The sequence below is a fragment of the Bacillus sp. FSL K6-0073 genome (assembly GCF_038006085.1).
Taxonomy (GTDB): domain Bacteria; phylum Bacillota; class Bacilli; order Bacillales; family Bacillaceae_G; genus Bacillus_A; species Bacillus_A cereus.
The window spans coordinates 2816080-2873750 of sequence record NZ_JBBOUN010000001.1 but is presented as its reverse complement, the minus strand read 5'-3'; the positions used below and the strand labels follow the sequence as shown (position 1 = coordinate 2873750).

Sequence of the window (57671 nt, the reverse complement as noted above, 5' to 3'; positions counted from 1 at the left end):
GATGATTTAACATTAGCGATTTACTATGATGAAAATAAAAAGGCAGCAGGTTACATGTTATACAAAATAGAAAACTATAAAATGACAGTAGAAGAATTTGTACCACTGCATAATGAAGCACGAAATGGTCTGTGGAACTTTATTTGTCAGCATGATTCTATGATTAAAGAAATTGAAATGACAGTAAGTGAAAGCGAACCGTTATTATATTCATTGCAAGAGCCACGCGTGAAGACAGAAATAAAACCATATTTTATGGGAAGAATTGTAGATGTGGAGCAGTTTTTAAAACAATATGAGTTGAATTGGAACAATGTACAGCAAGAAGTGATCCTAAACATTACAGATGCATTTGCTCCGTGGAATAACATAACAGTGAGACTTGCAAATCATGAAATAACAATTGTAGAAGAAAAAACTGAAAAAGGAATTAAACTGGATATAACTGCGTTATCGGCAATAATGCTTGGATATAAACGGCCATTAGAACTAAATGAACTTGAATTCATTAGTGGAAGTGACGAGGCAATACGATCATTTGAGAATTTAGTACCAGTGCGTAAGCCGTTTATTTATGATTTCTTTTAATTTGCATGTATGAAGGCGGGCTATCCCAAGTGAAATTTGGGGATAGCCTCCTCTTATATTGTGAACTTCTTTCGGTAAGTCGATATATCCTGAGAATCGCTGATATAATTAGAGTTTCGCTGATATATCCTGAGAATCGCTGATATAATTAGAGTTTCGCTGATATATCCTGAGAATCGCTGATATAATTAGAGTTTCGCTGATATATCCTGAAAATCGCTGATATAATTTTAAATTGCGCCAATATATCTAGAAAATCGCTCATATAATTTCATTCATAAATAGGGGATAAAAAATCACAGCTATACTTTGCCACACACTTGACTTTTAGCGCATCTAATTTATAATTAAAAACGGAATGAATTTTCATTCCTGGAAATTGAGGTGGAAAAATGGCTAAAAACAAACAAGAAGATATTTTTGATGCTGCAATACAACTTTTTGCAGAACGAGGTTATGATGGTACAACAATTCCCATGATTGCTGAAAAAGCAAAAGTAGGTGCAGGTACAATTTACCGTTATTTTGAAAATAAAGAAGCGCTTGTTAATTCTTTATTTACGAAAAGTGTTTTACAACTATCGGAATTAATAAAAAATGATTTCCCGGTCGACGCAAATATTCGTGAACAGTTTAGCCATACATACAACCGTTTATTTGAATTTGCGAGACAAAATGCAGATGCTTTTCTTTTTACAAATTCTCACTGTGATAGTTATTTTCTAGATGAACATAGTAATGAAATATTCGAGGACTTCATGGGTTTCTTCATGAACTTGATTGAAGATGGAATCGAAAAAGGTTTGCTTCGTCCATTACCACCAATTGCTTTAATTATTATTGTATATCAACCAATAGAAAAATTAATTAAAGTAATGGAAACAGGGCAGTTAGAATATACAGATGAATTGGTAAAGGAATTGGAAGAAAGTTGTTGGAATGCTATTAGAATCATTTGATTCTATAGCGTTATAAGGACAGGAATGAACATTCATTCCGAAAAAAGGTATGAAAAAGAATAACAGGAGATAATAAATCTTTATAACCGAAGGAATGAATATTCATTCCGATTTACCTAGTTTAATAAAGTTAATTAATAATTTAATAGAATGATAGGAATGAACGTTCATTCCGAAAATTGTTTTCAAAAGAGTAGAAATGAATATTCATTCCACATGTGAATTTCATATTGGGAGATGATTCAAATGAGCAAGTTAAAAAGTTGGAGAAGTTTATCTTTTCTATTATGGATAGTTATTACTATTACAATGGTCGTAACGATGCCTAATATGGATCAATTAGTGAAAGAAAAAGGGAAAATTACAATCCCTAATACAAAGCAAAGCAGTATTGCTGACAAGATGATGAAAGAGATGGATAAAGAAGGGGTTGAAAAGTATGAAATTATAGCCGTTTTTAATAGTGGCAATAAGGCAGCTTTAACAGATGAACAAAAAAAGGAAATAACAAAAACAATCAACGCCCTGCAAAATGAAAAAGAGCAATTAGGAATTAAGGAAGTTGTTTCACATTTAGACAATAAAGACTTGGAGAAACAATTAGTTTCTAAAGATAATACGACTATTTTAACGCAAATATCGATAGATAAAAAACATGGTGAAATATCAAAAGTTTCAAATAATCTTCATGAAAAAGTGCAAACGAAAGGGGTAAAAACGTATTTAACAGGAAGTGACTTAATAGCGGGTGATTTTCTTAAATCCTCTCAAGAGGGAGTGAAAAAGACAGAAGTTATTTCAATCATTTTCATTCTTGTAGTATTAATCCTCGTATTCCGTTCACCAGTTGTTCCAATTGTTTCTCTTCTTACAGTTGGTATATCGTATTTAGTTTCAATGGGGATTATTGCCCAGCTTGTAGATCAATTTAATTTTCCATTCTCAAACTTTACACAAGTGTTCGTAGTCGTCGTCCTGTTTGGGGTAGGAACAGATTATAACATTTTATTATATACGAGGTTTAAAGAAGAATTAAGTAAACAAGAAAATGCATTTTTAGCTACGAAAGAAACATTCAAATCAGCAGGTAAAACTGTATTATATAGCGGAATAGCGGTGCTAATTGGTTTTGCATCACTTGCGTTAGCAAGTTTTAAATTATATCAATCTACTTCAGCGGTAGCAATTGGTGTTTTAGTATTATTACTCGTATTAACGACTTTAAATCCATTTTTTATGGTGCTTTTAGGAAAAGGAATGTTTTATCCAGTTAAAACATTTAAAGGTCATGAGGATAGTCGCTTATGGGGATTCTTTGCGAAAAACTCAGTAGCAAGGCCATTTGTCGCTTTAATCATCGTATTCGTAATATCGATTCCTTTCGTATTAAAATACTCTAATACACTTAATTACAATGATTTATTTGAAGTGGATAATAAGTATGAATCAAAGATGGGTATTAACGTAATAGAAGATCATTTTCCGCCTGGTTTCTCTTCACCGAGTACATTAGTCATTCAATCTGATAAAAAGCTGGATGAAGGAACTTCTCTACAAATTTTAGATGAATTAACTGATAAAATTTCGAAAGTTAAAGGTGTGTCAGAAGTATATGCACCAACACGTCCAACTGGTGAGAAGATAAAAGAATTATATTTAAATAAGCAAGCGGGAGAATTGAATACAGGATTAGGAGATGCCGATGGTGGCATAAAGGAAATTAATGATGGATTAACGGATGCGAAAAATAAAATGGGAAGTAATGATTCAAATAGTCTTGCGAATGTTCAAAAATTAATTGATGGAACGAACGAGGCGAAAAACGGGGTATCAGCATTAGGAACAGCTTTACATCAATTATCAAATGGCATAAACGACGGTGTACAAGGAGCACAGCAAATTGAGAGTGGTTTAGCTTCAGTAAACGAAAATATAAATGTTCTATCTAATGCAACGTCGCAGCTGCATGCTGGTTATGCACAGTTAGAAAAAGGTTTAAACTCTTACGATCAATACTTCGGAAGTATTTCTCAAGCGATTGATGGTGCGAAAAAGGGGTATGAACAAATTGAAATGTTAATGACCAATTTCGTTCAAACGAAACCGGAATTAGCGAATGATCCAAACATACAACAAACGATAGGAATTGCTAAAGAGGCTCAAAAGAAATTAAGCGTACTTTCAAATGAATTAAATCAATTAGCAACGCAGCACAAAACGGCGATGAGTTCATTTAAAGAAGCGAATCAATCGTTACTGAAAGTGGATAACGGCTTAAAAGAAATGAGCAATGGAGTTAATAAGTTACAAAAGGGAGCAGCCGATCTTAAAAATGGATTAAATGAAGGTTCTTCAGGTTCAAAACAAATTGCAAATAAATCAGTTGAGTTACAATCTGGATTAACGAAAATAAACGATGGGCAAGGACAACTTTTAACGGGCCTTAAAGACCTGCAAGAAAAGATGGGGCAATTACAATCTGGTTTATCTAAAAGTACAGAAGGGCTTGGAAAAGTAAGTAATGGCCTGCATGACGCACAGAAATATTTAGGGGAGCTCAATGAATCGAAGAGCTCTGAGAAGTTTTATATTCCAAAAGAAGTGCTAGAGGGAGAAGATTTCCAAAAAGCATTGAACACGTACATGTCACAGGATAGAAAAATTGCTAAAATGACTATCATTTTAGATGTAAATCCGTATTCAAAAGAAGCGATGCCAATTATTCAAGAAATCAATAAAACAATCGATGGCACTGTAAAGGGAACGGAATTACATGATGCGAAAACAGCAATTGGCGGAACAACAGCTAGAAACGTTGATTTAAAAGAAGTAACAGGGCAAGATTTCTTACGTACAGCTACGATTATGTTGATTGGCATTGCGATTGTATTAATCGTAATTACACGCTCATTACTAAACACAATATTTATTATTGGCTCATTACTATTGGCGTACTTTGCATCACTCGGTATAAGCGAACAAATTAGTGCACATGTATTACATGTAGAGTCATTAAGCTGGAATGTTCCATTCTTTAGCTTCATTATGATTGTCGCTTTAGGAGTGGATTATAGTATTTTCGTAATGATGCGCTATAACGAGGTAGAAGGGGATTCGGTAACGAAAATTGTAACTGCATCTCGTCATATAGGAGGAGTTGTATTATCAGCTGCGCTAATTTTAGGCGGGACATTTGCAGCATTAATTCCATCAGGTGTATTAACACTTATACAAGTTGCGTCAGTAGTTGGTGTTGCACTTCTTCTATTAGCTTTAATTGTGATGCCGATATTATTACCGGCGTTAATAGGGTTAACGAGTAAAATGAAGAGTTACAAAGAGAAAATAATAAATACGAAATAAGAAGAGACTGTAGGGAATGATTTCTCTACAGTTTTTTCGGTATATAATATTTCAGATGAAAAAATATTTCAGATGAAAATGAATCCGATATATTACAGAATGAGCAGTGAAAGGTTATATGAGAAAGAGGTCGATGATATACATACAAATAGCTAGGGGAATGGACAAAAACTATCCGATTTCATTGTAGAAAGGTAATCAACCGTTGCTATTCATCCAGCTTCTACTATATAATAGCTATAGTCTACAATAATTGAGTCGTAATATGCGATTTTTTAAGACAATCGGTGAGAAAACGCTGAAATAAGCGGTATTAGTAGGAGGACACAAATGATTACAGTAAGTAACGTTAGTTTGCGTTTCGCGGATCGCAAATTATTTGAAGATGTTAACATAAAATTCACGCCAGGTAACTGCTACGGTTTAATCGGAGCAAACGGTGCTGGTAAATCTACATTCCTAAAGATTTTATCTGGAGAAATTGAACCATCAACAGGTGACATACATATTACGCCAGGTGAGCGTCTAGCAGTATTAAAACAGAACCACTTCGAATATGAAGAGTTCCCAGTATTAGAAACAGTAATTATGGGTCACACGCAACTTTACAAAGTAATGCAAGAGAAAAATGCTATTTACATGAAAGAAGACTTTAGTGATGAAGATGGAATGCGCGCTGCTGAACTTGAAGGTGAGTTCGCTGAGCTTAACGGTTGGGAAGCTGAGTCAGAAGCTGCAATTCTTCTTAAAGGTTTAGGTATTGGTGAAGACCTTCATGATAAGAAATTGTCAGAATTAACTGGGGCAGAGAAAGTAAAAGTATTACTTGCTCAAGCTTTATTCGGTCAACCTGACATTCTATTATTAGATGAGCCTACCAACCACTTGGACTTAAAAGCGATTCAATGGTTAGAAAACTTCTTAATGAACTTTGAAAACACAGTTATCGTAGTATCCCATGACCGTCACTTCTTAAATAAAGTATGTACGCACATGGCTGACCTTGATTTCGGTAAAATTCAACTTTATGTTGGTAACTATGACTTCTGGTATGAGTCAAGCCAATTAGCTTTAAAATTAACACAAGATGCTAATAAGAAAAAAGAAGAGAAAGTAAAAGAGTTACAAAACTTCATTGCACGCTTTAGTTCAAACGCTTCTAAAGCGAAACAAGCAACTTCTCGTAAAAAATTATTAGACAAAATTACATTAGATGATATTAGACCGTCATCACGTCGTTACCCATTCGTTGGCTTCACACCTGAGCGTGAAGTAGGAAATGACTTATTAACTGTTGAAGGTCTTTCTAAAACAATTGATGGTGAAAAAGTGTTAGATAATGTGTACTTCACTTTAAATAAAGGTGATAAAGTTGCATTTATCGGCCGTAACGATATTGCGATGACAACATTATTTAAAATTCTTATGGGTGAAATGGAGCCGGATAGCGGTTCATTCAAATGGGGTGTTACAACCTCTCAATCTTACTTCCCAAGAGATAACTCTAAGTACTTTGAGAACAGTGATTACAACTTAGTTGAATGGTTACGTCAATTCTCTCCACAAGATGAGTCTGAAAGCTTCTTACGTGGTTTCTTAGGCCGTATGTTATTCTCAGGTGAAGAAGTTAAGAAGAACGTTTCTGTATTATCTGGAGGCGAAAAAGTTCGTTGTATGTTATCTAAAATGATGTTAAGTGGTGCGAACGTAATCACACTTGACGATCCAACGAACCACTTAGACCTTGAGTCAATTACAGCATTAAACAACGGTTTAATTGCATTCAAAGGTACAATCTTATTCACATCTCATGACCATCAGTTCGTGCAAACAATTGCAAACCGCATTATCGAAGTAACACCAAACGGTGTAATCGATAAAGAGGCTACTTATGATGAGTTCTTAGAAAATGAGGAACTTCAAAAACAAGTAGATGCAATGTACAAAGGTCAATAATATATAATGAAAAAACTCGCTCTTTTTAGAGCGAGTTTTTTTGTCGAGAAAATGTAACATCGCTGGTCGGTCAAATGAATAATTATTCAAATATAATATTAATGAACAGGAGAATTCTTTCATGTATGGAAGGGATGTAATGACTTTAAGATTTAAAGAGTTAGTTGAAGAAGGGAAATGTAAGTGGAGTAATATAATCAAATCGTATTATTTTGTCATGTGAAATATGTACCAAATTTGGAGATAGAATAGTTTGCGAATGAGTTTATAAAGGTATATAGTATGGGGTGTCATAATTAGTGGATGAATCTTGGGAGAAAACAGGAAATGTTACAAATTTATTTTGTTAAATAGAAACCAAGGTCAAAATGTCTAGAAAGAAATAGTTGAATAAATACTAGCTTCAAATTATAATTACTAATATTCTTCATATAGTTAAATAAAGATAATCTATTTGAAGAAGAAAATTTGAATAGAGAGACAGACTTATAAAAAAATAAGCCTTGGATGATCAAAAGAGGTGGAGAAATGAAACAGTTCTTATTAAAGAGCAAAAGTGTGTTAAGCAATCATTTTGGATTCTTTCTGTTTGCCGTTATTTTATTGTGGCTCAAAACATATGCAGCTTATGTAACAGAATTCAATTTAGGAATTTCAAACACAATCCAAAAATTCTTGCTGTTTTTTAACCCGCTTAGTTCAGCAGTTCTATTTTTAGGACTAGCATTATTTGCAAAAGGGAAACGATCTTATATTTGGTTAATTATCATTAATTTGTTATTGTCGATTCTTTTATACGCAAACGTAGTATACTATCGCTTTTTCAGTGACTTTATTACGTTCCCGACATTAACACAAACGAATAACTTTGGAGATTTAGGTGGTAGTATTCTTGCATTGCTACATCTTTATGATCCATTATACTTCTTAGACACGATTATATTAATTGTGTTAGTCGCAACAAAATTTGCAAATCCAAAACCAATTCGTGTTGCGAAGCATAAATTATCTCTAGTATTTGTAGCAGGTATTTTATTATTCAGTGTTAACTTAGGTCTTGCAGAGTCTGACCGTCCTGAATTATTAACAAGAACGTTTGACCGTAATTATATTGTGAAATATTTAGGTGCATACAACTACACAATTTATGATGGAATTCAAAGTGCGAAAGCATCGACAGAACGAGCATTAGCTGATGGTGATAATATGACAGAAGTACGAAATTATTTAACATCAACTTATGCAAGTCCAAATCCTGAGTATTTCGGTAAAGGAAAGGGAATGAACGTAATTTACATTCATTTAGAGTCATTCCAAAACTTCTTAATTGATTACAAATTAAATGGTCAAGAAGTTACACCGTTCTTAAACTCATTTACAAAAGATGCGAATACACTTTATTTTGATAACTTCTTCCATCAAACAGGACAAGGGAAAACATCTGATGCGGAGTTTATGTTAGAGAATTCAATGTTTGGTTTACCGCAAGGTTCTGTCTTTACAACGAAATCTCATAATACGTATCAATCAGCACCAGCTATTTTAGGACAACAAGGATACACATCAGCAGTATTCCACGGTAACTACAAAACATTCTGGAACCGTGATGATATTTATAAATCATTTGGTTTTAATAAATTCTTTGATGCGTCATACTACGATATGAATGAAAAAGACGTAGTAAACTACGGGTTAAAAGATAAACCGTTCTTTAATGAATCTATTCCGTTATTACAAACGTTGAAACAACCGTTCTATACGAAGTTTATTACGTTATCGAACCATTTCCCTTATCCAATCGATAAGGCAGAAGCAACGATTGAACCAGCAACAACAGGTGATTCATCAGTAGATACGTACTTCCAAACAGCACGCTATTTAGACGAATCTGTAAAAGGCTTCATCGATTACTTGAAACAATCTGGTTTATATGATAACTCAATTATTGTTATGTACGGAGACCATTACGGCATTTCAGATAATCATAACGCAGCAATGTCAAAAGTAATGGGTAAAGAAATGAACTCATTTGAAAATGCACAGTTACAACGTGTACCATTAATCGTTCGTGTACCAGGAGTGAAAGGTGGCGTACAACATCAATATGGTGGTGAAATTGACGTTCTTCCAACGCTATTACACTTACTAGGTACAGATACAAAGAATTATGTTCAATTCGGTTCTGATTTATTATCACCAGATCATAAACAAGTCGTTGCGTTCCGTAACGGTAACTACGTAAGCCCAACAGTTACTGCACTAAACGGCAAATACTATGATACAACTACTGGAAAACCTGTAGAATTTACAGATGAAATAAAGAAAAATGAACAAATGGTTCAAAACTCACTAAAATACTCTGACCAAGTCGTAAATGGTGACTTATTACGATTCTACACACCGGAAGGATTCACTCCAGTAGATCGTTCGAAGTATAACTATAACAACCGTGATAAAAACAAAACAAAGGTAAAAACGACTCCGGAAGGGGAAGCTAAATAATAAAAGGCGCTATTCATATGAATAGCGCCTTTTATTTGTAAATATACCATCATTATGAGACAGAACCAGCTGTTGCTTTTTGTTTTGCCTTTCCGAAGAAAACTACACCGACGATGATAATAATGATAAATGCCCATTTAACGAAAGGGTTACTTTCGAAAAATCCAGCGAACCACTTCTCATCTACAATCATTTTCGCGGCAGTATAAGCTAAAACGGCTGCTCCGATCGTAATGATGACAGGAAAACGATCCACCCATTTTAAAATTAATGTACTGCCCCATACGACTACTGGAATAGACACTAATAGTCCGATGATTACTAAAGAAAAGTTACCATGGGCAGCTCCTGCAACAGCGAGTACATTATCAATGCCCATTAACGCATCAGCAATAATAATGGTTTTAATAGCAGACCAAAATCCTTCTTCGGCTTTAATATCATGATTTTTGCCCTCAGCGATCAGCTTGTAAGCGATCCAAATAAGAAGTACACCACCAATTAGGAGTAATCCAGGTATTTTTAATAACCAAACGACAACTAAGGTAGCGAGGGCCCTAATAGCGATTGCTCCAATGGTTCCCCAAATGATAACTTTCTTTTGTTGGTCTTTCGGTAATCTTCTTGCTGCTAATCCAATTACAATGGCGTTATCTCCGGCTAACACTAAATCGATTACAATAATGGCAAGCAAGGCAGACAAATATTCAGATGAAAGAAAATCCATATACATATCACTCCTTAAGAGTAATATGTGCTAAAGTGTTGATAATATAAAAAAAAGGATTGAAATTGTATATTCAATCCTTTTTTGACTGTATTCTGATATGTATGTTTTTATTTTGAATAAGTCGCTTTTGTAGTTTTTTACTTATCGCGTTTCTTTCTTAAATTGATTCCAAGCTTCTTCAGTTTGCACTATAAATACGATTATATAACATCCACTTATTTAAACTAGGTTAAAGATAGCATGTGATATTTCAAAGTTAAATTTATTTGATAAAAGGAAAGGGACGTATACTATTGATATGGTGCAAGCGTGTATAGGTTTTCTCTATAAGGAAATTCTAAAAACGATAAAAAAGACTTGATAACCTACTAGAGGGAATCAAGTCTTTTCATTACATACGATTATCATGCCAGAAGTTTAATGGGAAGTGTTCGTTCTCATTATACGCTTCTAATTCATATCCTTTTTCTTTCAGTCCTTTAATAATTCCAGGTACTGCTTTTACTGATTGTGGATGAATATCATGCATAAGGATAACTTCTGTTGGATTTGTAGAATGAGCTAGAACGTTTTCTACAATTTTAGCAGATGCAGCATCAACTTGCATTTTGTTATATTTCCAGTCTAAAGAATCAATTGTCCAATCCCAAACTTTTAAGCCATTTTCTACAACTTTGTTGCGAAGAGCTTCGTTTAATCCTGGCATAGAGCCGTAAGATGGACGAGTTAATACTGGTGATTTACCTAAAACACCAGCGATTAAGCCTTGGTCTTCCTTCATTTCATCTACGTAATGACCTTCAGTGTAAAGTTTCTTGTAGTTATGAGTCATACTGTGCATCCCAACGTAGTGGCCTTCAGCATCTTCGCGTTTTACAAGATCAGGGAAAGCTTTTACGTTTGAACCAATTAGGAAGAATGTTGCTTTTGCATTTTCTTTCTTTAACATATCTAAAAGCTCAGCTGTGTATTTTCCAGGACCGTCATCAAATGTTAAATAAGCGACTTTTCTAACTTGCCCGTTATAATGTTTTGGAGCTTCTTTCGGAGCAAGAGATGTTTGAATCTCACTTACAAGTTGAACAGATTTTGCTTCATCCTCTGTACTAGCTAGAGCAGTATGTACTGATCCAAAAGCCACTTCGTATGTGAATAATACCCCCGCACAAACTAACATAGCCCTTTTTACTAAAGTTGTCATTCGAATTCCATTGTGCATAATTTTCCTTCTCTCTATAAAAGTTCTACTCTACTATATTAGCAATTATAGGTAGGGAAATGCAAAAAAACTTTTTTACAAGTGTAAAAAAGTTTACTCAAAAGTATGCAAGATTTTATATCAATTGCAGTTTTGAAAAATAGAATGAATTTAAACTTTATTATTTAAACTTTCAATCACCAAATCATACTTTCGTATCACTTCGTTTTCGTTCCAATTATTGATTCGAATATTTTTGATTTTTATTAAAATATTGATAAAGAAACAATTACATGAAAAAAGGAGCGGGAATATGAATAATTATATTTGCACTACATGTGGAGTACAGTATCCCGAAAATGAATAAGCACCTTCTCGCTGTAAAATTTGTAATGAGGAAAGGCCATATGTTAATCAAATTGGGCAGTCATGGATAACATTAGAAACAATGCAAAATAGCAAATTATACTAAAGTCCTATTGTTTATTAACTAATAGGTCTTTCAACTTAGGAAGCTCACACTAATGAGGGATGTTAAAGGGAATATATGTAACTTATACTAATTACTATAAAGCTTTGAAAAATGAAAAGGAGGAGATTTGCATGAAGAATTGGGTTCGATTTAGAATTGCAAGACCAACAGATAAATTTGAAGAAGTGATCAGTTTTTATGAAACAGGATTAGGACTAAAACGTATAGGGGAATTTCAAAATCACGAAGGATATGACGGGGTTATGTTTGGATTACCAGATGAAGAGTATCATTTGGAGTTTACTACACATGTTAATGGAAGTCCATGTCCGGCACCGACAAAAGATAATTTACTAGTTTTTTATATGCCTAATAAAGATGAAATTGAAAAGATAGTGAATCGATTAAGTAATATGGGCTATCATGAGGTGGAACCAGAAAACCCGTATTGGATAGAAAAGGGAACCACAATAGAGGATCCCGATGGTTGGAGAATTGTGCTTATGAATGCATCTGAATAAGGAAACTATTTTCATATGAAATAGAGTGTAACAAAATGATTTAGACATAAATCCCTACAGCGTTTGTAGGGATTTTTATATAAGAAGATTTAGTTAAGAGAGTTATTAAAATGTAGAAAGTATTTTGGTTAAGAATAAATGTAGTAAACATAATTTATGAAGGAGGTATAAAAGTATGATAGTAAACCATTTTAAAGAGTTTTCTAAACATGTTGGAAATACACATCTCATTAAAAGTTCTTTCGTAGTTTATATTTTATTCTACGGAAAATTGTTACCATCAAAAAACTGTACATGTTAAACATACAGTTTTTTGATGGTGTAGCTGTGCGATGTTTAGAAATTTCACATACCGTACTTTCAAAATAAATATAGGAAAACCAAAAAGTAATGTAGAATATATCGTACATACATATATACAGTCAACATAAAAGATAAAGAGGTGGGTATATGCTACTTGAGGAAGTAATGCAGCAACTAGAGGAATATGGAACAGAACAAAATCGAAAAACGTATAAAAACCACGGAGCGAAAGAGCCGTTATTTGGAGTTAGTTTTGCGAATTTAAAATTGTTAAAAAAGAAGATAAAAAAAGATCACGATTTAGCAGTTGGATTGTGGGAAACGAACAATATGGACGCAATGACATTAGCAACTTATATTTTAGATCCGAAAAAAATAGCGACAGAACAGCTTAATAGTTGGATTCAGAATGTTGATTATTACTGTTTAATGGATGTTCTTATGAAATCTATATGTACTTCGCCAATTGCAATAGAAAGAATGGAAGAGTGGACAAAGTCTAATGATGAATGGATTGGAAGAGCTGGCTGGTCTTTATTAGCAAATATAGCGATTAAAAATAAAACGTTACATGATGATTTCTTCTCTCCGTACTTAGAAGAGATTAAAGAAAATATACATAATGAAAAAAATAGAAAAAAAGAAGCGATGAATAGTGCTTTAATCGCAATAGGAATTCGTAATGAAGACTTAGAGCGACAAGCGATTGAAATTGCACGTGAAATTGGAAAAGTAGAGGTTGATCACGGTGCAACATCATGTAAAACACCAGATGCAGAAAGCTATATAAAAAAAGCGAGAGAAAGAGCTGAAAAAAAGAAAGTGAAATAAGAAAAGAGGATCGGTTATGAAAGCAATTGACGCAGCACAAAACATAATTACATCACAATTTCCGAATTGTGATGTAGCTTTACTCGGCGGAAGCGTTGCACGGGGAGAAGCGACAAAAACATCTGACCTTGATATTGTAATAGTTGACCAAAGTTTAACTTCTTGCTATAGGGAATCTTTCTATAGTAATGGATGGCCTGTTGAGGTGTTTGTTCATAATTTTGGAACATGAACATATAAAACCTTTTTCAAAATGGATTGTGATCGAGGGAGACCGTCGTTACCACAATTAGTTTCGGAAGGGATTGCATTAAAAGGGGAAAAGGAAATTGTTGAGAAATTAAAAAAAGAAGCGAATGATTTACTACATAAAGGACCAGCTAAATGGACCGAAGAAACGATTAAGCAGAAGCGATATTTTATTACGGATACTTTAGATGACTTTATTGGTGCAACAAAAAGAGAAGAAGAATTGTTTATCGCTAATTTATTAGCGGATTTAGTACATGAATATGTATTAAGAGTAAATGGTAAGTGGCTTGGGAGTTCAAAATGGTTTATTAGAGTGCTAAGAAGATATGATGAGCAATATGCAAACAAATTTGTAGCCGCTTTTGATCATTTTTATAAAACGGGAGAGAAAAATGAATTAATTCATTTTATAGAAAAGACGTTAGAACAGTATGGTGGAAGAGTGTTCGAAGGATTTTCTATTGGTAAATAAAAAGGGGCGAGAAAAATGAATGTACCATATGTTCAATTAAGAGAATTGACACTAGATGATGTAGAAGATCGCTATCAATGGTCATTAGATAGAGATGTAACAAACCATTTAGTTGTACCAGATCAATATCCTCCGTTCACTCGTGGAGATACGAGAAACTGGATTGAAGCTTGTATAAGCCGAAAAAATGGTTATGAACAAAGGGCAATCGTTACTGAGGCAGGTATACATATTGGATGGGTAGACCTTAAAAATTTTGATAAAACAAATAAAAATGCTGAACTAGGAATTGCGATTGGAAATAAAGACTATTGGGGTAAAGGATTTGGAATGGCAGCTCTAAACAGCATGTTACAAATAGGTTTTTCTCAGTTTGAATTGGAGAAAATTTGGTTACGTGTAGATGAAGATAATACAAAAGCTAAAAAGAGTTATGAAAATGCCGGATTTGTATGCGAAGGGTTAATGAGAAATGATCGATTAAGACAGGGGAAGTTCATTCATCGCAATCGTTACAGTATATTAAAAGAAGAGTATGAATCAAAAAAAGTAGCCTATAAAAATATTATGTAAATTAAAAAGGGGAAGATAAAATGATTCGATTACTTACAAAAGCGGATGCAAAACAATATTGGGAGTTACGTTTACAAGCATTACAAGTAAATCCAGAAGCATTTATAACGACTTATGAAGAAGCAGTACGTCAAGAAAATCCTCTTGAACGAGTTGCTAGTAATCTTTCATCCAATAGTAGTTTTACATTTGGTGCTTTTAATAATGAAAATCGTTTAGTTGGGGTTGTTACTTTATTAACAGAAGAAAAAGACGCATATAAGCATAAAGGACATATCGTTGCAATGTATGTAGATACTGAAAATCGAAGAAGTGGTCTTGCACGTGATTTAATACGTAAAGCAATTGAAAGCGCAAAAGAGATGAAGCTAGAGCAATTGAATTTAGGGGTTGTGTCAACGAACGAACCAGCCAAACGATTATATGAATCAATGGGATTTAAAACATACGGAATTGAAAAAAGGGCTATAAAAATGAATGGTGTGTATAGTGATGATGAACATATGGTGTTGTTCTTTTAAGAGAGGAAGTTTTGTATGAAAGATCTCTATTTAGAAAGAAATATGGACCCTCAAGTAGCGATTTTGTATGCGACGGTTGCTGATACGTTTAATAGATTGCAAAGGTTAGTCGAAGGTACTGAAGAGAACGAACTATCCTATAAAGGGTCTGAAAATAATGAAAATAGTATTGGGCAGTTACTTCAGCATTTAGCAGTTGTTGATTTACATTGGGTGTATCGTTTCAAGGGAGAAGATGTTCCGCCAGCATTTGAAAATAAATATGGTCCTATGTTAAATGAAGTAGGAGAATTACCAAGTTTAAGAAAAAACACATTGCAAGAGTTAATGCAAGATTATGAAGCAGTGCAAAAATTGTTTTATGAAGAATGTATGAAACTAACAGAAACTGATTTAACGCGGGAAGTTTTGTATGAAAAAGGGGAAACTGCGACAATAAGATGGGGAATATGGCATATAGCAGATCATAATCGGTATCATCAAGCCCATATAAGTCGATTGAAGAAATTATACAGAGAATATAAACTACAGATTCTTTAATTTTTGAATGAACGAACGCCCCTAAATAATAATTAAAGGAGGCGTTTGTTTTTATTCGTTCGCTTTTCTTCCCAAGCTATCATTAAATTTTTATGATAATCTTTTGGTTTCTCAATAGAAAACCAGTAAATTGAATGTGCAATAGTTGGTAGCCATCTTTTATAGCGGATGCGTATATTTTCATGGTGAGTATAGTGGGGCGAGATTAAAGTAGATTTTGACCCTTGAAAATTTTGATATGTAATGGCCTCGATTTCATACCAATGCACTTTATTCCCATGTAAATCTACTACAATTCCTTCATCATCCCAAAGTGAAATGTAAGTTTGAATGTAGATTTTTCATCGCGTATACTAAAATATATGTCATAGAGATAAAAAATTAAATACAAGGGGTTTTACAATGAAAGCAATTGTTATAGGGATATTGGCATCCTTTTTCTTTGCCTTTACTTTTGTTTTAAACAGGGCAATGGACTTAGAAGGTGGAAGCTGGATTTGGAGTGCATCATTACGGTATTATTTTATGGTTCCAATGCTATTACTTATTGTTATGTATAGAGGGAACTTAAAGCAACTCTTTCAATATATGAAAAACAATCCGAAAGAATGGTTAGTGTGGAGTATCGTTGGATTTGGTCTCTTTTATGCACCACTTAGTTTTGCTGGAGCGTTCGGACCAGGTTGGCTTGTTGCATCAACATGGCAAATTACAATCGTTGCAGGGATTTTATTAACACCATTTTTTGCGGTGGATCCACTACATAAAAAACTTCCGATGAAGGAATTAGTTATGTCGGGCATTATTTTATTCGGTGTTGTTCTTATGCAAGTAGAACATGCTTCTTCATTAGGTATTCGTGAAACCGTTTTATGTGTAGTTCCTGTACTTATTGCAGCATTTGCGTATCCTCTTGGAAATAGAAAAATGATGCAAGTTTGTAAAGGGGAATTAGATGTATTTCAGCGAGTACTCGGTATGACTTTATCAAGCTTACCATTTTGGTTTTTATTATCTGGTTACCAAGTATCAACTGGCGGATTACCGTCAAGTAGCCAAGTTCTTCAATGTTTTATTGTAGCAGTTAGCTCTGGGTTAATCGCGACAGTATTATTTTTCTTTGCAACAGATCTTGTGAAAGATGATCTGCAAAAATTAGCAACAGTGGAAGCGACGCAGTCTGGTGAAGTTTTATTTGCGCTAGTAGGAGAGCTGATCTGGTTATCTGCACCAATTCCGTCATCATTATCTTGGATTGGTATGAGTCTCGTTATTATTGGAATGATACTTCATAGTTATGTGGCTGTCGTTGTAAAAAAAGAAGAAAAAATAACGGCGTAATGAGATTAGCTCTTTTTATTAAGAGCTAGTTTTTTTCATAGAAAGGGATGAAAGTATGAATATACATCGCGTTGAACAAATTGAAAAAGATTCAATATTAAATGTGCTACAATATGCCGTCGGTCCAAATGATATAAGCTTAAAGAAGGCAGTAATATTTTATCAAAGTAATAAAGGGACTTTGTACAAATATGAAGAAAAAGCTTGTCTAGGTATTGAAATAATCGGAGAAACTAAAGCACGAATATGTCATATAGCAGTGGCTCCAGATTATCGTCAAAAAGGAATTGCACTACAAATGATTAAAGAGATTGTAAGAGTATACCAATTGACTTATATAGAAGCGGAGACAGACGATGGGGCGGTAGAATTTTATAAAAGAATTGGTTTTCAAGTTAAAAGTTTAGGAGAAAAATATCCAGGGATAGAAAGATTTCATTGTTACATGGAAAAATAGCATGAAAATATATAATTGTACATATTGAATATAGTTTGAAAAAAATAATAATTTCATTATATAATATAGGTATCTGGAAAAATATAGATAAAAGAAGATAGGTGTATAACACGTGAGAATGGAGAAAAGTAAGTTTATAAAAATAGCTACTTCAATAGGGGTGTCATCTTTTTTATTAACAGGTTGTGGTGATTATGAAGAAGAAACTGCTCAGCAAGAAAGTACAGCTGTTAAAACAGATGGTGCAAAACAAAGAAATGAACAAGAAACATTAAATTGTGATGATAAAGCCCCAACCAATGAAAATGTAGAGATAGATGCGTTATGCAAGGAAAATAATCCGTCATTTTCATCTTATCATGAAAACTCTCATTTACCGATACTTCCATTTGTAGCAGGATATTTATTAGCGAGTAGAACTTCAAATATGAATTATACAGCAAAACCAAATTTAATGAAGAAACCGTATGCAAATAATGTTATTCCATATCGTGAAAAAGATGAGCGTAGAACAGGTGGCGGTAGTAGCGGTGGTTATTCTGGTGGTTCTAACGGTAATAATAATATTTCCAATAAAGTAGATTTAAATAAACAGCAGCCAAATCCATCCAATAAAGTAACACCAGATACAAATACGCCAAAATCATCTACTACGCAAACACCGAAAGTAAACTCTGGTTCAAGTGGAATTGGAAACGCAAAAGCGCCAGTAGGATCCTAAAACGAAAGGGTAATGGAGTAATGTATACAGAACGAGAGCAAGAAGAGTATATGAAAGTATGGTTTTCACTTGCAGAAGAGGCTAGTAGGAATGGTTTCACTTGGCCTAGTCTGTTAGAGAATGAAGAATGGAATCAATATATGGCAACAGGGATGTATCGCATGCCAGCAAAAACTTATACTGCTATCTCAAAAGCGACAGAAGAAATCATGTATGTGTTATATAGAACGTATCAATATATTGTAAATACGACAAAAGATTTTCAAAAACTTGGATTCCCAGCTGAAGCGTGGGAAATGGCGAGAATGAAACATAATGGTTTATTTTCATATTTTACAAGGTTTGATTTTATCGTAAATGGTGACGATATAAAATTAATAGAAGTAAATTGTGATACGCCAACAGGCTATTTAGAACCGTCTGTCGCAAATGAAGTGTTATGCCGTTATCATGATGTAAATCACCCAAACCATATAGAAGAGCATATTGTGCAGGCATGGGAACAAATTAAACATGACTATCATATAGGCCCTGAAGAGACGATATATTTTACTAGTTATGATTGGCACGATGAAGATAGTCAAACGGTTCAGTTTTTAAGAACGTATTGCTTAAATCAGTCAACGGACTATGTAGGAATACAAGACATTGTCGTTGCGGAAGATGGTATATATACGCCAAGTGGAGAAAAAATAAAATATTTATATAGACTGTATCCAATAGAGTATTTAGTAACGGACGTTGATAAGAATGGAAAAAGGATTGGTTTACAATTTTTAGATCATATTGCGCAAGAAAGAGTGAAAATTATTAATCCGCCAGCCGCGTTTGTTATGCAAAACAAAAGTGTACTCGCACTAATTTGGAAGCTTTATGAAGAAAGTGTTTTCTTTACAGAAGAAGAGCAAGACATTATTTATAAATACTTTCTACCAACATATTTTTCAAATAAGCGATTTCTAGAAAGACATGAATCATACGTTTCAAAACCTGTATTTGGTCGTGAAGGTGGCGGAGTATCTATATACGAAAATGATGAATTATTAGCTGAAGATAAAACAGAGTATTACTTTGAACAAAGGAAGATATACCAGCAATACATAGAAATGCCTGACTGTACCATTGACACATGGGATGGTCCATATACTGGTAAACTATTAATTGGCTCTCACTGTATAAGTGGAAGAGCAGCAGGCTTATTTTTACGTGTAGGTGAGAAAATAACGGGAAACTTATCAATGTTTACTGGGGTTACAATTGAAGGATAAAGTAAACAAAGAGCTCATCATTTGTGATGAGCTCTTTCGTCTATGTATAAAACAGCTTTTTATGGTGGGGATGTAAAATCTTCACTTTCTTTTTGTGTTTTAAATCTGAATATCATAATTCAAATATTTTTTGTGTAATAATATTACTATTTTTTATAGATGTGAAAAATGATTAAGTTAAAAATTAAGAAAAATATGATAATATATTTATATAAAAGTTTAAATTTACGTAGCTAGTGGGGGAACCAATATGAAAATGAATGAAATAGTAGCAAGTACACAATTTCCAAATACAATCGAAACAATAACAAAAGATTTAAAAGCATTAGGAGTCGAAAAAGGAATGACAATTATCGTTCATTCATCACTAAGTTCTATCGGATGGATATCTGGTGGTGCGGTTGCTGTAGTAGAAGCATTAATGAAAGTTGTTACGGAAGAAGGAACGATAATAATGCCAACGCAATCTTCGGATTTGTCCGATCCGAAACATTGGTCAAGACCACCTGTACCGGAAGACTGGTGGCAAATTATCCGAGATAACGTCCCAGCATTTGATTCACGTATAACCCCAACAAGGGGAATGGGTGAAATAGTTGAATGTTTTCGTACATATCCGAATGTAGTACGTAGTAATCATCCGTTAGGAAGTTTTGCTGCATGGGGAAAACATGCAGTAGAAATAACAATGAACCATTCGTTATCAATGAGCTTTGGAGAAGAATCTCCATTAAGAAAAATATATGATTTAGACGGGTACGTATTATTAATTGGTGTTGGATATGATTCTAATACATCTGTTCATTTATCCGAGGTGCGTTCTGGTGCATGTGAGTTAATACAAGTAGGAGCACCTATTATAGAAAACGGTGAAAGAGTGTGGAAAGAGTTTTTTGAAATGGATTACGAATCTGAGAAGTTTGTAGAAATTGGTGTGGAGTTTGAGCGAAAAGGAACTGTAAAAAATGGGAAGATAGGGAATGCAACGTGTCGTCTAATGAAACAACGTGATATAGTTGACTTTGGAACAGAATGGTTTCGTAAGAAAAATTAGTAAGGGATGGTTACAATGAAGGGGAAAAAGGTATTAATTACGAGCGGTGGTTGTCTAGAAAAATGGGATCAAGTACGCGGGCATACGAATATGGCCAAAGGTACAATCGGAAGGATAATCGCAGAAGAACTTCTAGCTAAAGGGGCACATGTTATATATTTACACGGTTATTTTGCGGAGAAACCGAGTGATGTACATAGAGGGTTAGAATTACATCCATTTGAAGGAATCGTTGATTTACAAGATAAAATGAAAAGTATCATATCACATGAAAAGATTGATGCAGTCATTATGGCAGCGGCTGGATCAGATTGGATTGTGGAGAAAATTTGTGATCAAGATGGTAATGTTCTTAATATGAACGGAAAAATTTCAAGTGATATAGCACCGATTATTCACTTTCAAAAGGCTCCAAAAGTATTAAAACAAATAAAAGAATGGGACCCAGAAACAGTACTTGTTGGTTTTAAACTTGAAAGTGATTTAAATGAAGAAGAACTGTTTGAAAGAGCAAAAAATAGAATGAAAGAAGCAAGGGCGAATGTAATGATTGCGAATTCACCACATTCTTTATATTCGCGCGGAGCTGTGCATTATGTAATTGGACAGGATGGTAAAGGGAAGTTGTGTAATGGGAAAGATGAAACAGCGAAAGAAATTGTCAAAAGCTTAGAGTTATTATGTAATCGTGTCACTGCTTTTTAAAATTAAGTTTTTAGATGAGAATGAATCCGCATAGTAATAAGTAAGCGAAACTTTAATTGGTGGGAATTTTACTTTTACACGAATGTGAAGCGTATACCAATCAAGAGCTATACACAGAATAATTGGTGAGGAGTGGATTCTATGGAACATTTATTAAAGCAAGCTATTAAACTTAGAAACGAAAAGAAATATGCGCAGTCTAAAGAGATGCTTATAGGATTAACAAACTTTACAAAGGATGCAGAAGTACTGTATCAGTGTGCGTGGATACATGATGTAATGGGGCTAGAAACAGAAGCAGTTCCGTATTATGAGCAGGCAATCGCAAATGGACTTGATGGCGAATCGCTTTGCGGTGCTTATATTGGTTTAGGAAGTACATATCGTTGTATAGGGGAATATGAAAAGGCAATTACAGTATTAGAAGCTGGGGTGAAAAAATTCCCAGAGAACGCTCCGATGAAAGTATTTTTATCATTAGCAAAATATAACGTAAACGATCACGAATCAGCGATGAAATTATTACTTGAAACTGTCGTGAAAGTAGAGGAAGTAAAAGAATTTGAACGTGCCATTTCATTTTATAAAGACCATTTAAATGAGGTTTTTAAATAAAGGAGTGAACGTATGAAGGCTACACTATCACGAAGGCGAAAAGGTATTTGGATTGGACTCGTCTCTTTAATTATGCTATCAAACTATTTATTGTATGCCCTTCCAATTGTACCAGTTGCGCCGAAAGAAGTTGTGCTTGGGTCATTATTAGATTGCATGTTTGTCATTCCAATCATCACGTATTTCTTCATTATTCGAAAAAGATACTCGTTAACGTATATAGTTCCTGTTGTAATAGCTGGTTATATTTTTGCAAGATTTATTATTCCAAGTGACTATTTACAAGCTTTTTCATTCATCTCTTATATTATTGTTGCGGCTGAAATTGCATTTGTAGGTCTAGAATTATTCCTTCTCTATAAAATTGTTAGAGTGCTTCCTAAAATAATAAAAAAATATAAAGAATATAGAAGAGAAAATTATTCCTTTTCTTATGCAATTGATGCAGCGTTTGACGCTACTATGAAAAGAAGTAAGTTAGTAGATGTCATTCTAACAGAGTGTAAGTTAATCTATTATGCGTTTTTATCGTGGCGTGAAAAAGTACCAACATGTAAATCTGTATACTCATATCATAAAAAGACTGGTGCTATAGGTGTGTATATCATGATTATTCATGCAACAATAATTGAAAGCATTGGTTTTCATTATTTACTACAGCAGTGGAATCCAGTAATAGCATGGATTTTGCTTATTTTAAATGTATACGCGATGATTTATTTTATAGCTGAAATACAAGCGATGCGCAAAAATCCCCTTGTCGTAACAGAAGAACAAGTAATCATTCAAATCGGATTAGGAAAGAAAATTGTTATGCCATTTACACAAATTGATAGTATTGCGTTCTACAAGGGGGAATTGCTAACGGCAAAAGAAAGGAAACAGGTATTGGATGCAACTGTTATGGAGTTCATAAAAGAACCTGCTACTTTTGAAATAACATTAAAAGAGCCAGTGAAAGCGCAGTTGTTATACGGCTTTTCTAAAACAGTAAGTCGTGTTTACTTGAATGTTGATGAAGAACGAAAATTTTATGATGCGGTTAAGGAAAAGTTAAAACATGAGTAATAGTGCTGTTAGTTACATAATAAAAACTCTTTCTAAATAAAAAGGAGTTTTTATTATGTACTTGTATAAATCATTATATAAAAAACTATACACTTCTTTATCGCTATATAAATGGATATAATTGAGGATAGAACTAGCATAAGGGGAAACAAAATAATGAATAAGTTACTTACATCGAAAATTGAAATTATAGAAAGAAAAATCCAGTATAACTCAACAATAGTAGATCACAATTGCTTATTACTTGAAAAGCAATCACAAAGTATCGTTTTATTTCACGAGGTGCAGTATTCATTTACAATGACTGCAAATGATACTAAGTTAACAATCCCAAAAGGAAGTTATACAATCGCATATTACTGGAAAGATCGTCCGTACAATTTATACGTATGGAGAGATATAAAAGGAAAGTATTTAGGTTCCTATTTTAATATCGTAAAAAACACACAAATAAAAGATGCAGTGGTTTCCTTTGAAGATTTAATCATCGATATTATGGTACTTCCAAATGGAGAATACTTCATATTGGATGAAGATGAATTACCAGAACCATTAGGGAATTTCGAAGGTGGTTATGTGAGGAAAGCTCTTTATGGATTAAAAGAAATCATTCAAAAAGAGCTGCCACCAATAGTTTTGGAGACAGCCAGGGTGCAGAGGAAATAAAATTTAATTACATAAATATTTTGAATGGGAATGAGTAGTCTCAAGTTATACGATCTAACTTTTTTAATAAATCTAAGGTTAGTAGCATATTTCTTGAAATTACTCTTTTTTTGTAGAAATTTCGTCGCTTAGTTATTAAATCCCATCAACTGCATTTAGCGTGTGAGTTTTCTTATTGGTTACAGTAGATTAAAGATCAGAAAAAATAGTAAGTAAATGATATTGTTCAAATAAACAACAGTAAAAATGTTCAAACGAATCATATGTATGTTTTGACAAAACCTAGTTGACTTATCGGAAATATTTGTATAATATGTACTTAATTCCATAACGTATTGCCGATTGGAGAAACCAAAGGCATTTTATCTGTTGATAAAATGCCTTTGGTTTTTTTATTGCACAAATACTGAATCTGTTCATTTATATGAATCATTTTAAGGAGGGGAAGAAATGACTGTTTCAATTGATGGGGTATCAAAATATTTTTTGAAACAAACTGGTACGGTTCAAGTGCTAGAGAATATTAATTTTCAATTAGAGAAAGGGGATTTTGTTACAGTAATTGGTCCGAGTGGGTGCGGAAAAAGTACATTACTAAAAATTGTTGCAGGCCTAGATAATGATTTTGAAGGTGAAGTTGTTATTGACGGGGAGCCTATCTTAAAAACGAGCAAGAAACAAGGTTTTATTTTTCAAGAACATAGGCTTTTTCCATGGTTAACAGTTGAAGAAAATATAGCGGCAGATTTGTCGTTAAAAGATAAGTATGTGAAAGATAAGGTGAGAGAATGGGTTGAAATCGTTCGGTTAGATGGCTTTGAAAAATCGTATCCGAAAGAAATTTCAGGCGGGATGTCACAACGTGTTGCGATAGCGAGAGCGTTATTAAGAGATCCAAATGTATTATTACTTGATGAACCTTTTGGAGCGCTGGATGCTTTTACTCGAAGTCATTTACAAGAAGTATTGCTAAATATTTGGGAGCATAAGAAAACAACAATGATATTCGTTACACATGATATAGACGAAGCGATATATCTTTCAAACCGAATCATCATTATGAGTGCAAAACCAGGGAAAATACATAAAGTGATTGAAAATAATTTGCCTTATCCGCGGAATAAAACTTCTCAATCGTTCCAACAACTTCGAACGAAAGTATTACAGCAGTTTGAATATGGAGGGTTGATTCAAACAAGTATATAGGAAAAGGGGGATTTTATATGTATAAAAAATTAAAAATTCTTTCTTTTGTTTTAGCTATATCAGTATGTTTATTAGGATGTGAAAAAAGTACAGCAAGTAGTAAGAAAGAAGATGTAACAATACAAATTGGTATACAGCAAGGATTAAGCCCGCTATTACTAGCAAAGAAAAAGGGGTGGTTTGAAGAGGAGTTTAAAAAAGAAGGAGTTAAAGTGAAATGGACAGAGTTCCAAAGTGGACCTCCTTATTTTGAAGCAATCGCATCAAACCGATTAGACTTTGGTGAAGTAGGGAATTCTCCAGTCATTTCAGCGCAAGCAGCAGGTATTGGATTTACCGAAATCGCCAATACAAGTTATGCGAGAAAAGGAACTGGAATTCTCGTTCAAAAAGATAGCAAAATTGCGAGTGTAAAAGAGTTAAAAGGTAAAAAAATTGCAGTAGCAAAAGGAAGTAGTGCTTTTAATTTATTGTATCGAGCACTTGATAAAGAAGGGATTGATTCAAAAGATGTAAATGTCATTCAATTACAACCAGATGAAGCGCAGCCTGCATTCGAATCAGGATCAGTAGATGCATGGGCGATTTGGGACCCTTTCATATCATTACATACGTTAAATAAAGGTGCGAAGGTGATTGCAGACGGTGAAACATTAAATGTCTCTTCACCAGAATTTTTAATTACGAGAACAAAATTTGCGAAAGAACATCCAGAATTAGTTGAGAAATTCCTCAAAGTTTATGAGAAAGCACGTGTATGGCAAGATGCTAACTTAGATGAAGCAATAAAAGTATATACTTCTGTAAAAAAGATAGATGCGAAGATCGTAAAAGAAGTGTTTAATCACGACAAACCAATTTTAGTTCCAGTAACGAAGGAAATAATAGCAGAACAACAAAAGACAGCGGATTTTCAATATAAGCTCGGTTCTATAAAGAAAGAAATTAAGACGGAAAAAGTTGTAGATAATTCTTTCGTAGAAAAAGCATTGAAAGCGAAGTGAAAAGAGGTTTTGTAAAGTGGGAAATACGAAAGCTGTTATTAAACCAGCGAGTATAACGATTGAGAAAAACAACGTCAAGAAGATGCGAAAGTTAAATGTAAAAGTTTTAGTAAGGGCGATTACTATACCGGTTATTATATTAATAATTTGGCAGTTAGCTGGTGTATTCGGTCTTGTTTCTAAAACAGTTTTACCAACACCATTAGATATTTTTCTAGCTTTCCAAGAGCTTATTAAAACAGGAGAGTTATTCGGCCATTTAAGTATTAGTGTATTTAGGGCTGCGGCTGGTTTCTTTATTGGTGGGGGCTTAGGAATCATTTTAGGAACGATTGTTGGATTTTCAACGAGAAGTGAGCAATATTTAGATCCATCTGTGCAAATGTTAAGAACTGTACCTCATTTAGCTGTTGCACCGCTTTTCGTATTATGGTTCGGTTTTGGTGAAACATCGAAAGTGTTATTAATTGCAGATGGTGCATTTTTTCCTTTATACGTAAACGCATTTTTAGGTATTAGAGGTGTGGATTCAAAGTTATTTGATGTTGCGAGAGTGTTAGAGTTTAGTAAAAGAAAATTAATCACGAAACTAATTTTACCAGCTGCATTGCCTAACCTTTTACTAGGAGCAAGGTTATCGTTAGGTGTTGCATGGGTGAGTTTAGTAGTAGCAGAACTTATGGGGTCTACAGAAGGTATTGGCTATATGATTATGGATGCAAGGCAATTTTCAAATACAGATATTGTATTTGTCGGCATAATTATATTTGCATTTGTTGGGAAGTTTTCTGACTCTCTAGTACGTTTACTAGAAGTGAAGTTTTTAAGATGGCGAGATAACTTTAAAGGTGAGACAGGGAATTAACATATAAATTATTAGGGGTAATTTATATAGAATGTGTTAGTATACGATTCAAAATAAATAAGGGGTGTGTAAAGGTATGGAATTATTATGGTTTATTCCGGCTTATGGAGATGGTCGATATTTAGGAACGACAAAACGAGGAAGAGCAGCTGAATATGGTTATTATAAGCAAGTTGCTGCGGCAGCTGATTATTTAGGATATACGGGTGTTTTACTTCCAACTGGTCAAGGATGTGAAGACCCTTGGGTGTTAGCTTCAGCTCTTGCTGCTGAAACAGAAAAACTAAAATTTTTAGTAGCAGTGAGACCAGGACTAATGTCCCCTACAGTTGCAGCGAGGATGGCATCTACATTTGATAGAATTTCACATGGGAGGCTGCTTATTAATGTAGTAGCTGGAGGAGATCCAGTTGAACTACAAGGAGATGGATTATATCTTGATCATGATGAAAGATATGAAGCAGCGGATGAATTTTTAAAAGTTTGGAAATCGACATTGCAAGGTGAAACGATCTCTTTAGAAGGAAAACATATTAAAGTTACAGATAGTAAAGTTGTCTTCCCACCAGTTCAAACACCATATCCTCCTATATATTTTGGAGGATCGTCAGCTGCTGGAAAAGAAGTAGCAGCTGAACATAGTGATGTATATTTAACGTGGGGAGAGCCGCCAGAGCAAGTGAAAGAGAAAATAGAAGAAGTAAGAAAACTTGCAGAAGAGAAGGGGCGTACAGTGCGATTTGGCATTAGATTACACGTAATTGTAAGAGAAACAGAAGAAGAAGCATGGGAAGAGGCAGAACGTTTAATTCAATATGTGGATAATGAAACAATTGGGTTTGCTCAAAAGACATTTGCAAGATATGATTCGGTTGGTCAAAAACGGATGACCCATTTAAATAAAGGTACGAGAGAGTCGTTAGAGATAAGCCCTAATTTATGGGCTGGAATCGGACTTGTAAGAGGTGGGGCAGGTACTGCACTTGTAGGCGATCCGCATACAGTAGCAGAAAGGATAAAAGAATATGAATTGTTAGGAATTGATACGTTTGTTTTATCAGGATATCCGCATTTAGAAGAAGCGTATGAAGTGGCAGAATTGTTATTCCCATTATTGAAAGACGAGAAGAAAGAAGAAAATAAAATTGTTGGTGAAATGATTGCTGATGCATATGCATTAAAAAAATAGTGAGAAATAAAGTTTCACCTATTTATTGCTTCATTTTGTTTACTGCCTGTTAATACGGTATAAAAAAACCGCAAGTTATTCGCTTGCGGGTTTTCATCGTAAATTATTAGAAAATATGGTAAAATTAAAGGGTAACTTAAGGTGCGGTTGGTTGTTCAATTATCACTTCTCCAAGTAGGAGGGGGGTGATAATTCGTGAGTGAAATAGCGTTGCTATTGCAGGGTGGACTGTTTCTCGTTGCATTGTTAACGTTCGTCGTCGTTTTAATAGACAAGCTCAAAAAATAACAACCCACCTATGCCTATAGAATGTGGGTTGTTTTGTTTGTAAGAAACAAATAGGATAAATGAACAATCCAATCTGCTAAGTTACGTGGACTAGTGTGTAGCCGCACACTAGTCTTTTTTATTTATATACAATTTATAATTGGTTTATGTGATTGTATTGTTCTTTTCATACTCATTATAACACAGTGTCTTTTCATCAAGAAAGGAGACCATACGTTCTGGTTCCTATTATATAGTAGGTGCTTTTTCTTTAAACAGACCATCCATATACTGTTTTAAACTTTGGACATAAAATTTCTGTGTATTCACATTATTTACACCGACAATGGGTGATGGAAGGTCAAATCTTTTTTCTGATAAATGAACGACAACATCAAAGATGTCAAACAAACGAATGAAGCAAAACAGACCGTCTTTATCGCTAAGTAAAATAAAGTAATGATTTTCACTACTTGTATTTAGCGTATTCCATAAAGAACTTTTGCTTAAATCACGTACAATGCTTTTTTCTTTTAGTTCCACGAAATCTGCATTTGAGAGAATGGTAGAGATATCAATCGCATCTTGATTTTCAAAGTAGCCATCAACTGTTTGTACAGCGAATGTATAAGCCATTTTTAATATACTCATTTTATATTTACGGTTATCCAATAGCAATTCACGTTGAATAGAACTCGCTACTTTCGTTACACGTTCCTCTTTCCAAATTTCATTATGTAAGGAAATATCGTGCTTTTTACATAGTTTCATAATTAATGCATTAGAATAAAGAATTTCGTCGCTTACTTCGACAACATCAGTCTCAGCAGCCGCAAGTTCTTCACCGTGCTCATTCGTATAGAGTGGGGAATCAATTTGTCTTTTCATTTGTTCAATCTTAAATTGACTCAATTTATGCCTAATTAAAGGACGATCAATATTTGTTGTCATTTGTTCATGACAAGTATCACAAATTGAGTTTGTGAAATAATATCCACATAATATTTCTGGAATGACATATTGTTCACTAAGTTCTTTCGTATCTTTTCTGCAAATGATGCATTGTGTCATTTTTATCACCTTTACCTGCAAATTTGTATGTAATCTCATTGTAGTGTATTTATTGGTATTTTGGAATATTGTAAAGGAAAATATTATGTGAAATTCATACTTATTTTGGTACAATGAAGAGAAGTGCTAGTTTAAAGGAGGCCATTTTTTTGAAATCAAAAGTGCACTTTTGGACATTAGAAGTGCTAATGGTTGTAGGAATCATATTTATTTGCACAAAAATATCATTTTTATTTCAACCGATTGGTATCTTCATATCAACATTATTTTTCCCAATCTTAATCGCGCTTTTTTTATACTTCATATTTAATCCTGTATTAATCTTTTTGGAGAATAAAAAAGTACCTAGAAATTTAGCGATATTGCTGTTATATCTTTTTATCATAACATTAACTGCGGTTGGCGTTGGAGTAGTTGTTCCTACGATTTCACAACAGCTAATGGACTTGGTTAAAAATATGCCAGGCTACATAAAAGAGGGAAAAGTATACATACAAGAATTATCACATCATAGGTTGTTTGAATGGTTATCTACACAAAACTACGTTTCCATTGAAACAATTGAAAAAAATGCGATTGAATACTTAAAAGATATACCAAATACAATTACGTCGAGTGCAACGGCTTTATTTGGTATTATCACGAACGTTGCATTAGTTGTATTTACTGTACCGTTCATTTTATTTTACATGTTTAAAGATGGACATGCCTTTCCAGGGAAAGCGGTAAGTTTATTACCAGAGTCTTACCGTGAAGAGGGGCTTCGTATCATTAAGGAAACGAACGAAACATTATCTGCATATATTCAAGGGCAAGCGCTCGTTTGTATATTTGTAGGTGCGTTTACTTTTATCGGTTATTTAATTATCGATTTACCGTACGCTTTCGTTTTAGGGATTATCGCAGCATTTACAAACATCATTCCTAACTTAGGTCCATTTATCGGAGCAGCACCAGCTGTTATTGTAGGACTGTTCGTATCTCCGATGCAAGCCTTATACGTAATTATTATCGTAACAATTGTACAACAGTTTGAAAGTAATATTATTTCACCACGTATTATGAGCTCGAAATTAAACATCCACCCATTAACAATTATTATCCTAATTTTAGGGGTAGGTAACTTTGCTGGAATCATCGGAATGATTTTAGCAGTACCAGTTTATGCAGTAACAAAAACAGTTGTTTCGAACTTAGTGAGATTGTTTAAGACGAAGAGAAGTAATCGGAAATAGTAAAACCTGAGAAAGATACACCTCTTTTTAAGTGGTGTATCTTTTGTTTATAAAAAATAATTAAAAGCGGGTTGATTTGATTTTATTATATATTTTTTATACATCAAATTCAGTGATGAACTTGTGTGATATAAGCTCTATAAAACTATGTGGAATCCCTCTGAACTATCCAAATCATTTCCTTACAGCGTGCTATCATCATCATAATCGACTCCTTTCAATTCTATATAGTTAAACGATTAAAGGTGAGTGTAGTACTTGCTTCTACGATCTCGAATTTCATCAATAACTTGTTTATATTGTCTTTCTTGTTTTAATTCATTTTGAGATATTGTTTCTTTTTGAATCGTAATCGTTAAAAAGAATAGGTGAAACTTCATATGTGAATTCCTCCTTTCGAATTGGAATTACAGATGACTACAGTAATGACTTTGTCTTTCTTTTACAGAATCCATAGCCTGATTAATTTGTCGTTCATGAAGCATTTCAGACTCAGAAAATTTATTTTTTTGAATGGTAATGGTTAAAAAGAATACTTTAAATTTCATAAAATAATTGCCCCTTTATAAGTGATTTAGAAAAAACGAGTGTAATAAGAAATTACAGGTGACTACAGTAATGACTTTGTCTTTCTTTTACAGAATCCATAGCCTGATTAATTTGTCGCTCATGAAGCATTTCAGACTCGGAAAATTTATTTTTTTGAATGGTAATGGTTAAAAAGAATACTTTAAATTTCATAAAATAATTGCCCCTTTATAAGTGTTTTAGAAAAGACGAGTGTAATAAGAAGATTGGCGTTCTTTTACTTCGTCCATAATATTTTGGATGTGTTGCTCACGTAAAATCTCTTTCTGTGAAAGTTTACGTTTTTGAATGGTGATTGTTAAAAAGAATGCTTTAAATTTCATGAATATATTACCCCTTTAAAATATATTTTTAATACATTTGAGTGTAGTATGAACTTTTAATGTCAGTTATTTTATCAGTTAGTTGTTTTAACTGTTGTTTACGATTAATTTCAGTTTCAGATAAAGTATTTTTTTGAAGTACAGTCGTAAAAAAGAAAATATGAAAAGTCATAAATGAATTCCTCCTTTCGAAAAGGAATTACAGGTGATCACAGTAAAGTGCTTGGCGCTCCTTAACATCATTCATAGCTTTTTCAATTTGCTCATTATGAAGAATTTCATCTTTGGAAATTGTATTTCTTTGAATCGTAATACTTAAAAACAATACGCTAATAGTCATTGAATGTTGCTCCTTTCTTAGAAAAATAATGTAAGAGACTAAAAAATCGCGCAAAAAAACCACAGGAAGATACAGTTCTCCTATGGCTGGGCGTGAAAAAGCCACAGGAAAGTATACGACCTCCTGTGGCGAATTTATGAATTAAATGAAATAAAGTACGATTTTCAATTCTCCATTAGGGTGGTCGAATTCATATTTAATTGTCCAGAAACCACAGGTGCAGTTAACGCTAAAGTTAATGCATGTAATTGTAATTTCATCATTTCCTTCGACCTCCTTTTAGAATATTTTTCTTACGTTAGTAATTATATACAATTAATGGATAATTGTAAACGGAAAAATTGAAAATTTTTAATTTTGATTAAAATGCGTATGTTTTAAAGGGTTTTGAGAAGATGTATTGTAATTAACGAAATATCGATAAAAATGGGGGATGCTAAATGAAATATATGCATCGTAATGTAGTTGTTATGCTAACAATTTTTTTATTTATTACTGCTTGTTCTAGCGGAGAAAGAATAAAAGAAATATGTGATGTGAAACCTAGTGACTTTAAGAAATATGCTGGAACATATGTTGGTAATAACTCAGATGTGGTTGCAATTGTTAATCATTTACCCGGTGGTGGAACAGTTCAAAGTATAAGTTTAGGAAAGTTTGGCGGGAAAATAATAATCATGCTATATGAAAACTTCTCATTTGAGAAGTTTTTTTATTTTTATAGGTAAGCAAAACAAGTTGTTGAAGGGCAGGCTGTCATAGAATATGATACATATTATAATGAGGAAAAGTTGAGGGGATAAAAATGCGTACAATTTTACTTTTTCTAAACAACATGTCCATCGATAAAATAGAGAACATTAGACATAAACATGATCCTTTATTTGGATTAATTCCACCGCATATAACAATCGTATTCCCGTTTAAGAGTAATATTTCAAATGATGAATTAAAATCTCATATTTTTAATGTATCAAAAGGGGGAGGCAAAATTGAAATTGAGTTTGCAAATCGTATCACTAGCGTAGGAAACTATTTGTTTTTAGAAGTTGATAGAGGAAGAAAACAAATAGAAGAACTACATGATAGCCTGTATACAGGACCTTTATTACAATTTTTGAAAGAAGACATTCCGTACATCCCACATGTAACAGTCGGAAGAAAAGAAAGTGCCGAATTAGCTGCTGAAGTAGTGAAGGAGATTCCTAGTTTTCATGGGAAGTTAAATTGTGTGATTGATAGAATAAGCGTGGAGCGAATTGGAGAGAATGGGGAATCAATTATTGAATTTGAAGTGCCATTTTTTAAAAGCTGACAAAAGTCAGCTTTTTATTTCGTAGCATGAAGTAATGCACCAATTGCACCGCTATTACCACCATCTTGTAAAAAGATTGGTGTTTTATTTTGATATTCGGTGTAGCTACTCATAATATGTTGAAGTTGTACGTTATTACATAAAGTCGAACCAATATAAATAATATGTTCAATGTTTTTTGTTTCAGCGAATTGAAGGCTTAATGCAGTAACGACTTCACCGACAAGTCCTTGTATAGTAGCAAGTATGTCTGAGCTATTATATTTCGATTCTGAAATAGCGGCTTTACCAAAATTGCTAGCAGTTAAGCTATTATCAATAGGTGAGAGAATACCACTATAAATATCTCCAACCGTAATATCTAGTTCTTTTCTAGATCCTACTTTTGTTAGAGGGATTACATCTTCAAAATGATCTATATTTGTTAACAATTTTGAAAGTCCCATAATAGTCCCACCGCCAACTCCGGTTCCACCAGCGCGAATATATTGTTCATTATAAACATAATGGATAGAAGTACCTGTACCGATATTGGTTAAAATAAAATTGTTTATAGTGTGTTTTTCTTCTTTTAATATGTATTGGACACCTGCAAGAGTAGATTCAAATTCGTTTAGCTCTATTATTTTATATGAAGCTGTAAGCAGATGCTGTAATAGTTTCGATTTACCACCCGTAATACATATTTGTTTTATGCCATTGTTGTTTTTAATCCAATCTATTATTTTATGTTGTTCATGCGAATAAAATTTTTCAAAAGTTAATAGCTTTTTTTCGTTAAAATAAGCTATTTTCGTTAATGTGCCTCCAGCATCGATACCGATAGTACGTTCCATTTTCCTGCTCCTAACTACGTAATATGTTTTCCTATTTACTTAATTGGTTGAGAATAGATATTTCCAACTGATATAAGGAACACTTTAATCTGCTTGATATATTAATAGTTTTTCTATAGTTACAATAGGCTGGTCGTTTACAGTTGCAATACCTTTACCAAGAATAAAACCTCGGCGATTGCGCGTTAGCTCATAATGTAAATCAAGTTTATCACCGGGATATGCTTTTCCGTGGAATTCAACTCCATCTAAAGAGGAGAGGAATCCTAGTCCTTCAGAATCACTTGTATGTACAAATGCACTAAGCTGGGCAAGTGATTCTACAATTAACATATGAGGCATATGTTTTTGACTATCATTTATAAACCATTCGTTATTTGTAATGAGTTTATATCCTGTAACGGATTCACCTTGTTTTACATTTGTTACTTTATCAATCATTAAAAATGGATAACGATGGGGAAGCGTGTCTTTAATATGCATATGAAAGTACCTCCAATTAATAATACCCCTGCTAAAGTTAAGCAGGGGAGTGGGAACTAATTTTTAACTAATTCATCTACTTTTTCAAGGACGAAAATGCCGCTATTTCTAATATTTTCAACAACTTGTTGCAAAACTTCTTTATCTTGAACGAGTGCAATACGTACGAAGCCTTCTCCATGAGGTCCAAATGCATGACCAGGTGTAACAACGACATTCGCACGATCCATTAATGCATAAGCGAAGTCTAGAGAAGTCCATCCTTGTGGAATTTCAGCCCAGACAAACATACTACCAGCTGGCTTATCGACATTCCAGCCAAATGTTCGGAATCCATCGACTAAAGTATCTCTCCGTTCTTGATAAATATCGCGGTTTTTCTCACAAAATGCAGCGCCATTTCTTAGTGCTGCAGATGCCGCTTTTTGAATTGGTAAAAATACACCGTAATCGGTATTAGATTTAAATTGAGTAAGTGCACGAATAATTTCTTCGTTTCCAATCATATATCCAATACGGCTACCTGCTAAACTATAACTTTTTGACAAAGAATTGATTTCTACACCAACTTCTTTAGCACCAGGTACAGAGAGGAAGCTAATTGGCTTATTACCATCGAAATAAAATTCAGCATAAGCAAAATCATGGACAACGATAATATTATGCTTTTTCGCGAATGCGATTACTTCTTTAAAGAAATCTTCATGAGCTATTGCTGGAACGGGATTCCCTGGGAAGTTTAAAATCATCATCTTCGCTTGATCGGCAATTTCTTCAGGGATGACTTCTAAGTCTGGTAAGAAATCATTCTCTTTCGTTAAAGGCATGTAGTAAGATGTTGCACCAGCCATTTGAATACCTGTTTCATAAGCTGTATATCCTGGATCAGGAACTAATATAATATCACCTGGATTTGCATAAACCATAGGTAAATGAACGAGCCCGTCTTGTGAACCCATTAATAATAAAACTTCTTTATCCGCATTTAATAAAACGTTATGAGTGTTGTTGTAATATTCAGTTACAGCTTCGTGAAATTCTTGAATACCGGATAATGTATACCCGTAGCTCTCTTTTTCACTCGCTGTATGTACCATTGTTTCTCTTACAAAATCAGCGGGCGGCATATCAGGATTTCCGATGCTCAAATCAATCATGTTATGACCTGCTGCAATTTTTTCTTTTTTATAGGCTCCTAATTCACTAAATATAGAAGATTGGAATGCTTTCATTCTAGTTGCTAACGTGTAAGTCATCAAAACCCCTCCTAAAAACAGTGCTTTCATTCTGCGTTTTTAATTATTCTGAAAACACATGTTTACATTTTATCATTTTTTTATGAAAATTAAAACGATTGATAAATTTAGAGGGAGGATTAGCCTATTTTGAAAAGTAACGATGTAAATAGCGTAGATATATTAATTGAAATGTGTATTATATAATTCATTTTATATAACTTAAGGTATTTTCTAGTTTTTATTAAGTATATTTCTCATGTTTTGAATGAAAAAGAATACGAAAACAAGGGCTATTTTTGCGGACGATTTCTAAAGTGAAATAACGCAGAAAATATTTTCTGCGTCTCCTCTGAAATGTAATCATTTCTTTTTATATGTGCATAATTTTTCGGCTGTCAAAAAGTATACATTTAATGTACCGTCGGCAACTTTTAAAGTTTGGTCCGATGTAAATGAATTACCATAATCAATGTGATATACATTAGAATTTTTGACAAATGAGCCTTTATATAAATCGTCTTTATTCTTTGTTGTTTGCATTTCTACTAAATTTTGCACAATTTCCTCTTTATTTTCTTTTTTGACAACTGTTTCAAATTTATAATATACAGGGCATTCACCTTTTTTATTGTCAACGACTTCCCAAGAACCGTATATATCGTTATTGCTGCATCCACTAAGTAGGATGATTAGTATAGGAATTGTAAGTAGAACCTTTTTCATTTTGTGCTCCTTTCTTTTAAATTTGAATAAACGTGCGAATACGATAGGGATATTATAATAAATAAAGTTTAAATTTTTTTAAAGAATTATTTAATTTCATATAAAAATTTAGGAGAAATTAAATAAGCATGAATCTAGTGTAAAGTCAGATTCATGCTAGTACTATAGCCTATGTTATGTCTTTTTTGAGGATAAATAAAGAGGAAAGCAGAATTACTATTCCATTTAATATATATACGCTTGCGATCATAAAGGCTAACGTACCTGCATCGAATATAGAAGCAAATGTTGCGATAGTCAAAAAGATAATGGGAGTCAGTAGTAAAAATATGAAACCTGCCACGATTCTTTTTTTAAAACTATGTCCAGATAAGGAAATGGCTAAAAAGTTTAGGATGCTAAACAGAGCAATTGCAAAGAGCAGGACAATAAATACTTGGATGCCATCAGACATTTTACCACTCCTTTTATAAAGAGTACTTTTTATAATCTATTCGAAATAAAAGGGGGATACTCCTTTAGGTAATTTCAATAAACGTAATAAATAGGCGTATTATAAAACAAAGAAGTATGGATTCAATATTAGATCCATACTTCTTTGTTTATTTTATAAATTCGCAGATTGTGAATGCTGTTTTTCATAATGTTTCTGCTTAGAAAGGGAAATAGAAATAATCAATAATGAAACGAGTCCGAAGATGAGAACCATATATTGTAACCCAATTGTATCTAAGAAGAAGCCTGTTCCAAGTAAGACGATTTGGAACATAACCCTCTCAAACATATTACGGAATGAGAAGAGGCGACCGTGATAACTTTTTTCCACTTTCGTTTGGAAAATCGTCGACATAATAGGGAAGAAGCAGCCAACACTAAACCCAAATAAACCAAATGATGTAAGAGCCATCCATTTTATATCGCTAAAGAACAATGACAGATGTGCAAAAGCAGTACAAACTGCGAAGAAATATAGTAATTTTTCAGGTTTGAAATGATCAGATAGACGTTTAATTACGAAGGCACCTAACATAAATGCGACACCTTCAATTGTATATATGAACCCTTTAATCGTAGGATCATGTTGCATTTCGCTAATGTTAATAACCATTAAATTAAACCCAGCTATAAATAATAGAGGGATGATACTTAATATAAGTGCTGTAAAAGCAATAGGAATTCCTTTTAAAATACGAAATACTTCCATAAAGCTATTATCTTTTGCAGCTTGTTTACTTGGTGTTGTTGATTTCTTGTCTTCGAATTGTAGGAAGAAAGTCGAGAGGAATAATAAGGCGTATGCTGCCATTGAGAAGGCATACATGTACTGTAAACTCATCACAACTAAAAGAATTCCACCTAGTGAAGTACCTGCAATACGAGCGATTGTACCAACATTCATATGTACACCATTCATTTGTAATAACTCATGCTCACGTACGATGAGTGGAATTACAGATTGTAATGCAGGGAAATAAAATGCTGCTGAAATTTGAAGAGCAACCATAAATGCAATCATAAATGCGATACTTTCAAATTGAATAGCAAAAAACATGAAAATAACACTTAAAACTCGACCAAACCCAGCGTAAAGAAGAACTTTTTTCTTTTCATACTGATCGATGACACGGCCAGCCATAGGTCCAACTAGAACACCGGCTAATAGTCCGATAAATAATATAACTGATTTCATGAAATCAGAAGGGACATATTTTTGCATAAATTCAAGGTTGCCAAGAATACCAAGCCATAATCCTAGACCTGCAATAAACTCCCCAATTAAAACAATCCAAACGTTTTTATTACGCCACATAACATAAAACCTCTCCGTCTTTTAAAATGAAAAACGCGTATATAAAACCTCCTTATTTATGTAGTATTTTTATACGAACTTTTTTAGAGTCAGAGTCTATATTACGTGTTTCATAATTGGATTTCAATCTTTTTGATTTGTCAAAAATTTGATGTGTTAATTGATGAAATAAGTGAATCAAAACGTAAAAAATTTATGATTAAAGCTAATAGAAAGTAAGGGGACATATAAAAAAGCAAGAACGTATAACTACGCCTCGCTTTTCTCAAGTACAAAATTAAATATTAGATTCACTTAGCAACATTTACGCTCTTGTCCAATAGCTAAAGCGCTAAAAGATAGTGGGCCAACAACTTCTGCGCTTGCACCACTAGTAAGGTTTTCTACAGTTAATGAATATTCGTGTGTTCCACTGCTAACGTTTTGATCTATAGCTTGAAATGTTTGTACATAGAATTGTTCAGAATCTGTAGATTCAATACCTACTTGTGCATTAAAAATTTCAATATTATCACGGAAAATTCGGAATAAAACTTGTGAAGTCTCAGTTATACCTTCTATACCAATTGTAGCGATTAATTCTACTCGATTATTACGTGAATCTCTACTTGAAATTCGCAATTTCAAATTTGCTAAAATTGCTTTATTTGGAGAAGATGGGATTGCAAAAGTTGTTTCACCAGTTTTACTAATAGGTTGAGTAGCTTGGTAATCAATGATATGAGTCATATTCTTCACCTCCTCATATACTAGAATATGAAAATAGTGAATAATTAGTTTGGACAAATACTAGATTATTTAATAGAGTCAACAATAATTATTGAAAAGAAGAAATTCACATAAAAGCATTAAGAATATATCACAATAAGATGATATTTTTCTTAATGCTTTTTGTAATTAAGCAGAATATTCTTCTTTACGTACTTCAAAAAATTCATTACGTCGTAAGTAATTATAAATTTTCTCTGAAACCTCTTCTTCTTCAGACACTAAGAAACGATGATCAAAAGCGTAGAAAGATTGACCTTTAATTAATTTTACGTAATACATATTAAACGCCTCCTGACACTAGATTATTACTTGCTTCATATTATGATGGCCTATATGTCTGCTAAAAATACTTGGAGTTTCAAAGGGGATAAGTAAAGGGATGAAAGAGCTTACAATTCTGTAAGGTTTATGTCACCTTTTTCGATAGTTTGTATTTACCAGTTTCTTCTATAATGCAAATAGGTTACATAAAATAAGGGGGTAAAAAGATGGATGAAATAATTGGAGAAGTTGTAGCTGGTATTTGTGAATTTGTAGTGGAAGTAACAGCGGATGCTATAGGAAATTTAGTTTCTGGAAATGATGAGGAAAAAGAAACATTATAATAATTTGTAAAAGAATAAAGTTGATCAAATTATAAAGGCTGATTTCTAAAGAGAAATCAGCTTTTTTATTTTTTACATTATATTAACTTAATTTGAATATTCATTTGTTATCATATTTGAGAAGCCTATATAAGGAGGTGAATAAACAAATATGTCGAATTCAGGGCCTGATTTATCTGTTTCTCGTTTGATTGTGGTAAATATAGAAGAAAAAGAATATCATTTTATTGTTCGTGAACATCCGATTGTAGGGAAATTTATATCGCTATTTGAAAATGGGAAAGAATACGGTTTAATAGATAAACAAATCGCTAATAAAGATAAATTTATTACATCGGAGCTTACTAAGTTAGATTATTTTAATATAGATGTTTTATATCTTACACCTGGGTGGATATGGATTGGTATGGATCAATTTGGTTTACATGCTCGTGAGGCTACTTATAACGAAGTAGATGTTATTATGAAGTTGAAAGAGGATTTATATTATATAGATATATACGAAGAAATAAAAATGTAGTAAATATTTATTCAGGTTAGGGGGGAAGTTCCCATAGCCTTTTTTTGTTTAATAATAAAATGCAAAATTATATTATTTTAATGAAAGGTAATATGATAAGAAGTGAGATGAAAAGAGGATTTGAAAATACATTAAGAGAATTGTAATAATTATATGAGTCGTATATGTAAATAACAATAGAAAGAAGATGCTAATATGAGTAAAGAAGAGCTTGTGAAAAAACAGTTTGGCAGCAATGCAGATAAATATGTAAATAGTAAAATACATGCTAAAGGACTGGATTTACAATATGTAGTTCAACAAGTTGAGTCTCGTCATAATAATCGTCTTCTTGATGTTGCTACTGGTGGCGGGCATGTGGCAAATATGTTAGCACCTATGTTTGAAGAAGTAGTTGCACTTGATTTAACAGAACAGATGTTAGAAAAAGCAAAAGTTTTTATAAAGCAGAATGGTCATGAAAATGTATCTTTTGTAGCAGGAAATGCAGAGAATTTACCATTTGCAGACCATTTTTTTGATACAATTACATGCCGGATTGCAGCCCATCATTTTACGAGTCCGGCTCAATTTATTTATGAAGTAAATCGTACGTTGGAGGATAATGGATTATTCATCTTAATAGATAATGTTTCGCCAGAAAATAATGAATATGATACATTTTATAATTTTATAGAAAAAAAGCGTGACCCAAGTCATGAACGAGCTCTAAAAAAGACAGAATGGCTTACTTTATTAGAAAAAAACGGTTTGCAAATGCAGTCATGTCTTACTTTTGATAAGAAGTTTGATTTTGACTGGTGGTGTAATATGATGGATGTCCCTTTACAAAAGCGTGAAAAATTAACAGAATGTATGATGAAAGCACCAAACGAAATGAAGGGATATTTTAATATTCAATTTAAAAATAATAAAGTAGAATCGTTCTATACTGAAATGGCTATGTTTATATGTAAAAAAAGTACAACGTTAAAAAGATAAATGTGTTGCAGTCTTTCTGAAGTACGATATACTTAGTACAGAGAAACTGAGAATTGAGGAATAGTTATAATGATTCGTGTACGCATTGAAGGTACTGAGGAAGAAATGCTTGAATTTATGGGGAAAATGCCAGACATTCCTGGATTTGAAAAGACACATATGAGAGAGCCGAGAAAAGGAAATAACCCGAAATACGATTCGAGTAAAAATGTACTTGCATATTTGTCTTATAAAAAGATTGAAGTCGCCAATAAATAGGCGGCTTTTTTAGTTTGCGCTGTTTCACCGCCTTGTCTTTTTTACATAATAATAATAGTAGATTATGCTCAAGAGGGGTGAGAATAGTTAATAAGAAAATTATCTTTTTTGGAGACTTTGGTATTGATGACGCCGTAGCGTTAATTTATGCAAATAAAACATGTAAATTAGATATTCTAGGTATTGTTGCTGAGTACGGGAATGTATCACGAGATATCGTTACGGAAAATGTTTATTTTTTAGAAAGGTACTATGCTACACAAGTGAAAATTATTGAAGGTGCGAGTAGACCGATGACAGCTGAAGAGCCTTTGTTTTTCCCTGAAATCCACGGGGATCACGGTTTAGGTCCTATTATTCCACCTGAGATGAGAATTTGTAAACGAGAAAATTTTTGTGAATTAATCAAATTAATCGAACCTTGTCCAGAAGATATTATAATTGTGGCGACAGGGAGACTAACGACGCTTGCTACGTTATTTTTATTGTATCCAAATATAATGGATCGTATTTGTTCGTATTATATAATGGGCGGCGCTTTCCTATTTCCAGGTAATGTTACACCAGTATCTGAAGCGAATTTTTATGGTGATCCAATTGCAGCAAATATTGTTATGAAATATGCGAAAAACGCTAGCATATACCCGTTAAATGTAACACAGGGCGCGCTTATAACACCTGAAATGGCCAATATAATAGATAAACAAGGAACTGGACAGGCGAAACTCATTAAACCAATGATTGATTTTTATTATGAGAACTTTTATAAAAAAGAATATCCGGGTATTGGTGGAAGTCCTATACACGATTTACTACCGTTTATCTCGTTTATAAATGACAGTATTTTCGAATATAAAAAATCGGCAGTGTGGATTAGTACGACAAATGATGTGACTAGGGGCCAAAGTGTAGCAGACTTTAGAAAAATAGCTGAGCCAACAAGGTTTGATGATCGGCCGATTCAAAGAATTGCTGTTGGTTTTAACTATGCAGCTTTTAAAGAAGAGTTTATGCGAACAATATTGAAGCCAGATTGTCCTTAATGTGTGTAATAACAAGTCGGATAAATCGTTAGTTCAAAAAAAGGTTTAATCTGTGTGTATTATTCTCAAAAATCTTAAAGTTGAACAACATGAATAACTTATGAAAAATGTCACATAACTAATGGTAAGCAATTGTTTCTAATTATATTTTGATTGGTGAAATGTAAAGGAGGTTATTATATGATTTGGTCTTTAATCGTCGGTGGTATATTAGGATGGCTTGCGAGCTTAATTACTGGAAAAGACGTACCTGGTGGTGTAATTGGTAATATTATTGCTGGTATTATCGGTTCTTGGGTTGGTTCGAAATTACTTGGTAGTTTTGGTCCAGTCATTGGCGGATATGCAATTATTCCAGCTTTAATCGGTGCGATCATTTTAATTTTCATCGTAAGCTTCTTATTACGAGCAATGCGAAAATGAATGTAAGGACTGTTTACATTTGTAAGCAGTCCTTTTTATATGTTATGCTAGTATTATACAATCAGGAGGTGTCAGCATTGAAAACATTCACAGTAAATTTCCATCAAGAAGATAATGCTAAAGCGACAACAGTACATAAATTAAGTGAAGAGGACTTTAACAAAGCAACAGAAAAAGGCACTCGTCATCTATTTGATTTAGATACAAACGTTGGATTCTTCGTATTCTTTGATGCAGAAGATGCAGAAGGAAACGATCAATACTTAATGTTACAATACGAAGGTGATCATGAAGAGCCAACTGCGTGCTACGGATTTGATTTAAAACTATACTATCAATTTTTAGCACTGTACTTAAACGATCTTGAGTTCCAAGGTGAAACAGATGAGGAAGAGGAAGAATACGGTCCAATTCATCATTTAGCGCATTTACTTTATCATATTGTTGAAGATGGTAAATCAATCGAAGTGTAATATACATATTTGAAGCTGCCCTTTTTGGGCAGCTTTTTTATATGACATTGGAATGGTGTACTGTGAGCTAAATAAAGTGAAACTTTAATCAGTGGGGTGTTCATCCCCACTGATTATCAGCCCTCACCAATCGGGCTTTTACGGACAGCAGGGCCCCCACCTAACTTCTTTGTTTCCGCTGAATTTTGAGGTGGGGATCTTACTGCCCGGCAAATAGCGGGATAAATTAATAATAGAAATTTATTTATTACTTTCATGTTAGCATCGTAAAACACCTGTTATAATGATTGTAATTAAATTCATGGAGGCTAATTTTATGCTTGTAGATGTAAAAGCTTTTATTAAAGCTGCAGGTTTAACATGTATTTCATCATTAAGTGGAGATAACACGTTTGCTTATAATTTTGAAACTGTAAAAAATACTATCGCTACATTTTTTAAGAAGCTAAGATTTACCGTATAATTTTATTTTAACCAGTAGGAAAAGAGTAATCACTTCCTACTGGTTTTTTTCTGTTTCAAGGAGCTGTTGTGAGAGCATGTTTTAAGTTATAGATAGAGGATATTATCATTGAGAAGAGAAGGTTTAAATAAGGAGATGAAAATGGTTTCGTTTATCAGGAGGTAGTTACTTCGGATATAACAGACTTGGTTACTTTTTAGAAACAGCTTTTGTAATATATTTTGTACAAGCTTTTGGAGAGAGTGAAGCACTGACTTTTTTGGAACAAACATAATTTGAAAAGTAGTGTAATGGGTTGGTTAACGAAATGAATAAGATGCAATAGGGGGTAAAGATGATGAAAATATATTTAAAAATAGTTATGTTATTTTTGGTGTTTACATGTATGTTTGCGCTAGCCGCATGTAAAGAGACAGACGAAAAAAAGGAAACAAATCCAACCTCGGAAAATAATAAAAATGAACAAAGTAATTTTTCAGAAGAACAGAAAAATCCTGAAGCAAAACCAAGCAATGAAAAAACAACAAAACCATCGCCTGACCCAGATTCGAAAAATAGAACACTTAATCAAAAATCAATTAACCACGTTAAAGATTTGTTTGAACTCGCAAAAGAAGGAAAAGTACCTAATGTACCATTTGGAGCCCATACAGGGGATATTGAAGAAATTGAAAAAGCGTGGGGGAAAGCAAATAAAACCGAATATGCAGGGAACGGAATGTACGCAACTTTTACAAATAAAAATATTGTTTTCGGATTTAATAAAGGGTCACAAGTTTTTGATGTACGCTCATATCATGCAGAACTAAAATTGATTACATTACAAGAAATTGAAAAAGCATTAGGAAAACCATCTTCAGTTAAAGAGAATGGTGAAGATAAAATATATGTATACAAAGTAAATAACCAGTATGAGCTGAAATTTGTCATTCCAAAATCGACTGGTAAGGTAGATCATATTTCTGTATTTTCACCAGAGGATAGTATTAATAAAATGGCAGGATAAGAAATTAAGTGATTTCAAAAACACCTCACTTTCCTTAAATGAGGTGTTTTTAGTTGTAAATAAGGAACGTCTCCTGCCATATAAAACATACTTTCATACGCGAAATACTTCACTTTTGTTTTTTAATATTCATCCAATAAGAAATATTGATCTACTGAAAAAGTAGTAACCTATAAATTATGTGTAGGCTGGTTCGTGATTTTTTTACGTTCTAAATTTTGAACAAACAGTGCTTGAACAATACCTCCAATTAATAAGAAACTAGCACAAATATAAAACAGCATACTTCCATTTAACTTACTTAATAAAACTGCACCAATAACTGGTCCGCACGTTCGAGATATATCCCAGTGTATACCGTAAATTGAAAAATATAAACCACGTTTATTGTGAGGTGCAATTTCTGAAACGAATCGTAATAAGTGGTTTAGAGCAATACTTTCTCCAATGACTAAAAAGAGTAAGGTGAAGAATAACGACAATATCGTCGTTGAATAACTAAAGCCAACTGCAGCTATTGTATAGCAGGCGTAAGAAATAAGGATGATTTTCGCCATAGAAAATCGTTCAGACCATTTTACGAGGAAGATTTGTAGTATGATTTCCAAAATGGCTTTGCATGTTGAAATAAATGCGAGTATGAATACGAGATTAGGAAATACATGTTCTGCAAAAATACGATAATTCGTCTCAGTTTGTGCATAAAAAAAGCTAATAGGGAGTGTAGAAACCATAAGACCGAATATAGCATAATGTTTAAAAATAAATTGCTTTGGTGAACTTGCCTCAACTGTTTGTTTCGACTTACTCATAGGTGGAACGGTTTCTGGGAGCTGGGTCCAAACAACAACGGCATATATCGTAAGGGTTACACTTTGCACGATAAATAAATATTCTGGGTGAGTATTATAAAAACATGCACCGATTAAAGGGCCGACTACGGATCCAATTGCTCCCATCGTTTGTAGGAGAGCAAAAATTTCTGCTTGCTGCTCTTGTTTTGTTAAATCAGCAATTTGTGCACGCTGAGCTGGAATGTATAAGGAACGGCCAATACCATTAATGACATATAACAGTGCAAATATAAAAACAGATTGAGCGAAAACGAAACTGCCGATTGCAACACCTTGTAGTAATAATCCGAGTAACATAATCTTTTTTCGGCCATATTTATCAGTAATTCCTCCAGCAATAAGCGTAAATAAAATGTCTGAAAGTGGCTGTAATCCGAAAATTAGCATAGTTATTATTACATTGCCGTTTAACATTTTATTGACGTAAATAATCATAATGAGAGCTAACATAGATTCAGTCGTTCGGGTTAATAATTCACCACACAATCTAATAAAAATAGGTTTATTGTAACGAAGTAAGAGATAATTCAATATTAATTCCTCCTTTCTATATTGAAATGATAAGATGAAAGGAGAGTTGGAAAAAGGGTAGAGACTATAGGGAGGATTTTTCACCTTTTAGGGGGAGTATGATGTTTATTTTAGATCAATACATTGAACTATGGATTGCTTATGGAAAAGGAAAAAAAGAGGGAGAACGATTGGAAGTAACAGTGCAAAATATATCTGGTACATTATTTTGTACAGAGCGCAATAGTAAGTTAATTATAAAAAAATTAGATGAGTTAAATTGGATCAAGTGGTTTCCAGGTCGCGGCAGAGGAAATCGGTCTAAGTTAATATTTCAAAAGCACCCGATATCTTTAATTTTAGATAGAGGAAAAGAAATAACGAAAAAAGGGGATGTGAAAAGCGGAAGTATATTTGTGGAACGCTATAGCTCACATTTTCCATCAGTAAAGGGAGAATATCATTCCTGGGTGGATTCAATATTTGGTCATAAGGTTGAAATGACATCTGAAGGGAGAAGAGATGTACTCCGGTTGCAAGTACAAATGAATTTAGATATCACATTAGATCCTGTATACGCTACAATGCGCTCAGAATGCCATATGGTAAAACATATATTCGACACACTCGTGTATGTAGACGGTAATACAAACATTATAGAGCCAAGACTTGCATTTCACTGGGAATATAATGACGCTGAAAAAATATGGACGTTTTACTTACGAAAAGGAGTTCACTTTCATAATGGAAAACAACTTACTGCACATGATGTTATATACTCGTTGAATCGATTTATGAAGCTGGAAAATAATGCACACGCATGGATGTTACAACACGTTGAAAGTATCCGTTCAGTGGATGACTACGTTTTCGAAATTCAATTACATACAGAAAATCGAATGTTTTTACATATGCTAAGTGCAGAACAGTGTTCTATCGTGAATGAAGATGAAGCAGGAGGGCTAATTGGAACCGGGCCTTTTCAATTATATAAAAGTAATGAAAATCTGTTCATTTTAGAAGGACATCCTTTATATTTTCGTGAAAGACCTTTTTTAGATCGTGTTGAGTTGTGGAATGTAGAACAAGGTGTAGGTACATACGATGTTTTAGTAAAGGCGCAGTATAAAGATAAAGAAAAACATAATAAAGAATTGTCTCGGCTTGAGTCGAACGTGACATATATAACATGTAATCTTACGAAAGAAGGACCAATGCAAGATGAGTTATTTCGGAAAGCGTTATATAACATCATTCATGGTTATACAATCGTTCAAGAACTCGGCGGAGAACGTGGAGAAGTGGCAAAAAAACTAATATTAGCAGGTGAAAGCATTGTAGAGATTGAGGAAGATGTAGAAAGTTTAATTAAAAGGAGTACTTATCATAATGAAGTGCTACAACTCTACACATTTACAGGACGAGATCATGTTGAAGATGCACAGTGGATACAAAAAGAGTGTGCGAAATATGGGATTCGTGTAGAAAATAATTTTCTTGATATAGAAGAGCTATTGGAAGTAAGTACGATACAAAAGGCCGATATGATGCATGATAGTGCCACAATTAGTGAACGAATAGAAGATAGTCTATTATATATGTTTCTTACAAAAAATAGTTTTATTCATGGACAAAGCAGCATGGACTTTCATGAAAAGTTGTCTCCTTATTTTAGACAAGAAGAATTAGAGAAAAGAGTTACACTGTTACGTGATATCGAGGATACTTTGTTACGTCAAATTCATATTATTCCTTTATATCGTAATAAACAAGAGGTAAGTACACATGAAAAAGTTCAAAATATAATGATTAATTCACAAGGTTGGATTGATTTTTATAATATTTGGTTTAAGTCTTGATATATAAGGGCTTTTGCACATTTTCATAAGGTGTGTAAGAGCCTTTTTTGTATGTAGGAATAGGTTTGTTTTACACATTGTTACGCTACTTGTGATAAAAGTTTATTTACAGCGTAACAGTGTTATGTTACATTATTATCAGGAAGGAGTGTTATACAGTTGAGTACAGATTTAATTTCAAAAAAAGATTTATTAGAACTAACTGGTATTTCATATGGACAGTTATATAGGTGGAAAAGAAAAAATTTAATTCCGGAAGATTGGTTTGTACGAAAATCAACGTTTACAGGTCAAGAGACATTTTTTCCGAAAGAAAAGATATTAGAGCGTATCGATAAAATCCAAACGATGAAAGAGGATTTATCACTTGATGAACTAGCTAACATGTTTTCACCGAGTGTGAGAGAAATTCTTTTAACAAAGGAAGACATTTTACGCAAGGGGATTGCATCAGAACCAGTTTTACAATTTTTCATAGAACAAACGAATAAAAGAGCAGATTTTCAATTTGTAGATATTCTTTATGTGTACATGTTAGAAGAATTACTACAATCAGGAGAGATTAGTTTAGAAGAAGGAAAAATGGTCTTGCAAGTTTTACGTGAAAATTATGAAGCAATTAAACATAAAACTTGTGACTTAATCATTGTCCGAAAGTTAGGGATTTCTACATGTTTATTAGTTTCAAACGTGGACGATTTAATTTTTGAAAAAGGCACCAAAATCGTTTTACGCGAAGCGATTATGAAATATACCGAAGCATTAAAAACTAAATTGTTGTAGTGGAGGAGAAAGTATGCGTACAGATAATTTGATTATAAATGGTTACGGTTCATCGAATGGCGGCGAGTTTCATAAAGTGCAATTAAACGGAAAAGGAACTGTGAATGGAAATGTTGAATGTGAGCAATTTGAATGTAACGGTTACGGTGCAGTTACTGGCAATTTGAAAAGTAGTAGTGCACGAATTAGCGGATCTGGTAAAGTTGATGGCACAGTTCATGCTGAAACGATGCGAATTGATGGAAAAGCAACAATTACGCAAAATGTAAAAGCAAACAGTTTGAAAATTGCAGGAAAAGGTACGATAGGTGGAAATGTCACTGGTGAAGAATTTAAAGTCAATGGTCAAGCTACAATTGACGGTAATTGTGAAGTGGATACTTTTTCTTCAGAAGGACAATTTACAATCGGTGGTTTATTAAACGCAGATGAAATTAATATAAATATTCACGGTACATGTCGAGCGAAAGAAATTGGTGGTCAAACGATTAAAGTAAGACATAGATCAGGTACATTTAGTAGGCTATTTAAAACAGTGTTTGGCTTGCAGTTAGAAGCTGAACTATTAGAAGGTGACAATATCGATATTGATTATGCTCACATAAGAACAGTAAGAGGAAACAATGTTACAGTAGGAGCAAACTGTGAGATTGAACTGATTGAATATACTGGTGTTCTTACTGTTGATAAAAATGCAAATGTAAAAGAAATTAAGCAGGTTTAACGGAAGGGAGAAATCAGTATGGAACATCCACATAGTCTGACAGTAAATGGTTCTGGTAATTCAGCAGGCGGAGATTATAATAAAGTGAAGATTCGCGGTGAAGGAACAATTACGAATGATATGAGTTGTAATGAGTTTAAAACGTACGGAACGAGTGATGTACGCGGTAATATGAAAGTGAAAAATTATGTCGTGTATGGAGATAACGAAGTACAAAGAAATGTAGATGCGGAATATGTAAAAGTATATGGTAATACACAAATTCATGGTGATGCTCATATTGAAAAAACAAAAGTTAGAGGTATGATAAATATTGAAGGAAAGTTTTCAGGTGATTTCGTAGATGTAAAAGGTGCTTTAAATGTAAAGGGAGATATTGAAGTAGAAGATTTATCATTAACTGGTGGTCTTGAAAGTGATGGATTACTTAATGCTGAAAATATTGAAATTTCACTTCGTTATGAAGGCAGTAAGATAAGAGAAATTGGTGGTAAAAAAATTACCGTTCGTAAAAAGGCGAGATTTATTCCTTTTACTAGTCATGCTGGGAGCCTCCAAACTTCGATTGTTGAAGGAGATGATATCTATTTAGAACATACGATCGCTGAAGTGGTAAGAGGCAACAACGTCACAATTGGTCCTGGATGTGAAATTAGTGTTGTAGAATATCATACTAGTTTTAATCAAAAAGGTAATGCAGTCGTAAAAGAACATAAACAAATATAAGTAGTATGAGGGAGAGTAAGAGATATGGTTGAGAAGAATAATAAGCTCGGCTTTGTTGTGGCGGGCTTATTGCTAGGTATTTTAATGGCATCGATGGATAATACCATTGTTGTAACGGCGATGGGAACAATCGTTGGTGACTTAGGAGGCCTTGAAAACTTTGTATGGGTCGTTTCTGCCTATATGGTCGCAGAAATGGCAGGCATGCCGATTTTCGGTAAGCTATCAGATATGTATGGTAGAAAGAGATTCTTTATTTTCGGTTTAATTGTCTTTATGATTGGTTCGGCACTTTGTGGTACTGCTGAAAATATTACACAGTTAGGTATTTATCGTGCCATTCAAGGTATTGGTGGCGGGGCATTAGTGCCGATCGCGTTTACTATCGTTTTTGATATTTTTCCACCTGAAAAACGCGGGAAAATGGGTGGTTTATTCGGAGCTGTATTTGGATTATCTAGTATTTTCGGGCCATTACTTGGCGCATATATTACCGATTACATTAGCTGGCACTGGGTATTTTATATTAACTTACCACTTGGCATTTTAGCACTTATTTTTATTACATTCTTTTATAAAGAATCACGCGTTCATAGAAAGCAAAAAATTGATTGGTTTGGCGCAATTACTTTAGTTGGTGCAGTAGTTTCACTAATGTTTGCTTTAGAACTAGGTGGACAAAAGTATGATTGGGATTCTAACTTTATTTTAAGCTTATTTGGCGGATTCGTTATTTTAATTATTGCATTTATTTTTATTGAACGTAAAGTAGAAGAACCGATCATTTCATTTGAAATGTTTAAACAACGTTTATTCGGAATGAGTACCATTATTGCATTATGTTACGGTGCTGCGTTCATGTCAGCAACTGTATACATACCGTTATTCATTCAAGGTGTATACGGTGGTAGCGCAACAAACTCAGGATTATTACTTTTACCGATGATGTTAGGATCAGTCGTAACAGCTCAATTAGGTGGATTTTTAACGACGAAGCTTAGCTACCGAAACATTATGATTATTTCTGCTGTTATTATGCTAATTGGACTATTCTTATTAAGCACATTAACGCCAGAAACAAGTCGTATATTATTAACGGTTTATATGATTATTATTGGATTTGGAGTAGGTTTCTCATTCTCTGTACTAAGTATGGCAGCTATTCACAACTTCGGTATGGAACAGCGCGGATCTGCAACTTCAACGAGTAATTTCATTCGTTCATTAGGAATGACACTTGGTATTACAATCTTCGGAATGATTCAAAGAACAGGTTTCCAAGATCAATTAGAAGAAGCTTTTAAAGGTATGAGTGGAGGAATGAATACAAACGCTTTAGGAGATTCAAGAGCTATTCTATCAGAATCGGCAAGATCTCAAATCCCGCCGCACATATTAGATAAAATTATTGACGCTCTTTCTAGCTCCATTGTTCAAACATTTATGTGGGCATTAGTACCAGCAGGTCTAGCATTCATATTTATTTTCTTTATGGGAAATGAGCGTATGGTAATTAAGAAACAGCAAACGAATAAAAAGAGTGAAACATCAAAAGCGTAATGAAAAAGCTCCTTTCCAATTGGAAAGGAGCTTTTTCGTATGTACGGATTTAGATTAGCCTTCGATAATTTCGTATTCTTCGTCTGCTAATAATAAAATTTGTGTTTTCTTACCTTTGTTTTGAACTTCGATTACATCGTATGCACCTAAGTCTCTTAGTTTGTTTTGAGAAGCGTTAACCATAACTTCCATAGAATCAATTAAGATATCTTCTTCAATGTATGATTCAGGCAATGCCATATCTTCTGTTTCTAATACACATGCATATAGATTTTGTAAGTTTTCAGTAGTTGGGTTTTGTTCCTCAACATCAATGATGTTCTTTACTGCATCCATATTTTCTTCTTTTGCTTGGTACACTTTAATTTTAGCCATAATTTTAATCTCCTTTATAACGTAATCGTAGAGGCTACACCTCATTATAACGTTTTTTTTATGAAAGATGAAATTGTTATATGTATTTATAGTAAAAATTATGTGTCCTTACTCAAAATTGGTGTAATTTCCATATAAATGTACAAGTAGGTAACGATAATGTTACGTTAAAGTTATATTGTCCAAGCTTTTCTTATTTTCTTCTCATATATATGTAGTAGCAATTCTATATAGAGAAGGGATGGAGTGTAAGTGGGTTGTGAACCGAGAGTTTCTAGAGATTTTGTTCAAGTACCTGAACTGGTAGGTTTTCGATTACTTTTATCACATCCAGCTGGAGACCCTTTAAACTACGGATTATTATTTATTAATTTTCCTGATACGATTTTTATTTTTATATTGGCATCAAGCGGATACCTTTCCATTTCGAACTGTTTAAAAATAGAGGGCGGAACTGGTGATGCCGAAATAGAAGAGATAAAAAAATGATAGAGGATGACGTTAACACGTACAAATCAGTTGTTAAATTGACTAAAGTATATAAGAACGGTGAGACGGAATCTTTTATTTATAAAAATGAGTTATAATACATGTATTTAAATGCACCCTCAAACTATTGTTGAGGGTTGTTACATAATTAATTATGTTGGTCCTTCAAACCGTTTGTTAACGGGTAAGAAATATATTTATTGTTGACTTATTTTATAGGTTGATCATTTCATAGTTAGTAGATGTTATAATCATTTTATGTTTACTGATATTTTATAAATATTCGAAGTTTTAATTTAATAGTCAATTGCTTTTATGATGAACAGGTGGGTATGTATATGAATACGAATTATGGAGCGCTCATGAAAATGTTAAGAGTAGTTGATTCTAAAGAAGGCGGGAATGTAAATGATATATGAAGCGAATATACATACAAGAAAAAAACTAGTTTCTATGTTTGAGGATTTCAATAACGTTGTTTTACTTTCTTATTTACAAGGGCATATGGGTACTGCTTGGGTAAATGACCTTGAAAATCCAAAAGTAGCACAAGTTACGGTAGGGATTTTTACATTTTACGCTGGAGACCCAAATACGAAAGAAACAGAAGAGTTATTACGTAATATTCCAGAAAGAATTTTAGTTATCGTAAATAGTGAAGAGTGGAAACAACGCTTAGAAACATTCCATGAAAGAAAAATAGATAAGTTTTTACGTTATAAATTCAAACGAAATCCAGAAGTTTTTAATCGTTCAAAATTACAATCTTTTATATCAACACTTCCAAAAGAATATGAGTTAAGAAGAATAGATGAGCATATCGCAAATAGCCCCAAATTACATAAGATATCTGAAGATTTTACAAGTCAATTTCATTCGGTAGAAGATTATATAAACCGTGGTATAGGTTATAGCATTTTATATAACGGAGAAGTTGTATGCGGTGCATCCTCGTATAGTATTTATAATGACGGGATTGAAATTGAAGTTGCGACTGATCACAATCATAGAAGAGAGGGCTTGGCAACTGTAGTTAGTGCAGCTATTATATTGGATTGCTTAGAAAATGGAAAGTATCCAAACTGGGACGCAGCGAATACTACATCTGCTAAACTAGCAGAAAAGTTAGGATATGAATTTGATAAGGCATATGATACTTATTTTGTAGATAATAGATGAGTGAAGGAGTTACATACTAAAAAATAAATACGCCCTAGTACGTAAGTCTAGGGCGTATTTATTAGTTGGTAAATATCTTCATAACAATTTTATCATATTTTATCTTTTGAATGTTTGGAATTAAAGATATTTATGTGACTTTTTGAAAAAATAAAAGAGCAGCTAGCAAAAGCTAACTGCTCTTCTCCAAGGGGGAATGGAGAAATACAATCATGTTACCTATAGTATTGACAGAACATTGAGTTTTAATCAGCCATTTATAAAAGGAGAGATAAAATATCTTTGATTAATCCTTAGCTCCAATTAGGAGTACTGATAGAAAAACGATTGAGAATATATTTTTTTATTACATTTACAATTTGAAGAGTAGAACGTGTTTATCGTAATGCTCCAAACACCAATTATATTTTTTTAGAATGATTGGATGGACTGCTTCTTTCGTAGTATCGACTTCAGTATATCCATATTTCTTATAAAAGTTTTCTAATTCCTCAAAAGGAAGACAATATACATTTTGTATTTGTGATTTTTTTGCAGTTTCTACTAAAAATGAAACAAGCTCACCAGCTAATTGTAGCCCTCTAAATTGAGGCAGAATAAAAATTCCGCCCATTTCTAAAGTATCTTCATCTATTTGGACTAATCGGCCAACACCTGCATACTCGTTGTTATATGTAATAATTGCAACTTTATCTCTCTTTAAATCACTCCGTACAAATCCTATTGAGTCATATTGGTTATTAATCCATTCTAAATCGTTAGATGTGGCCAATTGAATACTCATATACATCCTCCTTCGGAATACTAGCGCTCTCTTCATTATATAGAACATAAGATACTATATCAAAAGAACCTTGAGATAGCACATTTGTTTAAGTTATTAGTTAAAAGTGTGGGATTGCTGGCATTGAAATCATGACTTCACCAAACATAGGATAATAATCTTGTGAATTTAGTGTTACATAGTCAAAATAAAAATTAGTTTATGTGTTCGGTAACGCACGATTGTTTAAGTGTAGAGAAAATCATAGGGTTATTTTAATTAGTAGCTACTGTATTCATTGAAGCTATTAAGGAAATGTGGTAATCGCCAGCCCTAGTGATACAAATCATATTAGGATTTAGTAAAAAAAATTCTTCCTGAAAAAGAGGGGGATTAAAGATAAGAGCACTTCGAAAAGTGCCCTCCAGTAACGACTACTCATTCTAAAAAGAAAGGATGCAATATATCATATGAAGTTAAGTGTATTTAAGTATGGGTCTTTTATATAAATGTGAAATAAAAGAGGGTTGTCTTCTTATTAGAAGGCAGCTTTTTGTTATTACAAAAAAGAATTAGAAATAAAATATAAATTCAGTTACTTGTCCAAACAATTTTTTAAAAAATACATAAAATGCTAGTAGTTAGCCAATATTTTTATATTGCTAATTTTTTAGACTAAAAGGGGTGATTTTATGTGTGATTGTGAAGTTTGTAGAAGAAAGAAAAAACGTGATCCATTAAATCGGGGTTCTGAACCAAAAAAACAGGATTCCGAATCAGTGAATTCTTATTCATTTAGTAAAAATGCAAATTTTTTAGAAGAAGCTATACAAACAGATGAAATCGATCAAGTTTCTGAGGAATATATTGAAATAGTAGATTCAGCAGATGTACAAGTTACGACTACAGATACAAAAGCTGCACTATCTATCCAAGCCGCGTTACAAGCAGCTATTGTGGTTGTAGTAAGTATTTCTATAGCAGATAGTGAAAAGGCAGATAAAATAACACAAGAATTGTTTCAAAAATCATCTATTAAACAAATTAATAGACAAAAAACATTTATTAAAAATTCCAGAAACGTAACCGTAACAACTACTGATACAGATATTGCAGTGAATATTCAAATTCTGCTTCAAATTTTATTAGCGTTACTAGTTAAACTAAACATTTTATAAAGTGTCTATCCTATTTATATTTAGCTATAAGGGTTCACACTAAGTAAATATTTTTTGTTGTAATATGTGGTACAAGCTTGGACTTTCTCATTATGACCGAATTAATATTCAAGATTGATGGGAAATTAAGTGTGGAAAACTACACAATAACAAAGGTGAACCTATTATTTAACAGTGAATAAAACTTATATATGTGAAGTAAAGGAAAGCTGTCTTCGTATTAGAAGACAGCTTTTTAATTTTATTAGTAAAAAGCCGTGAAAATAAAAGATTAAGTTACTTGTCCAAGCATTTTTTATTTAAATACATATAATGCTGGTAGTTAATCTAAATTTTTATAGAAAACTGATAGGAGTGAATATTGTAAATGGATGATTTAAATAAGTTTTCTTCCTTTAAGTTTGATAAGGATCAAAAGAATATAATTATAGACCTTTTACTCTCAGATATTTTTAATAGGCATGGGATAAATGAAGAAAAACTAAAAAATTTATCGCCAGAAAAAAAGCAGCAAATTAAAAGTATTGTTTCTGAAATACAATCACAAGTTAATAATTATTTAGATTGAAAGGGGGTGAATGTATGAAAAAAACATGTCATTCAGATGAAAATAAAAGGTGGAGTGCATTAGACTCCTCAAATCCTCATCCATCTTTTAAAAATGATACCGTTTCAGAAGCTGCAGCACAAGAAAGTAAAACTTACCAAATTTCTGAAGAATCTATTACAATTGTAGATTCAGCAGATGTAGAAGTTACGACTACAGATACAAAAGCTGCGTTATCTATTCAAGCTGCATTACAAGCAGCTATCGTGGTTATAATAAGTATTTCTATAGCAGATAGTGAAAAAGCTGACCGTGTAGCACAAGAATTGTTTCAAAAATCATCTATTAAACAAATTAATAAACAAGAAACTGTTATTAGAAATTCTAGAAATGTTACAGTTACGACTACAGATACAGACATAGCAGTAAATGTTCAAATTCTTCTCCAAATTTTATTAGCTTTACTAGTAAAATTAAATATTTTATAAAATGTTTAACCTTTTTTAGATATAGTGCATCTTACAGGTAAATATTCACTGTTTTAATTATAGTACAGGCTATAAATATTTATCATAACTGGACTAATATTCAACATCACCAAAGTATGAATGTAAACAAACAATGTGATGGAAAATAAAGTTTGGTTATTTTACGAAAATTTAAAAGCCATTTCCTTTATTGGATTTGGCTTTTAAATTTTAAACAGTATAAATTTGAAAAGATAATATTAAGTTAAAGAAGTAAAATATACTGATACAAAATACTTATAAAATTACTCGTGTTATAGAAAAATAATAAGAAAAGGATGTTTAAAATAGAATCATTTTCATTAATAGTTCAAGTTTTGAAGAATAGTGCATACAATATAAAGTGTTTTCCTTTCTTCATTTAAGTTTTACGTATATAATTTAAAAGTACTATTTTTATTTTATTATTTTATATTTATAACAGAATAGAGGTTTAAAAATGAGTGTTAAAATCATTACGGATAGTGCGGCGGATTTACCAGTAGAATTGCTGCAAGCATATGATATTGATTTAATTCCACTCCGTGTATATGATGAAGCAGAAACAGAGTATTTAGATGGAGTAACATTAGAGTCAGTTACATTATTGCAAAAAATGAGAGAAGGCGCTGTTTATAGAACGTCATTGCCTTCGCTTGAAACTTTCCAAGAAAAATTTGTTTCTTATGCAAAAGAAGGTAATCCTTGTATATATTTAGCTTTTTCATCTGAACTGTCTGGTACATATCAATCATCAGTTGTCATTAAAGAGGAAGTAAAAGAAACATATGCAGATTTAGATTTAGAAATTATTGATACAAAATGCGCTTCGCTTGGTCAAGGTCTTGTCGTTTTAGAAGCTGCTAAAATGGCAAAAGACGGCGCATCAAAAGAAGATATTTTAAA

The 57671-nt window shown here is 33.1% G+C and carries 64 protein-coding genes and 4 pseudogenes (2 of these 68 only partly in view); 48 read left to right on the top strand and 20 right to left on the bottom strand.

Annotated elements, in window-relative coordinates; all coding sequences use genetic code 11:
- The 5 genes from MHB52_RS14990 to MHB52_RS14970 form a co-directional block, all read left to right on the top strand.
- Positions 1 to 588, top strand: partial view of a GNAT family N-acetyltransferase gene (locus MHB52_RS14990; protein WP_016118103.1) — the 3' portion only. Its footprint begins 570 nt before the window's first position; 588 of the gene's 1158 nt are visible here — the last part of the coding sequence; its start codon lies off the left edge, out of view; its stop codon occupies positions 586 to 588.
- A gap of 392 nt (positions 589 to 980) precedes the next feature.
- Entirely contained in the window at positions 981 to 1547 is a 567-nt protein-coding gene (locus tag MHB52_RS14985; protein WP_001107290.1) for a TetR/AcrR family transcriptional regulator, read from the top strand.
- Positions 1548 to 1793: 246 nt separating this feature from the next.
- On the top strand, positions 1794 to 4910 hold the full coding sequence (locus tag MHB52_RS14980) for an MMPL family transporter (protein WP_016118102.1): 3117 nt from the start codon (positions 1794 to 1796) through the stop codon (positions 4908 to 4910).
- A gap of 330 nt (positions 4911 to 5240) precedes the next feature.
- Positions 5241 to 6866 (top strand): ABC-F family ATP-binding cassette domain-containing protein, encoded by a 1626-nt coding sequence (locus MHB52_RS14975; protein WP_000633864.1) that lies wholly within the window; start codon positions 5241 to 5243, stop codon positions 6864 to 6866.
- 528 nt (positions 6867 to 7394) lie between these two features.
- Complete coding sequence (locus MHB52_RS14970) at positions 7395 to 9368, top strand: LTA synthase family protein (RefSeq protein WP_000808770.1); 1974 nt, start codon at positions 7395 to 7397, stop codon at positions 9366 to 9368.
- 52 nt (positions 9369 to 9420) lie between these two features.
- On the opposite strand, the gene MHB52_RS14965 is transcribed toward MHB52_RS14970, so the two are convergent.
- On the bottom strand, positions 9421 to 10095 hold the full coding sequence (locus MHB52_RS14965) for a TerC family protein (protein ID WP_000346955.1): 675 nt from the start codon (positions 10093 to 10095) through the stop codon (positions 9421 to 9423).
- 394 nt (positions 10096 to 10489) lie between these two features.
- The gene (locus tag MHB52_RS14960) at positions 10490 to 11317 is read right to left on the bottom strand and encodes a peptidoglycan-N-acetylglucosamine deacetylase (protein ID WP_000551451.1); all 828 of its coding nucleotides are present in this window, start codon (positions 11315 to 11317) and stop codon (positions 10490 to 10492) included.
- Between the two features lie 582 nt (positions 11318 to 11899).
- Here MHB52_RS14960 and MHB52_RS14955 point away from each other — a divergent pair.
- The 20 genes and pseudogenes from MHB52_RS14955 (at position 11900) to MHB52_RS14860 (ending at position 28228) form a co-directional block, all read left to right on the top strand.
- Complete coding sequence (locus MHB52_RS14955) at positions 11900 to 12289, top strand: VOC family protein (protein ID WP_000800682.1); 390 nt, start codon at positions 11900 to 11902, stop codon at positions 12287 to 12289.
- A gap of 450 nt (positions 12290 to 12739) precedes the next feature.
- Positions 12740 to 13423, top strand: a complete 684-nt coding sequence (locus MHB52_RS14950) for a DNA alkylation repair protein (protein ID WP_061663248.1) — start codon at positions 12740 to 12742, stop codon at positions 13421 to 13423.
- A gap of 16 nt (positions 13424 to 13439) precedes the next feature.
- Positions 13440 to 14147 (top strand): annotated as a pseudogene (locus MHB52_RS14945) (nucleotidyltransferase domain-containing protein).
- A gap of 15 nt (positions 14148 to 14162) precedes the next feature.
- Positions 14163 to 14720: a GNAT family N-acetyltransferase gene (locus MHB52_RS14940; RefSeq protein ID WP_061663249.1), complete on the top strand. Its 558-nt coding sequence runs from the start codon at positions 14163 to 14165 to the stop codon at positions 14718 to 14720.
- Between the two features lie 20 nt (positions 14721 to 14740).
- A complete protein-coding gene (locus tag MHB52_RS14935; RefSeq protein WP_000620318.1) occupies positions 14741 to 15241 on the top strand; it encodes a GNAT family N-acetyltransferase in 501 nt (166 codons plus the stop codon).
- A gap of 15 nt (positions 15242 to 15256) precedes the next feature.
- Positions 15257 to 15781, top strand: coding sequence for a DinB family protein (locus MHB52_RS14930; protein WP_044797270.1), 525 nt, complete (start codon positions 15257 to 15259; stop codon positions 15779 to 15781).
- Between the two features lie 402 nt (positions 15782 to 16183).
- Positions 16184 to 17122, top strand: coding sequence for a DMT family transporter (locus MHB52_RS14925; RefSeq protein ID WP_000644597.1), 939 nt, complete (start codon positions 16184 to 16186; stop codon positions 17120 to 17122).
- A 55-nt stretch (positions 17123 to 17177) separates the two neighbouring features.
- Complete coding sequence (locus MHB52_RS14920) at positions 17178 to 17579, top strand: GNAT family N-acetyltransferase (protein ID WP_001020844.1); 402 nt, start codon at positions 17178 to 17180, stop codon at positions 17577 to 17579.
- Positions 17580 to 17691: 112 nt separating this feature from the next.
- A complete protein-coding gene (locus tag MHB52_RS14915) occupies positions 17692 to 18300 on the top strand; it encodes a hypothetical protein (RefSeq protein ID WP_001242221.1) in 609 nt (202 codons plus the stop codon).
- Positions 18301 to 18320: 20 nt separating this feature from the next.
- Positions 18321 to 19568, top strand: coding sequence for a glutathionylspermidine synthase family protein (locus MHB52_RS14910; protein ID WP_016118096.1), 1248 nt, complete (start codon positions 18321 to 18323; stop codon positions 19566 to 19568).
- A 250-nt stretch (positions 19569 to 19818) separates the two neighbouring features.
- Positions 19819 to 20622 (top strand): aminoglycoside N(3)-acetyltransferase, encoded by an 804-nt coding sequence (locus MHB52_RS14905; RefSeq protein WP_000783344.1) that lies wholly within the window; start codon positions 19819 to 19821, stop codon positions 20620 to 20622.
- Positions 20623 to 20637: 15 nt separating this feature from the next.
- Positions 20638 to 21327, top strand: a complete 690-nt coding sequence (locus tag MHB52_RS14900; protein WP_000676724.1) for a phosphopantothenoylcysteine decarboxylase domain-containing protein — start codon at positions 20638 to 20640, stop codon at positions 21325 to 21327.
- Between the two features lie 141 nt (positions 21328 to 21468).
- The gene (locus tag MHB52_RS14895) at positions 21469 to 21942 is read left to right on the top strand and encodes a tetratricopeptide repeat protein (RefSeq protein ID WP_000400636.1); all 474 of its coding nucleotides are present in this window, start codon (positions 21469 to 21471) and stop codon (positions 21940 to 21942) included.
- 12 nt (positions 21943 to 21954) lie between these two features.
- Positions 21955 to 23010: a hypothetical protein gene (locus MHB52_RS14890; protein WP_016118095.1), complete on the top strand. Its 1056-nt coding sequence runs from the start codon at positions 21955 to 21957 to the stop codon at positions 23008 to 23010.
- A 156-nt stretch (positions 23011 to 23166) separates the two neighbouring features.
- Positions 23167 to 23676, top strand: coding sequence for a DUF402 domain-containing protein (locus tag MHB52_RS14885; RefSeq protein ID WP_016118094.1), 510 nt, complete (start codon positions 23167 to 23169; stop codon positions 23674 to 23676).
- Positions 23677 to 24126: 450 nt separating this feature from the next.
- Positions 24127 to 24882 (top strand): ABC transporter ATP-binding protein, encoded by a 756-nt coding sequence (locus MHB52_RS14880; RefSeq protein ID WP_016118093.1) that lies wholly within the window; start codon positions 24127 to 24129, stop codon positions 24880 to 24882.
- A gap of 17 nt (positions 24883 to 24899) precedes the next feature.
- Positions 24900 to 25886, top strand: coding sequence for an aliphatic sulfonate ABC transporter substrate-binding protein (locus tag MHB52_RS14875; protein WP_000277092.1), 987 nt, complete (start codon positions 24900 to 24902; stop codon positions 25884 to 25886).
- Between the two features lie 16 nt (positions 25887 to 25902).
- Positions 25903 to 26751: an ABC transporter permease gene (locus MHB52_RS14870; RefSeq protein ID WP_000528518.1), complete on the top strand. Its 849-nt coding sequence runs from the start codon at positions 25903 to 25905 to the stop codon at positions 26749 to 26751.
- A 76-nt stretch (positions 26752 to 26827) separates the two neighbouring features.
- Positions 26828 to 27940: an FMNH2-dependent alkanesulfonate monooxygenase gene (ssuD, locus tag MHB52_RS14865; protein ID WP_061664227.1), complete on the top strand. Its 1113-nt coding sequence runs from the start codon at positions 26828 to 26830 to the stop codon at positions 27938 to 27940.
- Between the two features lie 195 nt (positions 27941 to 28135).
- Complete coding sequence (locus tag MHB52_RS14860; RefSeq protein WP_001289320.1) at positions 28136 to 28228, top strand: putative holin-like toxin; 93 nt, start codon at positions 28136 to 28138, stop codon at positions 28226 to 28228.
- A 228-nt stretch (positions 28229 to 28456) separates the two neighbouring features.
- Here MHB52_RS14860 and MHB52_RS14855 read toward each other — a convergent pair whose 3' ends face one another.
- Positions 28457 to 29278, bottom strand: a complete 822-nt coding sequence (locus MHB52_RS14855; protein ID WP_000189713.1) for an HNH endonuclease — start codon at positions 29276 to 29278, stop codon at positions 28457 to 28459.
- A gap of 149 nt (positions 29279 to 29427) precedes the next feature.
- On the opposite strand from MHB52_RS14855, the gene MHB52_RS14850 reads away from it, so the two are divergent.
- Positions 29428 to 30513, top strand: a complete 1086-nt coding sequence (locus MHB52_RS14850) for an AI-2E family transporter (RefSeq protein ID WP_000837892.1) — start codon at positions 29428 to 29430, stop codon at positions 30511 to 30513.
- A 239-nt stretch (positions 30514 to 30752) separates the two neighbouring features.
- Here the strand turns inward: MHB52_RS14850 and MHB52_RS14845 are convergent, their stop codons facing one another.
- The 6 genes from MHB52_RS14845 to MHB52_RS14820 are packed head-to-tail and all read right to left on the bottom strand — an operon-like array spanning position 30753 to position 31764.
- Positions 30753 to 30893: a YrzI family small protein gene (locus MHB52_RS14845; RefSeq protein WP_000668497.1), complete on the bottom strand. Its 141-nt coding sequence runs from the start codon at positions 30891 to 30893 to the stop codon at positions 30753 to 30755.
- 27 nt (positions 30894 to 30920) lie between these two features.
- Positions 30921 to 31061 carry a YrzI family small protein gene (locus MHB52_RS14840; protein ID WP_000669805.1) on the bottom strand — a complete coding sequence of 47 codons (141 nt, stop codon included), beginning with the start codon at positions 31059 to 31061 and terminating at the stop codon, positions 30921 to 30923.
- A 52-nt stretch (positions 31062 to 31113) separates the two neighbouring features.
- Positions 31114 to 31254: a YrzI family small protein gene (locus MHB52_RS14835; RefSeq protein ID WP_000669805.1), complete on the bottom strand. Its 141-nt coding sequence runs from the start codon at positions 31252 to 31254 to the stop codon at positions 31114 to 31116.
- Between the two features lie 26 nt (positions 31255 to 31280).
- Positions 31281 to 31424, bottom strand: coding sequence for a YrzI family small protein (locus MHB52_RS14830; RefSeq protein WP_000668963.1), 144 nt, complete (start codon positions 31422 to 31424; stop codon positions 31281 to 31283).
- A gap of 28 nt (positions 31425 to 31452) precedes the next feature.
- Positions 31453 to 31596: a YrzI family small protein gene (locus MHB52_RS14825; RefSeq protein WP_000142729.1), complete on the bottom strand. Its 144-nt coding sequence runs from the start codon at positions 31594 to 31596 to the stop codon at positions 31453 to 31455.
- Between the two features lie 27 nt (positions 31597 to 31623).
- Positions 31624 to 31764: a YrzI family small protein gene (locus MHB52_RS14820; RefSeq protein ID WP_000156193.1), complete on the bottom strand. Its 141-nt coding sequence runs from the start codon at positions 31762 to 31764 to the stop codon at positions 31624 to 31626.
- A 440-nt stretch (positions 31765 to 32204) separates the two neighbouring features.
- Between MHB52_RS14820 and MHB52_RS14815 the strand changes: the two are divergent.
- Positions 32205 to 32414 (top strand): annotated as a pseudogene (locus tag MHB52_RS14815) (DUF4825 domain-containing protein); the annotation flags it as partial.
- Between the two features lie 155 nt (positions 32415 to 32569).
- Complete coding sequence (locus MHB52_RS14810) at positions 32570 to 33079, top strand: 2'-5' RNA ligase family protein (protein ID WP_001259207.1); 510 nt, start codon at positions 32570 to 32572, stop codon at positions 33077 to 33079.
- A 14-nt stretch (positions 33080 to 33093) separates the two neighbouring features.
- Here MHB52_RS14810 and coaW read toward each other — a convergent pair whose 3' ends face one another.
- From coaW to MHB52_RS14770, 8 genes are all read right to left on the bottom strand, one after another.
- Positions 33094 to 33915, bottom strand: a complete 822-nt coding sequence (coaW, locus tag MHB52_RS14805) for a type II pantothenate kinase (RefSeq protein ID WP_000442489.1) — start codon at positions 33913 to 33915, stop codon at positions 33094 to 33096.
- An 84-nt stretch (positions 33916 to 33999) separates the two neighbouring features.
- Positions 34000 to 34398 (bottom strand): 3-hydroxyacyl-ACP dehydratase FabZ family protein, encoded by a 399-nt coding sequence (locus tag MHB52_RS14800; protein WP_000547659.1) that lies wholly within the window; start codon positions 34396 to 34398, stop codon positions 34000 to 34002.
- Between the two features lie 56 nt (positions 34399 to 34454).
- Positions 34455 to 35654 (bottom strand): LL-diaminopimelate aminotransferase, encoded by a 1200-nt coding sequence (locus MHB52_RS14795; protein WP_044797262.1) that lies wholly within the window; start codon positions 35652 to 35654, stop codon positions 34455 to 34457.
- A 342-nt stretch (positions 35655 to 35996) separates the two neighbouring features.
- Complete coding sequence (locus MHB52_RS14790) at positions 35997 to 36359, bottom strand: hypothetical protein (RefSeq protein ID WP_000757017.1); 363 nt, start codon at positions 36357 to 36359, stop codon at positions 35997 to 35999.
- Between the two features lie 169 nt (positions 36360 to 36528).
- Positions 36529 to 36813: a hypothetical protein gene (locus tag MHB52_RS14785; RefSeq protein ID WP_044797261.1), complete on the bottom strand. Its 285-nt coding sequence runs from the start codon at positions 36811 to 36813 to the stop codon at positions 36529 to 36531.
- A gap of 153 nt (positions 36814 to 36966) precedes the next feature.
- Positions 36967 to 38169, bottom strand: coding sequence for an MFS transporter (locus MHB52_RS14780; RefSeq protein WP_061664225.1), 1203 nt, complete (start codon positions 38167 to 38169; stop codon positions 36967 to 36969).
- 294 nt (positions 38170 to 38463) lie between these two features.
- Entirely contained in the window at positions 38464 to 38898 is a 435-nt protein-coding gene (gene exsC / locus MHB52_RS14775; protein WP_000148806.1) for an exosporium protein ExsC, read from the bottom strand.
- Positions 38899 to 39066: 168 nt separating this feature from the next.
- On the bottom strand, positions 39067 to 39219 hold the full coding sequence (locus MHB52_RS14770; protein WP_000291905.1) for a YqbF domain-containing protein: 153 nt from the start codon (positions 39217 to 39219) through the stop codon (positions 39067 to 39069).
- A gap of 477 nt (positions 39220 to 39696) precedes the next feature.
- On the opposite strand from MHB52_RS14770, the gene MHB52_RS14765 reads away from it, so the two are divergent.
- The 9 genes and pseudogenes from MHB52_RS14765 to MHB52_RS14725 all read left to right on the top strand — a co-directional run bounded on the left by MHB52_RS14765 (position 39697) and on the right by MHB52_RS14725 (position 44712).
- Positions 39697 to 40065, top strand: coding sequence for a hypothetical protein (locus tag MHB52_RS14765; protein ID WP_000071478.1), 369 nt, complete (start codon positions 39697 to 39699; stop codon positions 40063 to 40065).
- A gap of 195 nt (positions 40066 to 40260) precedes the next feature.
- Positions 40261 to 41046 carry a class I SAM-dependent methyltransferase gene (locus tag MHB52_RS14760; protein WP_000031305.1) on the top strand — a complete coding sequence of 262 codons (786 nt, stop codon included), beginning with the start codon at positions 40261 to 40263 and terminating at the stop codon, positions 41044 to 41046.
- Between the two features lie 69 nt (positions 41047 to 41115).
- Complete coding sequence (locus MHB52_RS14755) at positions 41116 to 41304, top strand: DUF3970 family protein (RefSeq protein ID WP_000621885.1); 189 nt, start codon at positions 41116 to 41118, stop codon at positions 41302 to 41304.
- A 77-nt stretch (positions 41305 to 41381) separates the two neighbouring features.
- Complete coding sequence (locus tag MHB52_RS14750) at positions 41382 to 42347, top strand: nucleoside hydrolase (protein ID WP_001223681.1); 966 nt, start codon at positions 41382 to 41384, stop codon at positions 42345 to 42347.
- 180 nt (positions 42348 to 42527) lie between these two features.
- Complete coding sequence (locus MHB52_RS14745) at positions 42528 to 42770, top strand: GlsB/YeaQ/YmgE family stress response membrane protein (RefSeq protein WP_000638306.1); 243 nt, start codon at positions 42528 to 42530, stop codon at positions 42768 to 42770.
- Between the two features lie 77 nt (positions 42771 to 42847).
- Positions 42848 to 43243, top strand: coding sequence for a hypothetical protein (locus MHB52_RS14740; RefSeq protein WP_000847587.1), 396 nt, complete (start codon positions 42848 to 42850; stop codon positions 43241 to 43243).
- A 316-nt stretch (positions 43244 to 43559) separates the two neighbouring features.
- Positions 43560 to 43706, top strand: a complete 147-nt coding sequence (locus MHB52_RS14735) for a hypothetical protein (RefSeq protein WP_000959548.1) — start codon at positions 43560 to 43562, stop codon at positions 43704 to 43706.
- A gap of 139 nt (positions 43707 to 43845) precedes the next feature.
- A pseudogene (locus MHB52_RS14730) lies at positions 43846 to 44017 on the top strand (aminopeptidase); the annotation flags it as partial.
- A gap of 23 nt (positions 44018 to 44040) precedes the next feature.
- A complete protein-coding gene (locus MHB52_RS14725) occupies positions 44041 to 44712 on the top strand; it encodes a YjgB family protein (RefSeq protein ID WP_001987496.1) in 672 nt (223 codons plus the stop codon).
- A gap of 170 nt (positions 44713 to 44882) precedes the next feature.
- Here MHB52_RS14725 and MHB52_RS14720 read toward each other — a convergent pair whose 3' ends face one another.
- Positions 44883 to 46097 carry an MDR family MFS transporter gene (locus MHB52_RS14720; RefSeq protein WP_001108458.1) on the bottom strand — a complete coding sequence of 405 codons (1215 nt, stop codon included), beginning with the start codon at positions 46095 to 46097 and terminating at the stop codon, positions 44883 to 44885.
- A gap of 101 nt (positions 46098 to 46198) precedes the next feature.
- Here MHB52_RS14720 and MHB52_RS14715 point away from each other — a divergent pair, with 101 nt between their 5' ends.
- The 5 genes from MHB52_RS14715 (at position 46199) to MHB52_RS14695 (ending at position 51728) form a co-directional block, all read left to right on the top strand.
- Positions 46199 to 47935, top strand: a complete 1737-nt coding sequence (locus tag MHB52_RS14715) for an ABC transporter substrate-binding protein (RefSeq protein ID WP_000470200.1) — start codon at positions 46199 to 46201, stop codon at positions 47933 to 47935.
- Between the two features lie 159 nt (positions 47936 to 48094).
- Complete coding sequence (locus MHB52_RS14710) at positions 48095 to 48718, top strand: YhbD family protein (RefSeq protein ID WP_000102244.1); 624 nt, start codon at positions 48095 to 48097, stop codon at positions 48716 to 48718.
- 13 nt (positions 48719 to 48731) lie between these two features.
- Positions 48732 to 49442 (top strand): bactofilin family protein, encoded by a 711-nt coding sequence (locus MHB52_RS14705; RefSeq protein WP_001258387.1) that lies wholly within the window; start codon positions 48732 to 48734, stop codon positions 49440 to 49442.
- An 18-nt stretch (positions 49443 to 49460) separates the two neighbouring features.
- A complete protein-coding gene (locus tag MHB52_RS14700; RefSeq protein WP_061664224.1) occupies positions 49461 to 50168 on the top strand; it encodes a cytoplasmic protein in 708 nt (235 codons plus the stop codon).
- A 24-nt stretch (positions 50169 to 50192) separates the two neighbouring features.
- Positions 50193 to 51728 carry an MDR family MFS transporter gene (locus MHB52_RS14695; protein WP_061664223.1) on the top strand — a complete coding sequence of 512 codons (1536 nt, stop codon included), beginning with the start codon at positions 50193 to 50195 and terminating at the stop codon, positions 51726 to 51728.
- 54 nt (positions 51729 to 51782) lie between these two features.
- Here MHB52_RS14695 and MHB52_RS14690 read toward each other — a convergent pair whose 3' ends face one another.
- On the bottom strand, positions 51783 to 52103 hold the full coding sequence (locus MHB52_RS14690; RefSeq protein ID WP_046954336.1) for a hypothetical protein: 321 nt from the start codon (positions 52101 to 52103) through the stop codon (positions 51783 to 51785).
- A 261-nt stretch (positions 52104 to 52364) separates the two neighbouring features.
- Here MHB52_RS14690 and MHB52_RS14685 point away from each other — a divergent pair.
- Together MHB52_RS14685 and MHB52_RS14680 are read left to right on the top strand one after the other, a co-directional pair.
- Positions 52365 to 52690: pseudogene (locus MHB52_RS14685) on the top strand (BC_2878 family exosporium-associated protein); the annotation flags it as partial.
- A gap of 310 nt (positions 52691 to 53000) precedes the next feature.
- Positions 53001 to 53771, top strand: coding sequence for a GNAT family N-acetyltransferase (locus MHB52_RS14680; RefSeq protein WP_016118084.1), 771 nt, complete (start codon positions 53001 to 53003; stop codon positions 53769 to 53771).
- A 352-nt stretch (positions 53772 to 54123) separates the two neighbouring features.
- On the opposite strand, the gene MHB52_RS14675 is transcribed toward MHB52_RS14680, so the two are convergent.
- Complete coding sequence (locus MHB52_RS14675) at positions 54124 to 54555, bottom strand: GNAT family N-acetyltransferase (protein ID WP_061664222.1); 432 nt, start codon at positions 54553 to 54555, stop codon at positions 54124 to 54126.
- Between the two features lie 671 nt (positions 54556 to 55226).
- On the opposite strand from MHB52_RS14675, the gene MHB52_RS14670 reads away from it, so the two are divergent.
- The 4 genes from MHB52_RS14670 to MHB52_RS14655 form a co-directional block, all read left to right on the top strand.
- Positions 55227 to 55712, top strand: coding sequence for a spore coat protein (locus tag MHB52_RS14670; protein ID WP_000332786.1), 486 nt, complete (start codon positions 55227 to 55229; stop codon positions 55710 to 55712).
- Between the two features lie 367 nt (positions 55713 to 56079).
- Positions 56080 to 56280 (top strand): spore coat protein W, encoded by a 201-nt coding sequence (locus MHB52_RS14665; protein WP_000342253.1) that lies wholly within the window; start codon positions 56080 to 56082, stop codon positions 56278 to 56280.
- 14 nt (positions 56281 to 56294) lie between these two features.
- Positions 56295 to 56747 (top strand): spore coat protein, encoded by a 453-nt coding sequence (locus tag MHB52_RS14660; protein ID WP_000750488.1) that lies wholly within the window; start codon positions 56295 to 56297, stop codon positions 56745 to 56747.
- Between the two features lie 478 nt (positions 56748 to 57225).
- Positions 57226 to 57671: the 5' portion of a DegV family protein gene (locus MHB52_RS14655; RefSeq protein WP_000111646.1), read on the top strand. 415 nt of this gene lie beyond the right edge of the window; the window shows 446 of its 861 coding nt (coding positions 1–446); it begins with the start codon at positions 57226 to 57228; its stop codon lies beyond the right edge, outside the window.

Excerpts from the sequence above, each read along its gene's own strand:
- MHB52_RS14985 (WP_001107290.1), top strand. The coding sequence starts at position 981 with ATGGCTAAAAACAAACAAGAAGATATTTTTGATGCTGCAATACAACTT.
- MHB52_RS14980 (WP_016118102.1), top strand. The coding sequence starts at position 1,794 with ATGAGCAAGTTAAAAAGTTGGAGAAGTTTATCTTTTCTATTATGGATA.
- MHB52_RS14975 (WP_000633864.1), top strand. The coding sequence starts at position 5,241 with ATGATTACAGTAAGTAACGTTAGTTTGCGTTTCGCGGATCGCAAATTA.
- MHB52_RS14970 (WP_000808770.1), top strand. The coding sequence starts at position 7,395 with ATGAAACAGTTCTTATTAAAGAGCAAAAGTGTGTTAAGCAATCATTTT.
- MHB52_RS14965 (WP_000346955.1), bottom strand. The coding sequence starts at position 10,095 with ATGGATTTTCTTTCATCTGAATATTTGTCTGCCTTGCTTGCCATTATT.
- MHB52_RS14960 (WP_000551451.1), bottom strand. The coding sequence starts at position 11,317 with ATGCACAATGGAATTCGAATGACAACTTTAGTAAAAAGGGCTATGTTA.
- MHB52_RS14955 (WP_000800682.1), top strand. The coding sequence starts at position 11,900 with ATGAAGAATTGGGTTCGATTTAGAATTGCAAGACCAACAGATAAATTT.
- MHB52_RS14950 (WP_061663248.1), top strand. The coding sequence starts at position 12,740 with ATGCTACTTGAGGAAGTAATGCAGCAACTAGAGGAATATGGAACAGAA.
- MHB52_RS14940 (WP_061663249.1), top strand. The coding sequence starts at position 14,163 with ATGAATGTACCATATGTTCAATTAAGAGAATTGACACTAGATGATGTA.
- MHB52_RS14935 (WP_000620318.1), top strand. The coding sequence starts at position 14,741 with ATGATTCGATTACTTACAAAAGCGGATGCAAAACAATATTGGGAGTTA.
- MHB52_RS14930 (WP_044797270.1), top strand. The coding sequence starts at position 15,257 with ATGAAAGATCTCTATTTAGAAAGAAATATGGACCCTCAAGTAGCGATT.
- MHB52_RS14925 (WP_000644597.1), top strand. The coding sequence starts at position 16,184 with ATGAAAGCAATTGTTATAGGGATATTGGCATCCTTTTTCTTTGCCTTT.
- MHB52_RS14920 (WP_001020844.1), top strand. The coding sequence starts at position 17,178 with ATGAATATACATCGCGTTGAACAAATTGAAAAAGATTCAATATTAAAT.
- MHB52_RS14910 (WP_016118096.1), top strand. The coding sequence starts at position 18,321 with ATGTATACAGAACGAGAGCAAGAAGAGTATATGAAAGTATGGTTTTCA.
- MHB52_RS14905 (WP_000783344.1), top strand. The coding sequence starts at position 19,819 with ATGAAAATGAATGAAATAGTAGCAAGTACACAATTTCCAAATACAATC.
- MHB52_RS14900 (WP_000676724.1), top strand. The coding sequence starts at position 20,638 with ATGAAGGGGAAAAAGGTATTAATTACGAGCGGTGGTTGTCTAGAAAAA.
- MHB52_RS14895 (WP_000400636.1), top strand. The coding sequence starts at position 21,469 with ATGGAACATTTATTAAAGCAAGCTATTAAACTTAGAAACGAAAAGAAA.
- MHB52_RS14890 (WP_016118095.1), top strand. The coding sequence starts at position 21,955 with ATGAAGGCTACACTATCACGAAGGCGAAAAGGTATTTGGATTGGACTC.
- MHB52_RS14885 (WP_016118094.1), top strand. The coding sequence starts at position 23,167 with ATGAATAAGTTACTTACATCGAAAATTGAAATTATAGAAAGAAAAATC.
- MHB52_RS14880 (WP_016118093.1), top strand. The coding sequence starts at position 24,127 with ATGACTGTTTCAATTGATGGGGTATCAAAATATTTTTTGAAACAAACT.
- MHB52_RS14875 (WP_000277092.1), top strand. The coding sequence starts at position 24,900 with ATGTATAAAAAATTAAAAATTCTTTCTTTTGTTTTAGCTATATCAGTA.
- ssuD (WP_061664227.1), top strand. The coding sequence starts at position 26,828 with ATGGAATTATTATGGTTTATTCCGGCTTATGGAGATGGTCGATATTTA.
- MHB52_RS14855 (WP_000189713.1), bottom strand. The coding sequence starts at position 29,278 with ATGACACAATGCATCATTTGCAGAAAAGATACGAAAGAACTTAGTGAA.
- MHB52_RS14845 (WP_000668497.1), bottom strand. The coding sequence starts at position 30,893 with ATGAAGTTTCACCTATTCTTTTTAACGATTACGATTCAAAAAGAAACA.
- MHB52_RS14840 (WP_000669805.1), bottom strand. The coding sequence starts at position 31,061 with ATGAAATTTAAAGTATTCTTTTTAACCATTACCATTCAAAAAAATAAA.
- MHB52_RS14835 (WP_000669805.1), bottom strand. The coding sequence starts at position 31,254 with ATGAAATTTAAAGTATTCTTTTTAACCATTACCATTCAAAAAAATAAA.
- MHB52_RS14830 (WP_000668963.1), bottom strand. The coding sequence starts at position 31,424 with ATGAAATTTAAAGCATTCTTTTTAACAATCACCATTCAAAAACGTAAA.
- MHB52_RS14825 (WP_000142729.1), bottom strand. The coding sequence starts at position 31,596 with ATGACTTTTCATATTTTCTTTTTTACGACTGTACTTCAAAAAAATACT.
- MHB52_RS14820 (WP_000156193.1), bottom strand. The coding sequence starts at position 31,764 with ATGACTATTAGCGTATTGTTTTTAAGTATTACGATTCAAAGAAATACA.
- MHB52_RS14810 (WP_001259207.1), top strand. The coding sequence starts at position 32,570 with ATGCGTACAATTTTACTTTTTCTAAACAACATGTCCATCGATAAAATA.
- coaW (WP_000442489.1), bottom strand. The coding sequence starts at position 33,915 with ATGGAACGTACTATCGGTATCGATGCTGGAGGCACATTAACGAAAATA.
- MHB52_RS14800 (WP_000547659.1), bottom strand. The coding sequence starts at position 34,398 with ATGCATATTAAAGACACGCTTCCCCATCGTTATCCATTTTTAATGATT.
- MHB52_RS14795 (WP_044797262.1), bottom strand. The coding sequence starts at position 35,654 with ATGACTTACACGTTAGCAACTAGAATGAAAGCATTCCAATCTTCTATA.
- MHB52_RS14790 (WP_000757017.1), bottom strand. The coding sequence starts at position 36,359 with ATGAAAAAGGTTCTACTTACAATTCCTATACTAATCATCCTACTTAGT.
- MHB52_RS14785 (WP_044797261.1), bottom strand. The coding sequence starts at position 36,813 with ATGTCTGATGGCATCCAAGTATTTATTGTCCTGCTCTTTGCAATTGCT.
- MHB52_RS14780 (WP_061664225.1), bottom strand. The coding sequence starts at position 38,169 with ATGTGGCGTAATAAAAACGTTTGGATTGTTTTAATTGGGGAGTTTATT.
- exsC (WP_000148806.1), bottom strand. The coding sequence starts at position 38,898 with ATGACTCATATCATTGATTACCAAGCTACTCAACCTATTAGTAAAACT.
- MHB52_RS14770 (WP_000291905.1), bottom strand. The coding sequence starts at position 39,219 with ATGTATTACGTAAAATTAATTAAAGGTCAATCTTTCTACGCTTTTGAT.
- MHB52_RS14765 (WP_000071478.1), top strand. The coding sequence starts at position 39,697 with ATGTCGAATTCAGGGCCTGATTTATCTGTTTCTCGTTTGATTGTGGTA.
- MHB52_RS14760 (WP_000031305.1), top strand. The coding sequence starts at position 40,261 with ATGAGTAAAGAAGAGCTTGTGAAAAAACAGTTTGGCAGCAATGCAGAT.
- MHB52_RS14755 (WP_000621885.1), top strand. The coding sequence starts at position 41,116 with ATGATTCGTGTACGCATTGAAGGTACTGAGGAAGAAATGCTTGAATTT.
- MHB52_RS14745 (WP_000638306.1), top strand. The coding sequence starts at position 42,528 with ATGATTTGGTCTTTAATCGTCGGTGGTATATTAGGATGGCTTGCGAGC.
- MHB52_RS14735 (WP_000959548.1), top strand. The coding sequence starts at position 43,560 with ATGCTTGTAGATGTAAAAGCTTTTATTAAAGCTGCAGGTTTAACATGT.
- MHB52_RS14725 (WP_001987496.1), top strand. The coding sequence starts at position 44,041 with ATGATGAAAATATATTTAAAAATAGTTATGTTATTTTTGGTGTTTACA.
- MHB52_RS14715 (WP_000470200.1), top strand. The coding sequence starts at position 46,199 with ATGTTTATTTTAGATCAATACATTGAACTATGGATTGCTTATGGAAAA.
- MHB52_RS14705 (WP_001258387.1), top strand. The coding sequence starts at position 48,732 with ATGCGTACAGATAATTTGATTATAAATGGTTACGGTTCATCGAATGGC.
- MHB52_RS14700 (WP_061664224.1), top strand. The coding sequence starts at position 49,461 with ATGGAACATCCACATAGTCTGACAGTAAATGGTTCTGGTAATTCAGCA.
- MHB52_RS14695 (WP_061664223.1), top strand. The coding sequence starts at position 50,193 with ATGGTTGAGAAGAATAATAAGCTCGGCTTTGTTGTGGCGGGCTTATTG.
- MHB52_RS14690 (WP_046954336.1), bottom strand. The coding sequence starts at position 52,103 with ATGGCTAAAATTAAAGTGTACCAAGCAAAAGAAGAAAATATGGATGCA.
- MHB52_RS14680 (WP_016118084.1), top strand. The coding sequence starts at position 53,001 with ATGATATATGAAGCGAATATACATACAAGAAAAAAACTAGTTTCTATG.
- MHB52_RS14675 (WP_061664222.1), bottom strand. The coding sequence starts at position 54,555 with ATGAGTATTCAATTGGCCACATCTAACGATTTAGAATGGATTAATAAC.
- MHB52_RS14670 (WP_000332786.1), top strand. The coding sequence starts at position 55,227 with ATGTGTGATTGTGAAGTTTGTAGAAGAAAGAAAAAACGTGATCCATTA.
- MHB52_RS14665 (WP_000342253.1), top strand. The coding sequence starts at position 56,080 with ATGGATGATTTAAATAAGTTTTCTTCCTTTAAGTTTGATAAGGATCAA.
- MHB52_RS14660 (WP_000750488.1), top strand. The coding sequence starts at position 56,295 with ATGAAAAAAACATGTCATTCAGATGAAAATAAAAGGTGGAGTGCATTA.